This is a genomic window from Cryobacterium levicorallinum (assembly GCF_004402405.1).
GTDB classification, from domain to species: Bacteria; Actinomycetota; Actinomycetes; order Actinomycetales; family Microbacteriaceae; genus Cryobacterium; species Cryobacterium levicorallinum.
Genome location: NZ_SOFE01000034.1, coordinates 1 through 57,671, shown reverse-complemented (window position 1 = coordinate 57,671; position 57,671 = coordinate 1). Strand labels below are relative to the sequence as shown.

The window sequence follows — 57,671 nt, the reverse complement described above, 5'->3', positions numbered from 1 at the left end:
TCTGCGCTGGCGGCGCCCGTGGTTCCCGCCGCAGCGGTGGGAATAATGCGACGAATGGTCGTGATCTCCGAATCTGACATATAGACGTCACGCAGGCAGACGTCGCGCCCGGCGTATGGCGCGTGGATGATTTTGTTGTCGCCGGCGTAGATGAGAATGTGGTCGCCGCCGCCGGTGACGATGAGGTCGCCGGGCTGGGCTTCGGCCAGCGATGCCACCTCGGTGCCCATCTTCATCTGGCCGGAAACCAGACGCGGCATATCTATTCCAACATCGGAATATACCTTTTGCACGAGGCCGGAGCAGTCCATTCCGCTCGAGTCCTCACCGCCGAAGACGTAGGGAACGCCGATGTACTTCTTGGCGGCGTCGACGACGTTGGTTCCGGTCGCTCCGCCGGTCGCTCCGACAGCGGATGCCCCGCCGGCCGTGCCCAGCGCGGAGGCCATGGACGCGGCGAAGCTCTCGGCCGAGGCCGTCGCGGCGGTCGCCGTGGCTGCGGCGACGGTGGTCGTCGCAGCGCGCGGTCCGGAGGCAAGCTGCTGCATCATCGACTGGATCTGCTCGATGCGTCCCATAGCGGCGATCATGGTCATTCTGAATCACCTTTCTCGGGCGAAGTTGGAGTGCCGGTGGGGTCTTGGTGCCACCGGGTTGAGGCGATTTCATCGAGCACGATCTGTTCGGCGCGCAGGTCTTTGGCCGCGACGGTTTCGTGGTGGCGTACCTCGAGCTTTTCCAGGGCGAGCGCTTCGGCGCGGGCCGCATCGAAGGCCGCCTGCGCCTCTCCAAGCGACGCGGCGTTGTTGCGGCCGAGGGCATCGAGGTCGGCGAGCATACTGCGGGACGACGACCGTGCGGCGGCCATGGCGTTCATAGCTGCGACGGTGTCCGGCGTGATCGACGTAGCGCTGAGAGCCGATCGTGCCCGGCCGCGCCGCGCTTCATTCGCGGCCACTCGCGCATTCGCTTCGGCCAGGTCACTCGCCGCCTGGTCCTGCTGCAGGTGGCGCAGGCGAAGCAGACCGGCCAGCGGAAAGAACCGGCCCATTAGACGCTACCCAGCTTGCGGGTGAGCCCGGCGAGCTGCTGCCAGGCCGCGTCTGAGGGAGTCTGGTCGTCCATCCGCTGTTGCAGAAAGGACTTGATGGCAGCATCGTGCGCAACGGCAGCGTCAACCAGCGGGTTGGTCCCGGCGCGGTAGGCGCCGACGTCGAGCAGGTCCTGGGCAGCCGACCGCGCGGCAAGCACCGTGCGCAGGGTCGTCGCTATGGCGTTGCGCTCGGGCGAGTTCACCCGCGACGCCACGCGCGAGATCGAGCCAAGCACGTCGACGGAGGGAAAATGGCCGGTGATAGCGAGTTTGCGGTCGAGAACGACGTGGCCGTCGAGAATGGACCTGGCAGCGTCAGCGATGGGTTCGTTGTGGTCGTCACCGTCGACGAGCACGGTGTACATGCCCGTGATCGAGCCGACCTCGTCGGTACCGGCGCGTTCGAGCAGGCGGGCCAGCACGGAGAAGGTCGAAGGCGGGTAACCGCGGGTGGCCGGCGGTTCGCCGACCGACAGGCCGATTTCGCGCTGGGCCATGGCCACGCGGGTGAGCGAGTCCATCATGAGCATGACGTCGGCGCCGCACGAGCGAAAGGACTCGGCGATGCGGGTGGCAGTGAAGGCCGCGCGGAGTCGCATCATGGCGGGTTCATCAGACGTCGAGACCACGACGATGGAGCGGGCCAGCCCCTCGGCTCCGAGGTCGTCTTCGAGGAATTCGCGCACCTCACGCCCGCGCTCCCCGACCAGGGCAATCACCGATACTTCGGCATCCGTTCCGCGGGCGATCATCGACAGCAGCGAGGACTTGCCGACGCCGCTGCCGGCGAACAGGCCCAGGCGCTGGCCGCGACCGACCGTGGTGAGGGTGTCGAGCACGCGCACTCCCAGGTGCAGCGGAGTAGTGATGCGGGCGCGGTGCATGGCCGAGGGGCTGTCGTTTTCGAGCGCCACGGCGCCGTCGGAGACCAGCGGGCCCTTGCCGTCGATCGGCCGGCCGAGGCCGTCGATGACGCGGCCGAACAGGCCGGAACCGGTGGGAACGAGCAGGGGGCTGTGCGCGGCGCGCGCGGGGGCTCCGGCGCGGAGTCCGGTCATGCGGCCGAGCGGCATGCAGCGGATGCTGTCGCGGGTGGTCGCGACGACTTCGGCGTCGATGCCCGGCGCATCCGTTTCACCGCCGAGAACGACGAGGTCACCGATGGCGGAGCGCAAGCCCCGTACTTCGACGCCGAGGCCGACGATCGACGACACGACGCCGATCCGCTCGGGGCGCGCGACCCGCAGCGCCGAGGCGAAGGCGTCGGCGTGCGGGCGCCACGCGGTCGTCGTGGTCATGGGGTCTGGCCCGCGGCATCGGCGAGCAAAATCTCTTTCGCTCGGGCCAGGGCGGTCTCGATGCGGGCGTCGAGAATTCCGTCGTTGAATTCGGCGATGGCATCCCCGCGCTTGATCTGTGCGTCGGAGATGAAGGTCACGCCGCTGAGGCGCACGGTCGTCGCGTCGAGCAGCGGCAGATCTTCGGGATTCATGCGGATGTTGTGGGCCGACGTGCGGTCGCCGTCATCAACCGAGCGCATGGCGCGGTCGAGGGCCCGACGAGCGGATGGCTCGGTGCGGCTGAGTTCGTTGCCGATAATGGCTTCGGCCAGTTGCACCGCGCAGGCCAGGAGGGTGTTTTCGGCGTCGACCAGCACCGGCAGGCGGCGCTGGTCGAGGGCTGTGGCTGCGGCATTCAGCACGCGCACGCCGCGATCCATTTTCGCCGCAATGAGACGCTCGCCCTGCTCACGTTCGGCTTGCAGGTCGAGCTTGATGCGATCGATCTCCACCGTCGCCGCGCGCAGGCCTTCGGCGTAACCGGCGGCATGCCCCTGGGCGCGCGCGGTTTCGTCGGCGCGGATGCGCTCGTCGTCGTGCAGGCGGGGAAAAGAGATTCGGCCGAAACCGGTGTCAGCTGACATATTCGTCGTCCGATCCGCGCTGCACGGTGATGATTCCCTGGGCTTCCATGTCGCGAATGGCGCGCACAACACTGGCACGGGCATCCTCGACCTGGCTCATGCGAACCGGGCCCAGGCTGCGGATCTCGTCGTCGAGCACATCGCGGTTGCGCTCGGACAGGTTCGCGCGAATGACTTCGGAAACCGCGGAGGTGGTGCTCTTCATCGCCATCGCGAGAACCGTGGTGTCGATGCCACGCAGAACCTGCTGCACGTCGCGGCTTTCCAGCTTGACGATGTCGTTGAAGGTCAGCATGCGCGAGCGAACTTCTTCGGCCAGATCCGGGTCGCTCTCTTCGAGGCCCTCCAGCAGGGCGCGCTCGGTGGCGGCATCCGCTTGATTGAGAATATCGACGAGCGGCTGAATTCCGCCGACGACCTCGGTGACCTCGCGGGAGGCGAGGGAACCCGCCCGCTGCTTGAGCGATTCGGTCACGACGCGGATGGATTCGGGGGTGGCGCTGCCCATCGTGGCGATGCAGCGGGCGACGTCGGTGCGCAGGCTCGGGTCCATGCCGGTGAGCACACCGGAGGCTTGGTCGCGGCGCAGGTGGGCGAGCACGAGGGCGATGGTCTGGGGCATTTCGCCGTCGAGCAGGTTGAGCACATCGGTGGGTTCAGAGGAGTCGAGAAACTCGAACGCCTTGCTGGCCATCGATGTCGCCACGCGAGTCATCATGCCGGCCGAGCGCTCAGCGCCGAAGGAGGCCTCGAGCAGGCCCATCGCGAAGTCATGGCCGCCGCGGGCGTGACGTCCGCCGCGCTGGGTCATTTCGTGGAACTCGGTCAGGATCGCCTCGGCGATGCTGGAGTCGACCTTGCGCAGCTGAACGATCTCGGAGACGATGTCCTCGGCCTCGACCTCGGTGAATTCCTTCATCACCTCGGTCGCGCGCTTGCGATCCATGTTCATGAGCACGACGGCCACCTTTTGGGTGCCGGTGAGGGGAACATCCGTTCGGGCGACCGTGGGGATCGCTACGGTCTCGGTCATACGCTCTGCCGGTCGTCCATCAGGCCGCGCAGCTGCTCAGCCATGCCGCGGGGGTCGTTCTGGGCCAGTGCGTCGATTTCACCACGACGGATGTCTGCTTCGGTCGGTTCAAAGTGAACCGTACGAATGACCTGGGTCGGCAGGTCGGTCGGGTTGAAGAACAGCGAACCGGGGCCGGCGATGGCCGAGTTCGAGGGGTTGGCGCCGGGGCCGGTGAGAGCGCCGACACCGCCGACGCCGCCGAGCATGCCCCGGGTTTCGCTGAGTTCGCCGATCTCGACCGACTCGCGACGCTGACGGCGGGACCGGCGAGCGTAGAACACGAGGCTGATGACGATGGCGGCGACGATGCCGAGCACGATGACGGCGATGCGAATGATCTCGGCGGTGGCCGCTGCGGAGGCAGCATCCGTCGACGCCTTGAGCGCGTCGGCCGCTGCGGTTGCGCCGGCGGTGCTGAAGGCCATGACCTCAACGGTCACGGCGTCGCCGCGCACGGCGTCGATACCGGCCGCCGAGGTGACCAGCGAAGTGACGTCTGCAACGTTGATGCCCGCGGCGGCGTCGGCGTTGAGGGCGACGGATACCGTCTGACGGGTGATCGATCCGGCCGGAATGGTGCGGTTTTCGGTGACCTTGTTGACGGCGTTGTTGCGGGTGGTGGATTCGGAGCTGAAGGTACCGTCGGTGCCTTCTGTCGTGGCCGCCGTATCGGTGCCGAGCACCCCGGCCGCGGCGCCGCCGGTGCCGGTGTAGGTCTCGGTGTCGACCGAGTCGCTCAGGGTGAGCGCCTCGGTCGGGGAGGTGAAGGACTCTTCGACGCGGGAGGCTGATTCGGTGCTTAGGTCAGCGGCGACGACAACGGTGGCGTTGCCGACACCGACGACCTTGTCGAGCATGGCCTGCACGGCGCTTTGCACGCCGGATTCATAGTCGGAGGCCTGCTTGTCGGCGGAGCCGGTGGCGCCGATGCCGACGGCCGAGAGAACGGTGCCGGTCGAGTCGATGACAGCCACATCCGAGGCCTTCATACCGTCGATGGAGGCGCTGGTCAGGTGCACAATCGCCTGAACCTGGTCGCTCGAGAGGGTGACGCCGTTGCGGGCCTGCACGAAAACGGATGCCGTCGGTGCGTTCTTCTCGGACACAAAGACGGTGTCTTCCGGGATCGCCAGCTGCACCGACGCGCTCTGCACGCCGTTCATCGCTCCGATGGTCTGGGCGAGTTCGCCCTCGAGCGCACGCTTGTAGGTGACCGACTGCTGGAACTCGCTCGACGTGACACCCATCGTGTCGAGCAGGGAGTATCCCCCGGTGCTCGAGGAGGGCAGGCCCGCCGCGGAAGCCTTGATGCGCTGGCTGTAAACATCCGCTTCGGGAACCAGGATGCTGGCGCCGCCGTCGGCGAGTTCATAGCTGACGCCGTCGGCGGTGAGCTGGTCGACGATGCTGCTGGCGTCCGTGCCGCTGAGGCCGGTGAATAAGGGGGTGTAGGCGGGCTTGGTGAGGAACATACCGAGCGCGGATGCGCCGAGCACGAGCACGGCGATGCCGATGATGGCCACCGTGCGCTGGGCGACGGTGAATTCGCGAACGGCATTGCCGAAGCGGCGAAAGATGGAACTTACCTGACGGGGCATTATGCCTGCATCCTCATGATCTCGTTGAACGCGTCGACGCCCTTGTTACGAACGGCGGCGACGAGCTCCATCGTGAGCTGTGCACGGGTACTGGCAATGGTGGCGGTGTGAATGTCATCGAGGCTGCCGTTGACGGCCTGGATGGAAAGTTCGTTGGATGCGGACGACAGACCCTGCAGGTTGTCGACGGCGCCGGACAGCGCGTTGCCGAAACCGGCCCCGCCGGTCGCGGTGGTGCTCGAAGAGCCCATGACGCCGCCAGTGGTGCTGGCGCCGATGATGGCGGGGGGAAAGCCGATTGCGCCAATAGGCATCAGCCACGTCCGATCTGTAGTGCTGCTTCGTAAGCGGTCTTGGCCCGGTCAACCACGGCCGCGTTGGCCTGGTATCCGCGCTGAGCCATGATGAGGTGTGCCATCTGCTCGGCCATGTCAATGTCGGGGTAACGCACATAGCCAGCTTCATCGGCGAGCGGATGCGTCGGCTCATAGACGAGAGTGCCGGCCGCGTCTCCGAAAGCGGCAGATGCCCCAACCCCGGAGGTGCCCTGACCCTCTTGAGCCACAATGAAGCGTTCCTGGAAGGCTGGACCGTTGGTGGCCTTGACCGTGTTGGCGTTGGCCAGGTTGTCGGCGATGGCGTCGAGCCATTTGCGGTGCATCGTCATTCCGCTGCCGGAGATGCTGATCGCGTCGGTCATCAGCTGGTCCGCAGCGCGGTGCGCATCGCCGTCGCCGGGCCGTCAACGGCCTTCGCCGCGAACTGGTAGCGCAGCAGGGCGTCGATGTTGGCGAGGGTCTCTGTGTCGAGGTTCACGTTGTTGCCGTTGAGGTTCGTCGCCGCGGTGGAACGCGTCGTGGCCGCGGTGACGTTGCCTTCGCCGGCCTGCACCGACTGGGCCAGGGCATTCTCGAACGAGACGACCTTGGCGTGATAGTTCGGCGTATTGATGTTGGCGATATTGTTCGCGATGGTGCGCTGGCGCAGCGCGAGGCCATCCAGTGCGCTGGTGAGGGCCACAGAGGTCACGGAATCAAGCACAGCTACCCGTTTCGTCGACGAAAGACATAAACGGCCGATCCTTGGCCCGATGGTGAGCAATCCGTGCTCGATAGGACCTATCGGCTGGGGTAGATGCTGCGTTAGGAGTTTTGCTGAAAGAAGTCAGAAATTGTTGCGATACAGCTTTCTAACCGGCGCGGGACGCGCTGTGTCGCGGTTGTCAGCCGGCAACGTCGAGATAAACGGATGCCCGCGCGTCGTGCTTCGGCGGTACCGCCCGCACCGCGGCGAGGTGCTTCGCGGTCAGATTACGCGCCGTCTCCAGCTCGCCAATGAGCTTGTGCTGGTTGTGCAGCAGGTCCCGTACGCGCTCCACGAGTTCCGCCGGAATAGCTCCGAGCCCCCACGGTGGCGTCCAGTTCGCGGCGGAGTCTGCCGCTGCCAAAACATTCGCACCCAAAAACTCGCTGGTCGAGCTTGCTGAGACCGCCAGAGAACCAGCCGACGCGCTCGACCCGGCCACGCCGGAACCCGACCGCCCGCCGTCGGTGACGCCCATGATCGACCGAGCCGCAGCATCCACTCGCAGCTCGAGGTCTTCGAGCACCGCCTCCCAAGCCGACAGGTTACCCAATGCCAAGTATTCCGCCGACGCGAGCCGCGGGGGCCGGCGCGGCCGGCAGCATCCCGGCCGCTTCGTGCCAGGTCTGCCGCAACGGCTCGAGCAGGGCAATGCACTCCCGGGTGCGCTCCGAATTGCGGCTCGTGTTCGCGCTCATCATGGCCGTCGACGCATACGTATATAGCGAGAACAACCCCTCGCCGCCGTCCCACGCCTCAACGTTGAGCGAGGTGCTCAGCTCAGACACGATGGCCTGGGCGTGCAGCAGGTTGTCCGACGCGATCTGCCAGTCCTGGCGCAGCTGCGCGGCTTCGGCCCGGTTCAGGTCGAGCAGCAGGCGGTCATACAGCATGGTGAGCAGGCGCACCGGCGTCGCCGAAAGCACCGCGTCGCGGTTGTAGCGCGAGCGCTGGGCCTGCGTTGCTGCACTCATCGTCATGGGTATCACTTCGTCGTCGAGCTGGTCAGTGCGCTCACCTGGGCGGTGAGCCACGCGGATTGTGCGTTCATATTGCTGAGCTGTACTTCCATGGCCGAGTAGGTGCGCTCCAGGGTCGAACGCCGCGAGGCCAGCCTCACATCCCAGCTGTCGATCTGCGTGCCGAGGCTCTTCACGAGCGATTCCTGCCCGGTGATTCTCGACGTGATCATGCCGTCGTACTTGTCCGACGCGTTCTCGGCGACAGCCTCGACCCGGGAGGCGATCGTGGCGAGCACGCCCTTCACGTAGTCCGGGTCGGCGGCCATGGCCGTGGCGAACTTGGCCGAATCGAATTCCATCGTGCCGCTCTTGGTGATGCTGATACCGATCTCCGAAGGGGAACGCCCGTTGATCGGCTGGCTGGCAGCGTTCAGAATCTGCTGCTTCACGTCGCGCACGGTGCTATCGCCGCTGAACACGCCGGCCGACAAAATGGCCTTGCCGCTCGAGTCGGTGCTGTTCACCACGGCGCTCTTGGTCGAGATCAGCGCGAACACCCCGTTGAGGGCGGTCACCAGGTCGGAGGCGATCGTGCTTACCGCTGCATCGTTGCGCGACACGCTCACGGTCACGGCTTCGGTTGCTACAGCGGATGCCGTCACCGACACTCCCGGAAGCAGGTCACTGAAGGTGTTGGTCGCGCTGGTGATGGTCTGTTCGGCACCGGTTCCGGACCAGAGCCGAACTTTGGCGTCCTGAGCGGCCGTAATCTGCGTCATGCCAGGCGGCGTGATGGCCGCGTCATATTTAAACGAAAAGGCGCTCGACGCACCGGTCGAGGTCGCGGTGAATTGCACACGATACAGCGCATTTCCGCTGCCATCGGTCCCGGCAGCAACCTTTACGGCTTTCACTCCGGCATCCGCCGCATTTACGGCCGTGACGACATCGTCGAGACTGGCCGAGTCGGCGACAATTGCCGTCGCCACGCCCGACGCATCCAGGATTGAAAAATTCGATCCGGGCCACACCGACACGGCGTCAGAAACCGACACCTGCGCCTTGGCCAGCTGGTCGACCACAATGTCGATCGAGCCGGCCGTAGCGGATGCCCCGGCCGTCACCGATACGCCGGTCGAGCTACTCTTCGCCGAGTACAGGTCGAGGGCATTGGTCGCCGTTGCCTTCGCGGCGAGGGTCGCGAGGGAAGCGATCTGACTATTCAGCCCCTGCAGGGCGGTCATGAGCGTGTTCGTGCTCGTGACCTTGGCCTTGAGCTGGTTCTGGGGACCAGCCTCGAGGGTCATGAGGGAGTTGATGAGGGACGTCGTGTCCAGACCGCTGATGAGCCCATCGACTGCCATCGACATGGGGTGCCTCTCCTGATGCTCAGTCAATCATTTATTACGGGGTCTGTATGGCGGCGGTGTTGGGCGAGGTCCAGTTCGCCGGTTCGCTTCCGCCATACAAGATTGAGGGTCAGCCCTGGTGGAGCACCGGCTGGGATGGATGCGGCGTCGTGAACGCGGGGGCGGCATCCGTTTTAATCAGGAGTTCACCTCGGCCAAGGTTCGGCGAATGCCGTACGCCCTGGCGGCAAGCACTATGTGTGTCTCTGTGCGCGCTAATGATGAGTCCTCCATGAACAAATGATGCTGCACCGGCCCATCCATGGGCCAGCACCATAAGCTATCGACCGCGCGGGCCTCCCGGTTAGAAAACCCGGCGAGAATCTGGGCGTGCACCGCCCTCAGGTTCGTAAACCGCCAGCGCGAGTCGGGGCCGAGACAGCGCGCCGTGTGCGCGCCCGCTGTGCACCCCCGATATCGGTACGCGCTACGGTAACCGGCGTAGCGGCTACCCGTTTTGGGCGCGGCCACGTGCAGACGTTCCCCGTCTCACCGACTCGCCCCGACCGCTGATCGAGCCTGCCGAGATCTCCATCGACCAACGCAACCCGCCTTAAGAAGCCGCGCCATCGGCACCGTTCGTGCCGCGGACCGGCACCATCTGCGATCAGTCCGCGATGCGCTGCTTTCAATATCCGGGGCGGCGACCCTGATGCGCGAAGGCGACAATCACGAGCTCGTCGTCGCGCACGAAGTAGATGACCCGATGGGGCGACGTTAACCTTTCTGCTTCGCACCACAGGTAGCCGATCCCAACCCGGAGTTTTCGGCCACGCGTCCGGGATCCACACGGCATCATCAACGGCCCGGGCGACCTCAGCATCGAACTCGTCGCCGAGCCCATTTTTCCGTGTCTGGTAATACCGGACGGCATCGAGAAACTCCGCGTCAGCCTCCGGATGAACGAGTGGGCGAAGCGTCACTTCCGCAGGTCGTCCAGGAGCGCTCGCGCCGTGGCCCGCGTCTCCTCGAAATTGCCCAGCTCAACGTTGCCATTCAGGATGTCGTCAACTCGGGAGCCGATCTCTGCCTGCCAGACCTGGTCGACCTCCCGCTGATCGGCACCTTGCTCTGGGTGCAGGCTGGCCAACAAACGGTGCGCGACGACAGCGCGTTCAGCGCGACTGAGATCGAGTCCTGCCTCGTAAACCTCATCAGCTTTGAGCGCCATAGGCCCAGTGTACGACGCGACGCTGGCATCCAGGAAGGTTCGTTGGGCCTGCTCCAGCTTGTGGTCACGGCGCAACCACCGCAGACCCGCGGATGCGGGATGGCTGGCTCCCAGGTGGATCACGCAAGTTTCACGCTGATCTCGGCAGCCCATCCCCGTCGTTGATCGAGCTTGCCGAGATCGCCATCGACCGACGCGAGCCGTCTCAGGTAGCCGCCGGGCCGCCTACATCCGGCGGCATCCGCTTCACCAGGTCGGCGATGCGGCCCTCCATGAGTGCGACTCGCTTCTTGCGGCCCCAGTTCTGCAGCTGCTTCTCACGACCGTAGGCATCGATCATGAGCTCATACTCCTCGAAGTAGACGAGCACGACGGGCCGGCGGGCGGCCGTGTAGTTGGGTCTGCCCTCAGCCTTGCCGTGGTTGTGCTGCCAGGTCCGACGCTCCAGGCTCCACGTGCTGCCGATATAGAAGGCCCCGTCGAAGCACTTCACCATGTACGCATAGGGCATGTCCCTCAGAGCGGCACTGTGCCGGCCAGCTCATAAAAGTTATCCTCAGGCCTGCCATCGCAGCGGATGCAGAATGGCTGGCTTCCCGAGACCGCTCACCCCAGTCGATGGAGGTCTCGGCAAGCTCGACCGACGGGATGGGTGCGTTTTCGAGGCCGGCTCACGCCAGACGATGCTGGTCTCGGCAAGCTCGACCGACGGGATGAGCGCGTCCCCGAAGCCGGCTCACACCAGACGATGCTGGTCCCGGCAAGCTCGACCGACGGGATGGGGACGTTTTCGAGACCGGGCACGCCCGTCGAGGCTGGCGCGACCCGTCCGCAAGACCCGACCCCCGCCGTTGATCGAGCTTGCCGAGATCTCCATCGACCAACGCGAGCTGCCTCAGAAAGCCGGGTCGGCGGGGGCTTCGATACCGTAGCCCGGTGTTCACACATCCAAAGTCTCAATAGATAATTCAACAAAGGGAATTGAGCGTCCGTAATCGCGTATTTACTTAGCGTATAGGTACTCGAAGAGACGCGCATATTCATCAAGCACGAACCCTTGAACCACTCCCCCATTAATTCACTAGATCCCTACCGTCATCATAGACTCGACCAATTCACGATATAGAAATCCATTGTCTACAGATCCGCAACTGCGCCCGCTTCGCGGGAGACTGGATGCAAACTATTTCTTAGTGAATCAGTCCGCAGGGCCACGAGGAGACTGTCTCAGAGCCCAAGCCGGCCAGCCTCGCTTCAATCCCGGTTTAGAACTATTTCCGATAGCAATTGACCGATACTAACGCTCATCCTAATAAACGAGAACACGAAAATAGCCTGGCTGCAGTTGAAGAGCGACGTCCAATTCGCTTTCTGACTGCGGCCAGGCTCAGGTCAGAATCGACCCGTTTGTTCGGTTGTGCTGGTGTTACTGGAGAAGCTGCAGAACGCCCGAGTTGCTCTGGTTGGCCTGCGCGAGCATGGCGGTTCCAGCCTGCGACAGAATGTTCGCACGGGTGTACTTGACCATTTCCTCAGCCATGTCGGTGTCGCGAATACGCGATCCGGCAGCGGTGAGGTTCTCTTTCGAGACGGCCAGGTTCTTGATGACGCTCTCGAACCGGTTCTGGTTTGCACCCAGATCGGCGCGAGCCGTGGAGACGGTAACAATCTGAGCCGTGATGGTGGCAATTGCTGCCGTGGCCCCGGCAGCGTCCGAGAAGTCTAGTGCGGAGGCGCCCACAACAGGGTCAACGGTCGTGCCCGCACCTGTTCCAGTAACGCCGGCCGAAGACAGAGCCGGGTCAAGAGTTCCCCCGTCCAGGGTCTTGATATTCAAGACATTGGTCGAGCTAACACTTGCATATAGGTTGTTCTTGAACTGACCGTCCGCATTCAACGCCGCCGCGAATTGAGAAACAGTTTGTACGCTGCCAGCCACAAACACGTCCGTTTCGATGGACGTGATAGTTCCATCGGAATTTTCAATGCTGAAAGACTGCGCGCCAGCGATCGTGTCCGCGTCAGCGTCAACGAGGGCATAGTTCACGGAGGACGGAGCTGTCGTCAGGTTAGCTGCGAGCGTCCCGATGTTTGCGAGACCAACTCCGATTGTGTCGTTCGCGTTTGCGCCGATCTGGAAGCTCATAGAACCTCCCTTGAGAAGGTCAGTTCCGTTGAAATTAGTTGCCGCCGCGATGCGGGTGAGCTCTTTGGTCAACGCGGTGGCTTCAGTCGTGATTGCGTCACGTGACTGCTCGTTGTTCGAGTCGTTACCGGCCTGAACAGCCAGGTCGCGCATGCGCTGCAAGATCGAAGTGACCTCGTTAAGCGAACCTTCTGCGGTCTGAATAACGCTGATCGCGTCCTGGGCGTTGCGGCTGGCGACCGTGAGGCCGCCGACCTGCGACTTCAGGCCTTCGGAAATTGCCAGACCAGCTGCGTCATCCGCGGCGCGGTTGATGCGCAGGCCGCTGGAGAGCTTTTCCAGCGACTTGGACAGGTCGTTCTGCGTTGTTGCGAGGTTGCGGTAGGCGTTATTCGCCGCAATGTTCGTGTTTACCTGCATGCCCATGATGAATCCTCCGTGATTGGGTCAATTTCACCGGCCCATCCATGGCCCGGCACCCGAAGCTATCGGCGGGGGTAGACGACGGGGTTAGAAGAAATCACGAAAAACTTTGTGGCACGACGAATAAGCCCGGCGGCATCCGCTTCACGAATTTGCATTCATGAGCGGATGCCACCCGGCTTAGATCAGCGGTCGATCTCGCTGGTGACGCCTACTTCAGGTGTTACTGGAGCAGCTGCAGCACCCCCGAGTTGCTCTGGTTGGCCTGCGCGAGCATGGCGGTGCCGGCCTGCGACAGGATGTTCGCACGGGTGTACTTGACCATTTCCTCGGCCATGTCGGTGTCGCGAATACGCGATCCGGCAGCGGTGAGGTTTTCCTTGGAGACGGCCAGGTTCTTGATGACGCTCTCGAAGCGGTTCTGAACGGCACCGAGGTTGGCGCGAGCCGTCGAGACGGTCGTCAGTTTCGTGTCCAACGTGGAGATCGCGGCCGCTGCGTTGGCAGCGGTGTCGAACTGCAGGGCCGGTACTGCGGCTGCAACAGATGTTGCAACACCAGTACCCGAGGAACCGTGGGTTCCAGCGGTGCTACCACCGACGACGGTTCCACCCGTATTTGACGTAACGGACAGCTGGTTGTTGGAGTCAACCGTTGCGGTCAAAGCAGAGCTGAACGAACCGTTGGAGTTCAACGCCGACGCGACGTCCTGAACCGACTTGTACGTTCCAGCAGCACCCAGGGTTGCCGTAACGGACGTGACGGAGGCATCCGCGTTGGTGATGCGGAAGTTCTGGGCTCCGGTGACTGCGGTCGGAGTAGCAACGGCCAGAGTCGCGCCGCCTGAACTGCCGGTCGAGAGGCTAGCGGCCAGCGCCGTGATGTTGACGGTAGAAAGGTTCACCCCGATTTTGTCATCGGCGGTGCCGTTTGCTCCGATCTGGAAGCTCAGGTTGGCGGTGCCATTCAGTAGCTTGGTGCCGTTGAAGTTGGTGCTCTTACTAATGCGGTCGAGCTCCGAGGTCAGCGCCGTGACCTCGGTCTGGATGGCGGTGCGTGACTGGGTGTTGTTCGAGTCGTTACCCGCCTGAACGGCGAGGTCGCGAACGCGCTGCAGGATCGACTGCACCTCGTTGAGCGAACCTTCAGCGGTCTGGATGACGCTGATGCCGTCTTGGGCGTTGCGGGAAGCTACCGTGAGGCCACCGACCTGAGACTTGAGTCCTTCCGAAATGGTCAGACCAGCTGCGTCATCCGCGGCGCGGTTGATGCGCAGGCCACTGGAAAGTTTCTCCAGCGACTTCGACAGGTCGTTCTGCGTTGTTGCAAGGTTGCGGTATGCGTTGTTTGCCGCGATGTTTGTGTTGACCTGCATGCCCATGATGATTCCTCCGTGAGTGGGTGTTGTTACACTGGCCCATCCATGGGCCGGTACCTACATCTATCGGCCGCCCCCCTATGGGGGTAAGCAGTGCGGCGATTAAAACGCATTAACTTAATTTCGCCGGTTCTCCCCCTATATACGAGTGCATTCGTCGCGAGGTCTTGACGGCACATTGGCCTGTCCACCCCCGATTCAACCCCGTCTTTATACGGATGTTGCCGCTCACACTGGTCGGGATGCCCCGCCTTCCCCAGGCCTTCAGCCCTGAAAACAGCCCACCCCCCGCTTGCGGGACACATCGACTCCCCCATCGCGCTGGTGATTGACGAGGCCTCCCTCGAATGGGTGCCACCCATAAAAGGCCAGATGAGGCTAGGAATCTTCGATAAACAAAACGACACGCCGCATGATCATTCATGAGCGAATTCGCATGCCCCCACTCTGGGTTACTCGCTGTCTACCCCAATATTCGAGAATCATCCGCACACAATGTAGCAACACGCCATATCCCCGGTTTTACGGGGTTTCGGTTGCGCCCCACTCCGGGTTACGCCTTGTCTAGCCCGGTGGCGACGTCAGACGGACTCGTCGAAGAGGTTGCGGCAGCATCCGTTCAGGCGAAACGAAGTCGGGGCGCCTCAACTCCAGGAGAAGGGTCGCGGCACGTGTTTGGGAAGCCGGCACTGGTTCAATCACGTGCCGCGAGCCCAAACACGTGCCACGACACCAAGGCGTCCAGCCTCGGCCTGCAGACACGCGCGCCAGCCGGAGGCCTCAATTGCAGTCGTTCGCTGTAGGGCTACCGCAAGAACGGCACCGACGTCAGCCAGCGTGAGACCCTGACCTCGGAGGCCAGCCGCGACCATCCGTGATTCTCTCGCTGCTTCCTGCCGCGTCGCCAGCTCTTGTGTGAAATTCTAGAGCGGCCTGGCAAATGAGCCGCCGGGGCGGCCGAACAGGAACAGCAGGTGCGCCTCAGCGGTCCCGGCAAGCTCGGGGCCGCGACCGACGCGCCAGTTCGCATCCGTCGCTACCAGCGTGCGAGCGCGCAGTATGGCCTTGATCTCGGTCGGGGCGATCAGGCTCTGACGCAGGGCCACCGCGCCGGATACCGGCGGTGCCACCGGCAGCTTGACGCCGAGCGGATGCGCCAGGTCAAGGCCGTGCACTACGGCCTCGGTGAGTTCGGTAATGCCGTGGCGCCCGCGGCCGGCAGCCTTGTCCGCGGCGATCTGCCTGATCTGCGCGACGAGTTCGGCCGGGAGCGCTTCTGCTGCTGCGCGGCTGAGTACGTCGATCGCTCGGTTGGGATTGATGAAGTGCCCAAGATAGGCGCGGGCCGCGGTGCTAACCAGCTGCCGGTTCGAGCTGCCAACTCGCCAGACGACATGGCCGGCTACATCCCGAACCCGCCAGCCCGCACAGAGGCTCGGCGTCTCCCACTGCTCGTCGGAAAGCTCCGCGAGCAGGTCGGCGGTTGCCGTGAGAGTGGACACCAGATAGGCGCGCCAGTTCGAGTTCGCGCCGGATTCGTCACCGACACGTCGCTGACTGAGCGGTAGGTATTTCGACAGGTCGGCCATGTCATTCAGCGTAGACGACAGTGATCGGTAGCACTCAGAAATACCAGGCCAGGAACACCAAAACCCCGCCGACCGAAGTCGACGGGGCAGGCAAAACACCGCAGCCGCTGGAGCGGCCGCGACGACTACTTACGGGCTGGCTGGAGCAGCTGCAGCACGTCAGAGTTGGACTGGTTGGCCTGGGCCGACATAGCGACTCCCGGCTGCGCGAGGATATTCTCCTGCGTGTGCTTGCTCATTTGGGCGGCCATCTCGCCGTCGCGCAGAGGCGTACTGGCGGCGATCTTGTTCTCGGTCGCGACCTGGGAGACCTTGCCATCGAATTCGACGGTGTCGGTAACGACGCGGTCTCGAATTCCGCTTGAGAGGGCGACAGTTGGCTGAGCGAGACTACTTTGCGACGCTGCCAGATTGCGCAGGGCAGTCGAAGCGGAGCTCGAAGTGTTGACCTGAATGCTCATAATTTTTTCTTCCGTGAGAGGTGATTGTCACCCCGGCCCGTCCGTGGGCCGGTGCTGTTTAGTGAGGTGAAACTAGGCAGTGAATTGGTAATGCGGGGGTCAGGACGCGATGCCCGCGACCTCGGGTAGGGCAACCCCTGGGAGTGGGCCTCGCACCGCGCGGGTCATGCCCACGGCTGCCAGGTCGGCCAGTCGAGCGAGGTAGGCGCTGCGACGGGCTGGTGCGATGCGCGACTCCGGCTGATACTCAGCCTCGGTGTCATCGGCGTAGTGGGTGCCCAGTCCATCACGCAACAAGCGGATGGCCTCGGCTCGGGTCTGAGACACGGCCGAGTGGGTGGTACCCAGGTCGGCTGCAATCTCTTTGACCGATCGGGCGTCGAAGTAGACCTGCTCGACGATCTCGCGCATTTTCTCCGGCAGAGCCGCGATAGCAGCGCGCAGGTAGACCAGTCGCTCATCGGAGAGCAACGAAGCTTCGGGCAGGGCCGTGTCGGCCACGAGAAATTCGGCGGTGGTGTCGTCGAGAGTGGACAACGTGCGGGCAGCATCGGAGAGGCCGGCAGCGGCGGTATCGCGATCGACACCGAGCGCGGCGGCAACTTCTTCGACGTTGGGCGTGCGACCGAGAGCTGCGGACAGCGTGTCCTGCACGGAGAGGGTTTCCTTGATGCGGCGACGCGCGGTGCGGGTGGCCCAGTCGTTGGAACGCATCTCGTCGGCGAAAGCACCGATGATGCGACGGCGAGCGAAGGCGCCAAAGGGGACCCCTAGATCGGGATTGAAGGCATCCGCTGAAGTAATAAGGGCGACGGAGCCAGCCGAGGCCAGATCATCGCGAGACAGGTGACGAGCCTTGGCCCAGACCTCGGATACCAGGTATCCAACGAGCGGAAGGTTCTCGACGACGAGGGCGTTCCGATCAGTTCTATTCACAAGCCGGCCCCCAGAAATATTTCACTACCTGTCAAATCGTGCCCGCTCAGGCGACACACGCGATAGACCCATGGCCTGACAGGCTCAATCTACCCCAGAAAAGGGTAAATGGGTAGCACTTCTTTACCCATTTGGCTAATTTGCTGTCCCTCGAAGTGGGGATTAGCACGTTCCGGGAGCTGTGGTCCGGCATTTAGGCAACATCACGGCGGCAAACTGTTGGAGTTTTCGTGAATTGCGAGCTTTTTTTCTAACGCTTTCGGGTGACCGGCCGAAAGTGAGATTGACGGAATCGTTGCATCTACGTGGGTAGGTGCCGAACTAGACCGATAAAGGTGGTTGGAGGACTCATGGGCGCCAATGAACTCTCAGCGTTGCTCTGGCGCGAACGGGAACTCCTGGAACTGCTGGTGTTCAAGCTCGAAGAGGAACAACTGCTGTTGCAGGGCGGCAAGTCACGCTGGCTCCAGCACGCCACCCGCGAGGTCGAACAGGTCTTGAACCTGGTGCGCGAGGCCGGCCTCGGTCGCTCGGTCGAAGTCGCCGCCCTCGCTACCCAGTGGGGAACGCAGGACGATTCGACCCTGCGCGAGCTCGTCGCCAATGCGCCGACCGGTCCGTGGGGCGAAATCTTCGCTGCCCACCTCAAGGCCATGGGCGATCTCACCGCGCAGATCAAAGAGCTGCGCGACTCCAACGAACGCTTCATTCGTAACGCCGCTCGGTCGACGCAGGAGACCATGGCCAGCGCGAACGTCGGTGCCAAGACCTACAACGCGAGCGGAGCGACCGGCGCCCCGGTGACGAACGCCCGAATCTTCGACCGAAACCTGTGAGGAAGTCGCGATGAGTACCTTCAGCGGTCTGAACACGGCCTACTCGGGACTCGTCGCGGCCAGAAAAGGTCTCGACCTCGTCGGGCAGAACATCTCCAACGCCAACACGGTCGGGTACACCCGCCAGCGGGTGACTACCTCGGCGGTCGGCAGCCTGGCCGAAACCGGCCAGCTCACGGGCGGCTTGCGCGTGGGCGAGGGTGTCTCGGTCGACGGTATCGCCCGCCTCGGCAATGCCCAGTTGGATGCCCACGTGCGTAACTCCGCAGCGGCCGCCGGCTACACTGCGGTGCGCGCGAATTCCCTGAGCAGCATTGAGACCTCGCTAAACGAGCCCGGCGAGAACGGCATCTCGGCCAAGCTCGACGAATTCTGGGCGGGCTGGCAGGAACTCTCCAACGGATCGGATTCGGCCACTCCGGCCGCGCTGCTCCTCTCTACTGCCGGCGAACTGACCACCATGATCGCCCAGGGCTACCAGGCGGTCAGCACCGAGTATTCCTCGGTGCGCGGCGACCTCGGCAGCATGGTGTCCGAGCTCAACACCGCGGCGAGCCAGGTGGCCGCCCTCAACGTGCAGATTCGCACGACGCTCGCCACCGGTGGCAGCGCCAATGAGCTGCTCGACCAGCGCGAACTGCTGACGACGACGATTTCGGCGCTCACCGGGGCATCCGTTGTCGCGCAGAGTGACGGCACGGTCAACGTGCTGATTGGCGGCAACGCGCTCGTGAGTGGCGGGACGGCCAGTGCGCTAACGGTGTCTGGGGCTTCAACGCTCGACGACGCCATGGGCGGCAGCGCGGTCACCCTCGCCTGGGCCGATTCCGCGCGTACGTCTGCTGTGACGATTGACGGCGGGGAGATTGCCGGGGCGTTGACTCTTCTAGCTACCGAGGGCGATCTGGTCACGGCCGCTCAGGGATACAACGCGTTTGCGGAGAACCTCGCTAAAGGCGTCAATGACATCTACAAGACCAACGACGACAAGACTAATTTCTTTACCTTTGAGTCCGGCAACGCTGCACGCTCGCTGGCCGTGATTCCCCAGACCGGTTCAGCAGTTCACTCTGGTAACAGCGCCAATGGCGCCTACGACGATTCCATAGCGGATGCCATCGCCCAGCTCGGCGCAGGCAAGGCTGTCGACGTCGATGGAAACCCCGTCGTCTCCCCCAATACGACCTGGTCAGACTTCGTCTCGACCATTGCCGTCGCCACCCAGTCCGAGCTGCAGCAGGCCAACCTGGCCAGCACGACGGCCACCTACGCGTCCAGCCAGCAGCTTGCCAACTCCTCCGTCGACCTTGATGAGGAGAACGTGAACCTGCTCATGTTCCAGACCGCGTACCAGGGCGCCGCCCGCGTGTTGACGGCCGTGGACGAGATGCTCGATACTCTGATCAACCGCACCGGACTGGTAGGAAGGTAAATCATGATCACTCGTGTCACCGGCCAGACCCAGATGCGCGCGGCCCAGCGCAACCTGCAAGACAACATGGCACAGCTGTCCAAACTGCAGGAACAGGCCAGCACGCTCAAGGGCATCAATCGATCGTCCGACGACCCGACGGCGGCGGCATCCGCTCTCGCCGTGCGGGCCGAGCAGGCAGCGACCGGCCAGTACAGCCGCAACGCCAACGACGGCGACAACTGGCTCACCACCATCGACTCCGCCATGTCGGCCACGAGCGACATTATGATTCGGGTGCGGGACCTCACGGTGCAGGGCGCCAACGGCGCCGTCAGCGCCACCGCCAAAGAAGCCATCGCCGTCGAGCTCGAGGGCCTGAAGGCCGAGCTGCTCACGCAGGCGAACACCACCTACCTGGGCCGCAGCGTGTTCGCGGGCAATTCCGACGCTACGGCAGCCTTCGTTGATGATCCTGATACCGGGATCTTGTCCTACACCGGTGTCAGCGTAAGCGGCGTACCCAACAGCCCCGTGGAACGGCGCATCAGCGCCGACACGACGGTTCGAGTGGATGGCGATGGTGCGGCGATTTTCGGTGGGAGCGCCGGGGAATCCGTTTTCGATCTACTCGACGGTGTCATCGCGAGCCTGCGCGGCACTTCGACCACGGACGCTACGGTCAGCAGCCACCTCACAAATATCGACACCCGAATGGGCACGATGACGAGCGAGTGGGCCACCATCGGTGCCCGCCAGGTGCAAGTCGAACGCGCGCAGGAGAATCTGCTGAGCAAGACCGGGGCGCTCGAGACCCAACGCGTTGGACTCGAAGACGTCGACCTCACCCAGATCGTGCTCGAACTGCAGTTGCAACAGGTTTCCTACCAATCCGCCCTCGCTGTCACCGCCAAGGTGCTGCAGCCCACACTGATGGACTTTCTCCGATGAGCTCCTCTTCGCTTCTGGTCAGCCCCCTGCTGAGCTTCGTCACTCCGCCGCCCGGGCTCGATCCGCACACGGATTTTCGTCTCAGCGAGATCGAGGGTGCTGCGGGGCTGTACTCCCTGCAGGCCGAGGCCGAGGCCGAGACGCGCATGTTCGTGCTCGACGCCGGAGTCTACCTGCCCGACTACTCCCCGGTGATCTCGAGCGAGCAGTCCGATGCGCTGTCGATCACGGAGGCGGCCGATGCGATCGTGCTCGTCGTGGTCAACCCCGGCGAGGAGGCGACGACGGTGAACCTCATGGCTCCAATCGTGGTCAACGCGCTGACCGGCATCTGCGCCCAGGTCATTCTCGACGGCCAGGAGTGGCCGCTGCGCGCCGAGCTCGGGGCTCTCGCCGCCTGATTCCTCCGCGCGTCCAGCTTTCTGCGCGAGGACGCCCACTCATGGGGCCAAAGATGGCACCTCGCGGGTAGCGCTGTCAGCTAGCGCGACTCGGCCTCGATCAGCGCAGCCTCGAACGCTACCCACGGCAGCATCGCGCACTTGACCCGGGCTGGATAGCGCGAGACTCCCCCGAACGCGGCCGCATCGCCGAGAATCTCTTCGTCGGGTTCGATCTTGCCGCGCGAGCGCAGCATCTCGCGAAAGTTGTCGAGCAGGGCCCGGGACTCGGTCACACTGAGGCCGCGCAGTGTGTCCGTCAGAATCGAAGCGGATGCCTGCGAGATCGAGCAGCCCTCCCCGGCCCAGACCAGGTCGGCCACGATGGCATTCGCAGCTGTTTCCGCGCCACCGGCCGAGTCAGCGCCATCCGTTTCGGCAGAAGCCCCTGCGCCGAGCGACACGCGCAGCGTCACCTCGTCACCGCAGGTCGTGTTGATCTGGTGCGATTCGGCCACGCGCAGGCCGCTAGCCGCGCCGAGCGCGACAGCCTCGGCCAGCGGCGTGAGGTCGACGGCTCCGTTCCTGGCCTTGGAGTGCTCCAGAATGATGGTCTGGTAGAGCTGCTGCAGGTCGCTCATCGGCGCACTCCCGTGCTGACCCCGAAGAAGGGCGCGACCTCAGCGAGGGTAGCCAGAAACAGGTCGACCTCATCAGTGGTGTTGTAGAGGTAGGTGCTCGCCCGGGTCGAGGCGGTCACGCCGAGTCGACGGTGCAGCGGCTGGGCACAGTGGTGGCCGACCCGCACGGCGATGCCGGCGTCGTCGAGAAACTGGCCAACGTCGTGGGCGTGCACGCCGGCGACATCCACGGCGGCCAGTCCGAGCCGTTCCACGCCGAGCCCGGGGCCGAGCAGGCGCACTCCGGGAATTTCGGCCAGCCCCGCCACGAGGCGCTGACCGAGCTGCGCCTCCCACGCTGCGACCCGATCCATGCCGGTCTCCCGCAGGTAGTCAACGGCCGCGGCCAACGCGATCGCCTGCGAGATGCGCTGAGTGCCGGCCTCAAAACGCTGCGGCGGCGCCAAGAACTCGGCGGTCTGCATGTTCACGGTGGTGATCATCGACCCACCGGTGAGGAACGGCGGCATATCGGCGAGCAGGTCGGTCTTGCCGTAGAGCACCCCAATGCCCGTGGGGCCGAGCATCTTGTGACCCGAGAACATTGCGAAGTCCACATCGAGCGCCGCAACGTCGACCGGCAGGTGCGGCACGGTCTGGCAGGCGTCGAGCACGACGAGGGCACCGACTTTGCGGGCAAGGGCGACGAGTTCGGCGACCGGGTTCAGGGTTCCGGTGACGTTCGAGCCGTGCGTGAAGGCAAGGAGCCTCGTGTGGGGGCCGACAATGTTCGCTGCGGCGAGCAGGTCGAGGGTGCCGTCATCCCGCACCGGGATGAACCGCAGCGTGGCGCCGGTGCGCAGCGCGAGTTGCTGCCAGGGAATGAGGTTGGCGTGGTGCTCCATCTCAGTGACAACGATCTCGTCGCCGGCGCCGAGGCTGAACCGGCGGGCGGCCGGGCCGCCGAGGCCGAGCGAGGCGTTCGAGAAGCTGTAAGCCAGAAGGTTGATGGCTTCGGTGGCGTTGGAGGTCCAGACGATTTCGTCGGTTTGGGCGCCGACGAACGCAGCGACTTTCTCGCGGGCGGCTTCGAACCCCTCGGTCGCTTCGACGGCGAGCGTGTGGGCGCCGCGGTGCACGGCGGCGTTACGCTGCTCGTAGTACTCCTGCTCGGCTTCCATCACGCTGATCGGGTTCTGCGAGGTTGCCCCGGAGTCGAGATAGGTGAGCGGATGCCCGTTCACCGTCTGATGCAGCACCGGAAAGTCGTTGCGAATGCGTTCAACGTCAATGTTGGTCAGTGGGGCCAACTCGGGGTGCTGGGAACCAGCTGCGGGAGTTCCGGGTGGTGTAGCGGCGGACGATGGTGCAAAAGACGTCATACATCAAGGATATTGCCTCTCCCCGAACCCGGGCACCGCGCGGGCACATCTGCACGGGAAGTCTGCGTGTGCGGTGGAAAACTCCGCGGCGGCGTGTGAGGCTTAAGGGGTGACCCAGACGGCCGAACACACGGAGCTACGCGAGCACGTGTTACTCGACCGACCGTGGGTGACGCTGGTCTGGGACGACCCGGTTAATCTCATGTCGTACGTCGCCTACGTTTTTCGTAGCTACTTCGGGGTCACCCCGAAGCAGGCCGAACGTCTCATGCTGCAGGTCCACAACACCGGTCGGGCCGTCGTGGCCACCGGCAATCGCGAATCGATGGAGCGCCACGTCGAAGCCATGCACGGCTACGGGCTCTGGGCGACCCTGGCCAAGGCTGACGAATGAGCGGCCTGAGGCGGTTCACCCCGCACGTCTCCGGTTTCCTGTTCGCACGATTCGAGGCGATCGAGGTCGATCTGCTGCGTCTGGCCACCAGCCAACTGGTCGATATGCTCGATGCCGGAGCCGCCGACCCCGTGCTCGCCCGCAGCAACGGTGTCTTCGGCCGCCTGCTGCCCGACGCTTACCGTGACGACGATGAGGCTGCGGCAGAATTTCGTCGCTTCACAGCGCCCGGCCTGCTCGAACGCAAGGAGCACAACGCCCAGATTGTGTTGGACACCCTCGGAACGGAACGGGACGAGACCGAAACGGACGACGAGGAACACCAACCGGTCACCATCAGCCTCGACCCCAATGCCGTGCAGGCCTGGCTGCGCAGCCTCACCGACCTACGGCTGACGCTCGCCGACCGGTTGCAGGTCTCCGCCGACGGAGTCGTCCACCTCGAGGGTGAAGACGCACCGTTTTTGCGCGAACTTTATGACTGGCTCGGCATGCTGCAGGAAGAACTCGTCTACGCGATCGACGTGTGACCTCGACGACGAGCTGACCCATCGGCGTTCTCGGCCAACAGATCTCGGGCAGCGATACCGATCACGGCGCTGTAGGTGGGGTAAGCGAAGCGCACTTTGGCCAGCGTGGCCACGTCGATTCCGGCGGCCATCGCCGTGGTGACCGACTGAATGACCTCCACGGCGTTCTCACCGACCGCGTGAGCACCCAGAATGAGCTCACGCCGACGATCGGTGATGAGTTTGAGAAATCCACGTTGGCGATCGTCGATCACGGCACGATCCAGCCGCGAGAACGGTACCACCGCCACCACACACAGCTCGTCGCGACGCCGGGCCTCCACCTCGGACAGGCCAACGCCAGCGTAATCGGGATCCGTGAACCCACCCGCCGGAAGCAAATGGTGCGCGGTTCGCCGGTTGGCATCCAAAACGGCGTTCTCGGCTGCTGCCTCTCCCTCGGACTGTGCAGCTTGCACCAGCATGTCCCGGCCGTTGGCATCGCCGACGGCGAAGATGTGCGGCACCGAACTGCGAAAATACGCATCGACAGGGATAGACGATCGGCTCGTAACGACGCCGGCTGCTTCCAGTCCCAGGTCGTCGACATCCGCTGGCCAGCCGGTTGCCATGATCACGGCGTCGAAGCTGCCTGACACGTCGTGCCCGTGCTCGCGCCAGGTCAGCGTGATCGAGCCGTCCGTGGCACGATCGAGCCCGGCGACACCGTCAATGCCGAGGTGGACGGCGACCCCCTGTTCGACGAAGGCCTCCGCAACGGCCTGCGAGACGGACTCATCGGAGGTGGCGAGTACCCGGTCGGCCACGTCGAGCAGCGTCACTGTTGAACCGAAAGAATTGAACACGGTGACCAGTTGTGCGCCGGTGTTGCCGCCGCCGATAACCGCCAGCCGATCGGGAACTCGAGGCAGGTCGAGCACGTGTTCGGGCACTACCGCCAGTTCAGCTCCCGGCACCGGCAGACGGCGAGAATGACCTCCCACGCACACCACAACAGTGTCGGCCGAAATTGTGCGCCCGGTGTCGAGCTTGAGCGTGAAGGCATCCACAAAGCGGGCGCGCCCCTCCAGGATGAGCTGAACGCCGGCATCGGCAAATCGGGTGGCCTCACCCTTCATGGAACGAACCCGGTCCACGGTCTCCCGTACTCGGGCGACCGTGGCGGGCCAGTCGATGGGACGTTCAGTCACGGAGATGCCATACGCGTCGGCCGTTCGGATCTCTCGCATGAGTCTTGCGGTTTTGGCGAGTACGCGAGTCGGCACGCATCCGGTGTTCACGCACGTGCCCCCCAGGCGATCAGCCTCACAGATGGCGACGGATGCTCCAAGCTCGGCGGCGCGCAGGGCTGCAGCGGCTCCGGCCGGGCCGGCACCGATCACGACGACGTCGAAATGGTCGCGCCCGAGCACGCGTGAATCGGGAGCCGGGTTGGCGGCTGACTTCGTGTGCGCGAAGATTGAGGTCGCAGTCATCTCGGTCTCCCACCGTCGAAAGGTGCCTAAATCCTGACAGTGTCGGCTGGGAATGAACCGGTGCCGACACCCCGTTTCTACAGGAAATCTCATCATCATGGTGGGTTCAGTTTGGTGGGCAGAGTGTGCGGTAGCCTACTTTGTGAACCCCCTATTACCGTGTGCTCAAGGCCGCACGCACGGCTCGACTTGGCCCGCGACGGAGACCCATGGACCTCAGCACTGTGACACACGTCACCTCTGCTCGACAGCGGAGCGACCTCGCCGCGCTCGGTCCGACAGTCGTACCGCTGGCCGGCGGATCCGAGCTGTTCGCCGACCCGCGAGCCCACCTCAGGGGTCTGGTCGACCTGCACACCTTCGGGTGGCGCGCGCTGACTATCACGGACGACGGCCTCGAGATTGCCGCGACCTGCACCTTCACCGAACTCTCCCAGCTGCCGATGCGGGAGGGCTGGGCGGCGCATCCGCTGTTCTATCAGTGTTGCACGGCCCTGTTCGGCTCGTTCAAGGTCTGGAATGTTGCCACGGTCGGCGGCAACCTGGCCACCGCGCTTCCGGCCGGGCCCATGATCACCCTGGCCGTCGCGCTCGACGCGGAGGTTCTGGTCTGGCGTGCTGGTGGGCGCGATGAGGTCGTGCCGGCCCGTTCGTTTGTCACGGGAAACATGACCAACGTGCTCGCACCCGGTGATGTGTTGCGCTCTATTCACGTTCCGCTCGCCGCGTTGCAGTCGCAGACGGCATATCGCAAGATCGCCCTGTCGCCGCTCGGACGCTCTGGCGCGGTGCTCGCCGGGCGGCTCGATGCCGACGGTCTGTTCGTGCTCACGGTCACGGCGGCGACGCTGCATCCGGTGCAATTGCGGTACCCGGAGCTACCCGCCGCCGAGGTGCTGGCCGGCGATATTGCCGCGATCGACTGCTGGTTCACGGATGCCCACGGCGCCGCCGACTGGCGACGCGCGATGGGACTGCTGCTCGGCGAAGAAATTCGCGCTGAACTTGTTGGAGGTCTCGCATGACGCTGGAACGGGTCGCAACGGTTGGCACGGTCATTTTTGAGGTCAACGGCAGCCCGGTCGAGGCGACGCCCCAACCCGGCCAGTGCCTGCGCACCCTGCTGCGCGACCACGAACACTTCGAGGTGAAGAAGGGCTGCGACACCGGCGACTGCGGCGCCTGCACGGTTCAGGTCGACGGCACGCCCGTGCACTCCTGCATCTACCCGGCCTACCGGGCAGCCGGCAAGCAGATCACGACCGCGGCCGGCCTCGGCCAGCCCGGCAACCTCGCGCCGGTGCAGCAGCGCTTCGTCGACGCCGCCGGGTTTCAGTGCGGCTTCTGCACACCCGGCATGGTCGTCACCGCCGCCGCCATCGAAGCGGATGCCGACACCACCCGTGCAAACGGCGTCGATGCCAGCTTCAGCACCGACCCCGACGAACTTCCCCGCCTGCTCAAGGGAAACCTCTGCCGCTGCACCGGTTACCGTTCGATCAATGACGCCATTCGCGGTCAGCACACCCCGCCGGCGGGCTCCTGCCACGTCGTCCCGGAGCGCGAGCACGCCAAAACGTCCAGCCTCGGACCGGTGCGCACGACCGGCCAGGCCACTCCCGAACCGGCTTCGGCTGGTGCGGGTTCGACCGGATTGGCCTCAACCGGACGGGTCGCGACGAGCGAGTCCATGACGGGCCACTCCGCCACGAGCCGCATGGTCGGCCCGGTTGGCACCTCCGCCGGCGCGATCGCCGGGGAGCGCGTCGTGAGCGGGCTCGAGCCGTACACCCTCGACGTTTCCGTTGCCGGACTGCTGCACCTCGCGGTGCTCGGGAGTCCGCACGCGCACGCGCGCATCCGCTCTCTTGATGCGTCGAAAGCGGCCAGGCTGCCCGGGGTGCACCGCGTGCTCACCCATGCCGACTCCCCCACGACTCTATTTTCAACCGCGCGGCACGAGAGCCGGTTCGACGACCCCGACGACACCCTGGTCTTCGACCAGACCCTACGTTTTCGCGGGCAGCGCGTGGCAGCGGTCGTCGCCGACTCGGTCGCGATCGCCGAGGCCGCCTGCCGACTGATCGACGTCGAGTACGAGGTGCTCGATGCCGTCTTCGACCCTTGGCTGGCTGCTCTGCCGGGTGCCCCGCTGGTGCACGGCGACAAGGACCCGGTCATGTCGCGACTGGCCGACCCGGGGCGCAACCTCGTCGCCGAACTGCACGGCGAATTCGGTGACGTTGCGGCCGGACTCGCCGAGGCGACCACCGTTGTCTCGGGCAGCTGGCAGACCCAACGCATTTCGCACACCCACCTCGAAACCCACGGCACGATCGGCTGGATCGACGGCGACCGGCTGGTGCTGCGCACGAGCTCGCAGGTTCCGTTTTTGGTGCAGAAGGAGATCTGCCGGCTCTTCGACCTCGACCCGGCCGGAGTGCGGGTGTTCACGGCCCGAGTCGGCGGCGGTTTCGGCGGCAAGCAGGAGCTGCTCACCGAAGACCTCGTCACCCTCGCGGTGCTCAGTACCGGCCAGCCGGTACAGTACGAATTCACCCGCACCGACGAGCTCACGATCGCCCCGGTGCGGCATCCGTTTGCGATCGACGTGACGCTCGGCGCCACGGCCGATGGCCGCCTCACCGCCCTGAAACTGGGCGTGCTCGCCGACACCGGCGCCTATGGCAACCACGGCCCGGGCGTGATGTTCCACGGCACGAGTGAGTCCGTCGCGCTCTACAACGTGCCCAACAAAAGAGTGGATGCCCGGAGCGTCTACACGAATAACCCGCCGTCGGGCGCCTTCCGCGGCTACGGCCTCGGCCAGATTATCTTCGCGATCGAAAGCGCGCTCGACGACCTGGCCCGGGAACTCGAGATGGACCCGTTCGAACTGCGCCGACTCAATTCGGTGCAGCCCGGCGACCCGCTCGTGGTCACGCACGAGGAAGGGCCCGACCTCGTCTTTGGAAGCTATGGCCTCGACCAGTGCCTCGACCTCGCCGAGTCGGCGCTGGGGCGCGGCAACCGGTCCGTCGTTCCGGTCGGTGCCCAGTGGAAAGTCGGCTCCGGCATGGCGTCGTCAATGATCGCGACCACGCCGCCACGCGGCCACCGCTCGCAGGCATCCGTTCAGCTACTCGCTGGCGGACGCTATCTGGTGCGGGTCGGCACGACCGAGTTCGGCAACGGCACTACGACCGTGCACGCGCAGATCGCGGCGACGGCGCTGCACACGTCTGTCGACCGCATCGATTTGGTGCATTCCGACACGGATGCTGCCGGTTACGATTCCGGCGCGTTCGGCTCGGCCGGGGTCGTCGTCGCTGGCAAGGCCGTGCTCGCCGCGGCGACCGCGCTGGCCGAGTCCCTGGTTGGGGCAGCGGCATCGTGCAGCGGTCTCGGTGAGGTGGATTGGCAGCTTGAACGGGAGGGGCTGTGTGCGACGGGTACGGTCGTCACCCTGGACGACCTCGCAGCCTGGGCCGCGGCCAACGACGTCGACCTCACAGCGATGCGCCGCGAAGACGGAGCGCTGCGCTCGCTCGCCTTCAACGTGCACGCGTTTCGAGTGGCCGTGAACACCGACACCGGCGAGGTGCGCATTCTGCAGTCGATCCAGGCCGCCGATGCCGGCTTCGTGATGAACCCCGAGCAGTGTCGCGGACAGATCGAGGGCGGAGTCGCGCAGGCGCTCGGCACCGCCCTGTTCGAAGAGATCGTGCTCGACGGCGCCGGAGCGGTGACGACGCGAGTGCTGCGCAACTACCACGTGCCCCAGCTCGTGGATCTGCCGGTCACCGAGGTGTACTTTGCCGAAAGCCACGACGTTCTCGGGCCCTTCGGTGCCAAGTCGATGAGCGAGTCAACCTACAACCCGGTCGCGCCGGCGCTGGCCAATGCGATACGCGACGCGATCGGCATCCGTCCGACCGAGTTGCCCATGTCCCGCGACCGTATCTGGCGTCTGCTGCACGGCTGAGCGGATGCGCCGCCCGGCTCGCGCAGGGTAGCTCGCGCCGGTCGATGGCGGTCTCGACGCGCTCGACCAACGCATCGGGTCGCGGCCCCGAAACCGGCTTGCGCCAGTCGATGGCGGTCTCGGCCACCGGACAGGCGGCCGACCTACGCGAGCCGACCATCTCGCTGATCGAGCTTACAGAGATCACCATACGACCGACCGCCGCAAACGGTCAAAATTACCGATTTCGACGCCGGAACACGATAATATCCGTAGATATGTACGAATCAACGGGTAGCGCGGTCTTTCGAGGCCACATTTTTCACATAGCCGGCGCTCCCACAGTTGCGCAGGCCCATTCGCAGCTCGTTTCGGTGCCCGACGGGGCCCTCGTCACGGCCGACGACGGCACGATCGCCTGGGTCGGCCCCTTCAACGCGCTGCCGGCCGCGTTCACTGCACTGCCGGTGACCCGAACCGGGTTCATTTTGCCGGGTTTCGTCGACACTCACATTCATTTTCCGCAGACCTACACAACGGATGCCTACGGTGGCGGCCAGCTGCTCGAATGGCTCGACGAGTGCGTCTTCCCGGCCGAGTCGCGGCTGGAAGACCCGGGGTTTGCCCGGCAGGTGGCGCGCGATTTCACGCGGCGGCGGGCATCCGTCGGTACGACCAGCGCCCTCGTGTTCGGCTCGGCGTTTGCGCCGGCGCAGGACGCCCTGTTCGAAGAAACGCAGAAGGCCGGCCTTCGCCTGGTGAGCGGGCGCGGCATCCAGACCGTCGGCACCGACTCCGCGAAGGCGCTGGTCACGAGCGAGCAGGCGGCTCTTGAGCTCACGGCGGCCGAGATCGACCGCTGGCACGCCGTCGACACGGGTGACGCCCAGACCGCGCTGCTGCAGGTCGCGATCGTGCCCCGGTTCAGTCTGTCGGTGACGCCGACAACCCTCGCAGGCCTCGGCGAGCTCTACGACTCGGTGCGCGGGCCAGGCGTGTACTTTCACAGTCACCTCAACGAGAACGACCGGCCGGGCACGGGAGAGATCGACGCGGTGCGCTCGGTGTTCGGCACGAAAACCTACCTCGACACCTACGACGGATGCTTCCTGCCGGGCTCCGCCCGCGGCGGCTCGTCCTTGCTTGGCCGCCGCAGCATCCTCGCCCACGCCGTGCACTGCCAGAATTCGGAGCTCGCCCGTCTCGCCGACACCGGCACGTCGATCGCGCACTGCCCGACCTCGCAGGCGTTCCTCGGCTCCGGCACCATGCCGTGGCGGCGCACGACCGGGTTCGGGGTGAACGTCGCGATTGGAACGGATGTCGGTGGCGGCGACGAATGGCTCGTCGCGCGGGTGCTCAACGACTGCTACAAATCGCACCTGTCCGAGCCCGGCGACGCCGAAGTGGCACTCGACCCGGCCGCGCTGCTGTTCACCGGCACACTCGCCGGGGCCCGCGCGCTCGATATGGAGGCCCGGTTCGGCAACTTCGACCTCGGCAAGGATGCGGATTTTCTGCTGATCGACCCGGACCGCTGGGACCCGCTCGCACTCGTGCTGGCGAACGCCGTGCGCGCCGACGACGCGGTGCTGGCCGCCGAGCAGACCCTGTTCGCGCTGCTGCTCGCCCTGCGCGAGCCCGCGATCACCGGGGTTTATGTTCGTGGCCGCCGGGTGAGCGTGGAGTAGTCGAGTCGGGTGACGCATCCGCTCGTCGAGCCGTGAGTTTCAGCCCATTTTTTCGTGATTTTGAGACTAAGTCTCACGGCTCGGCACGGGTCAGCTACCGCTGATAGGTGGAGTACGCGAACGGGGCGAGCAGCAAGGGCACGTGATAGCGCTCCGACACGTCGGCGAGGTCGAAGGTGATCGTGACCTCCGGGTAGAACGTGGCCTGGCCGGACCGCGCGAACCAGGCCCCAGTGGCGAACGTCCCGCGTTACCAACCGGCGGGAAGCGCAACCGGGCCGAGCGCGGCGAGGCGGCCGTCGGCATCCGTTTGGCCGGTCGTGAGTAATTTAGCCAGCTCGGCATCGTCCGCGTCGGCCGAGGCCTGTTCGCGGCGGGAGAATCCATCGGTTGGGGTCTGGATGATGCGCGGATGGTCAGCGAGGGCTTCATACACCTCGAGCCGGGTCAGCGGGGTCGCGGCCCGCCGCGCAGCGTCAACGAGCGCCCCCGCCTGGCCTGTTCGACCGCGGCGGGCGTGAAGACCTGGCCCCAGGCGACCTCCCGCACGTGCACCTCGGCGCCGGCCCGCTCTGAGAGAATCATTGCCAATGTCTCGAGTTGTCCGTCGCGAGTGTGCCAGGCTTTCGAGCGTTTGCCATCCTGGGCCTGAAAATCGAACGAGTACGAGCTTCCGGACTCGATGTCGCCCACTTGGCATCCAGAGTCCAGCGGAATGTGACGACCCTTTTCGCGTTATTTCGTTCCCGAACCCGGGGGTGTTGTCACTCGATGCTCGCTGTGATCTACCACGTCTGGTTCCGCTCGCAGGACATCGGCGATCTCTTCCTCCGGACGCGGGGCGATGGTCTGGTCGACCTCGAGCTGTGGGATGGACGGCTCACCCGGGCCGGGAACGTGGCGCTGAGGGGAATGTTCGAAGTGGAGGGACACGGCGAATCCTTCGGTCGGTAACATTCACAGCGTATGCGCTTTTACGGCGGAGTAGCCAGGTTTCGAGCACATCGCTACGGCTGCGATCAGCCTGTGCCACACAACGTCAAGGATCTCGTCGCCGGAGTCCATGGTGAGCACGCCCACATCGCGCGCAGGGCTGGAGTGGGCGGGGCAGAGCTAGGGACACATCCGCTCGCCGAGCGGTGAGTCTTGGGGCCAAAACGGCACAAAACAGGCCCAAACCTCACGTCTCGGCGCCCGAAACTCACGGCTCGGCGGAGCCATGTAGTTAAACATGGCGCCACGCCGCGGCTCGTGAACCCTACGATGGCAGACATGCACAAGCCGCCAACACCCAACCACGTGGCCGGACTCGTGCTCGCCGCTGGTGCTGGCTCCCGCTATGGCATGCCCAAGGCGCTCGTGCACGATGCCTCTGGCCGATCCTGGCTGCAGAACGCCGTCGACGTGCTCGCGGCCGCCGGGTGTTCCCCGGTCATCGTCGTGCTCGGCGCCCGCGGTGCCGAGGCCGCGGCGCTGCTCAAAACGGATCCCTTGGCCTCAAGGGACGGTGCGCGAGCCCGCAGCACGAACCGGCCAACAGCATCCGTTTTGGTCGTGCAGGCCGATGATTGGGCCGAAGGACTCTCTGCCTCCCTGCGCGCCGGCCTGCGCTGCGCCCTCGACCACCCCGAGCTCACGGCTATCGCGGTCGTTCCCGTTGACGTACCCGACCTGAACGCGGCGACGGTGGCTCGCCTGATCGGCAGGACCAACGAGACGACGGATGCGCCCGGCTCCGCCGCCGCGTCGGCCGGCACACTGCGTCAGGCCCGTTTTTCCGGCCAGCCGGGGCATCCCGTGGTGATCGGCCGGTCGCATTGGGTGTCCCTCCTCGAGACTCTCTCCGGCGATTCCGGCGCGCGACCCTATCTGCGCGCGCACGACGTCGAAGCGGTCGAGTGTGGCGACCTCGGCACCGGGGCCGACGTCGACCGGCCCAGGGAACCACCGGGCCCACATTCGGAACATGGGCCCATGATCTAACTTGGGCCCACATTCCGGGCCCGGGCCCGGAACAAATGGTGAGGTCCCGAACCCTCGTGGCTCAACGAAACTGCGCCTGAACTACCCTCGTGCCACCACCCGAGTCAGCGCCGCGTAGGCACGCGCCGCGCCCGGCTGCACGGTCAGCGACACCGCGAGGGTGTCGAGACGGGCGCGCGTTTCGCCGGCGAGGTGCAGCATCCGCTCACAGGCGTCGCGCAACGCGAGAACGGTTGCGGTATTGGGCGGCAGCGATGTGCCGAAGCCCGCCGCGTCGAGGGCGGCTGCGCCGGCGAACTGGTCGGTGGAGAACGGCAGCACAACGAGCGGCACGCCTGCCGTCATCGCCTCGGTCACCGAATTGTTGCCCCCGTGCGTCACCGCGAGCACGGCCTCCTGCAGCAGGCGTACCTGCGGCAGAAACCCGCGCACCAGCCAGGAATCAGGAATGGGGCCGAGCGTTTCGCGGTCGGTCGCTCCGACAGCCATGGCCACCCGCACCGGCAGCCCGCTCAGGGCCTCGGCGACGCGGGCGAGCACATCACCGCGCACCGAGAGAAAACTTCCGAAGCTCACGTAGACGACGGGCCGAGAATCAGCCGCCAGCCAGGCTTCGACCTCGGGGTCGACGGCCTCGGATCGCACCGCCGAACCGAGAAACCGGTGGGGTGGAAGCTGGTCCGTGCGCGCCGACGAGTGCAGTTCGCCCGGATAATTGAGCAGCAGCAGATCCCCGCACTCTTGAAAGGCATCGAGGGTCGGTGCCGCGGACGGATCGAGTTCAAAAAGCGCGTCGTTCCACTGAGCGGTGAACGAGTCGCGAACGGCCGCACACTGCAGCTCAAGCAGCGCCAACTCGCCAACGTCGGGCGAGAACACGGCGGGCCAGGCCGGCGGGTAACCGTAGATCTCCGGGCCGACGGGCAAGGCAGACGGATGCCCGAGCACCACATCGGCGTGCGGCACGCCCGCACTGAGCAGCCCGAGCCGGGCGCTGAAGGCGAGGTGGTCGACGATCACCTGGTCGGGCTGCACCCGTTCGACGATGCGCTGCACCTCGCGGGCGATCGCGACCGGGTTATAGAGCAGGTCGCTGCTGCGGGCCTCAGCCTGAAAGAGCAGGGTATCGACCATTCCGCGGCGGGTGGCGTCGAAAAACCCGCGCAGGGCGTCATCTTCGCCGGCGGGCTGCTGCTCGACCCGGATGGTGCCGGGGTTGGAACCGCGGCCCAGCTGCAGGTTCTCCCGTTGGAACCCGAACGCGGCCACAATGTCGGCCGTTGCCGGTCCGCTCGCCACCACGACGCGTTCGCCGGCCTGCGCCCAGGCGGTGCCGAGCGTCGCGAGCGGGTACAGGTGCGAGGCGTAGTCGGGGCTGATGATGAGCAGGGTCATGAGACGCTCAGCTCCCAGGCGACCGGCTCGGTCGCCACGGCGACGTCCCGGTAGACCGAACCGAGTGTGCTCGCCATGGCTTCGATCGTGAAGTTGTCGGCCACCATGCGCCGGGCCAGGTCGGCGTACTCGCCGCCGTGCACTCCGGCCGCCACGGCGAGGGCATCTCGGATGCCGGAACCGAGAGCCTGCGCGTCGCCGGTGTCGACCAGAAAACCGGTCACGCCATTCTCGACGTAGGTGGCCGGTCCGCCGCCGTTCGGCGCGACGACCGTGAGGCCGGTCGCCATCGCCTCGAGCAGCGCGATGCCGAACTCCTCCTTCATGCTCGCGCAGACATACACACCGAACGGCGCAGCGAGCCCGGGCCGGCCGTAGCGGATCGCGGCCAGCCAGCGGGCGACCGTGTCGTTGGCGCGATGCCCGGCCAGAACCAGGCCGTGGGCCGCAGCGTCGTCACGATTCGCCCCAGACAGGGACCGGGACATGCGAGCCAGCTCAATGCCCTCGTCAAAGGACGGATGCTCCAAATCACCGCCCACAATCAGCAGGTTGCAGCGCTCTTGCAGGGTCGGGTCCCCGGTCCAAGCTTCGACCAGGGCCGCCATGCCCTTGACGCGGTGCAGACGGCCGACGCTGATCAGCAGCGGCAGTCCGTGCCGGGACGGCGGAAGGGTGCCCAGCAGCGCGTCGAGCTGGTCGAAGGCAAGCGCGGCGGACGCAGCGCGAGCATCGTCCATATTCGTGCGGTCGATGCGGTCAAGGTCGTGGTCGAAGTGATCAATCGGGTCCTGGTCGTGGCTGAGGTCGTCGTCGCTGGCGACCAAACCGTTCCCGCCGGACTGGCTAAGCGATGCCAGGGCATCCGTTCGGGCACGGTCGATCACCGCGAGGTCGATGCCCTCTGGAATGACCGAGTGTCGTTCCGGGTGTGCGTCAATGTCGATTCCGATCAGGCGCTCAATGTCCTGCTGCAGGTGCGGGCGCGGAAAAAGCACGGTGTGCGCGGCATCCGCGGCGAGTCGCTGCACCAGGCGGGCACGAAACCAGAAGTGTTCCACCGCATCAACCTCGCCGAAGTTCGTTCGGGTGAGCGCGCCACTCGATTCGAGCGAGTCGATCACGCCGTGCGGGTCGGGGGCCACGGTGAAGACGACCGGAATGTCCAGGTCGCGGGCCACGGTCGCGGCGGCGAGGCTGCCGACATCGGCCATGCGGAGGTGAATCGCGTCGACGACTCCGGTCGAGCGCAGGATACGCCGAATGCCGCGTTGCGCTGCGACCCGCCGAGGCCAGGAGTCGATCGACGGCACCGGACCACCGACGAACGGAACCGCCGCGAAGGAGTGCCCGCGCCGGGTCGCTCCGACGTCGGCCAGTCCATCAAGCGCTGACTCGTGGCTGCCGCGGGACATGGTGATAACCCGATCGACCCGATCTTCGCGGCCCGTCCCGAGACGGCTTCCGACAAACGGCGCACGCAAAGCGGATGCCGCGGCGCTCTCCGTTCCGCTGCCTCGGCCGGCCGGCTCGGCGACGAGGGCGTCACCGAGCCGCACCAGCAGGGTCGCGATGCCGCCGTTGTCGCCAGCACCGACCTGGGAGAGCTCCCCGTCGATGTCGGCGTGCAGAAAGAGTTGGGCGATTGTGGCGCCCTGGTTCCACTTCGGGCGTGGTGCGGTCGTCGCCGTCAAGTCGAACAGGGCCAGCCGAGCAACGGCCGCGAGTTCGCTCGCATTGTCGTCCTGAGAGAGGACGCTCAGTATTTCGAGCACAGCTTCGCTCGGGGATCGGTCCCCGAGGCCGGCGATGGCGGCGGCGCGAGCGGGCAGGCTCTCGGCACGGTCGGTGGCCACCCGCCGCAGCAACCGCTCGGGAATGCGGCCGGGCATGAGGCCGATGGTCTCGATGAGGCGGGTGCGGGCATCCGTTTCGGTCATGCCGAGCAGGGAACCTTCGAGGAACAGGGCCACCTGATCGGCGGCCGAAGATCCCCACTGTTCCAGAGTGCGCTGGGCGAGCATGCCGGTAAATCCGCCCTGCCGAACGAGCGTGACGAGGTCGGCGATGGCGTCATAGCGCGGCAGGCGGCTGCCGAAGGCCCAGGCGGAGTGCTCACGCAGAAAAGCCGAATCGTGGTGCAGCAAGGCAACAAGCACCTCGTCAGCGGAGTCGTCGAAGACCTGGGCGAGGGCGTGCACTGCGGCGATGGCGGTGAGCTGGTCGCTCGGATCGGTCGAGGCTTGTGCCAGCAGGCGCACAGCCCGGGCGCCCCCATCGCGGCTGGCTGCCACGGTGAGGTCGTCGGCGCGTCGAATTCCTTCGAGCAGCGTTGCGGCGGATCGTTGTTCGTCGAGTGCGGTGTGGGTAGCCATTGACTGCTCCTTTTCGTTAAACTCGTCGAATCAATCGTGGCGATTCGGGGTTGCCACGAGCGAACATGGGTAAATTTCGGAACTTTGGGCGCGAGAGGTCGAGGATCCCGAACACGAAAGCGAACGAAACAGGTATAGCTAGCCTAGCTAGCTAATTCCCCATTCGCCATCATTGCATGAATGAGGGCGCCAGGGCTGACAGACTGCCCTGATCGGTGCCGAGCACTCAAGACAAAAAAAGAACCATGCCCCAGTGAATGGGGCATGGCTCTATCTGTTTATATCTGCAAATGTCGGGTTTAGCCGAACAGGGCCGTCACCTTCGCGAGTGTCTGAGAAATGCCAAAGGCCAGCGGGATCCCTACTAGCGCCCAAGCCACAATGACTTTTAGAACCTTCATGCGTGCGCCTTCCAAGCTGTTGCACCGACGAGCGGCTTTTCGGGTTCGTGAAAGTCGGTGTGAACCGGTCGCACGAAAAGGTTCGCCACAAAGCCAACAACGAGCAGCCCAACCATGGTGAGCAGGGCCGGCTGATAGGCCGCAGCCGTCAACTCACCCGGAGCGCCCTGAGCATCGAGGAACGAGTTGACAATGAGCGGACCGGCAATGCCGGCCGCCGACCAGGCCGTCAGCAGGCGACCATGGATTGCCCCCACCTGAAAGGTTCCGAACAAATCCCGCAGGTAGGCCGGAGCGGTAGCGAAACCGCCACCGTAAAAAGAAATGATGATGAAGGCCAGTACAACGTAGAGCGCCGTCGTACTCGATCCGAAGAGCGCCAGCAGCACATACAACACCATGCCAACGCCGAGGTACACCATGTAGATGTTCTTGCGTCCGGTCTTGTCCGACGTGGCCGACCAGGCGAATCGTCCGCCCATATTAGCGAGCGACAACAGGCCCACAAAGCCTCCGGCAACGGCCGCCGAGACCAGCGAGTTGCCGTCGCTCTGCCGGAAGAAGTCCTGGATCATCGGTGCGGCCTGCTCGAGAATGCCGATACCGGCCGTGACGTTGCAGAACAGGACGACCCAGAGCAGCCAGAACTGACGCGTGCGAATGGCGTTCCTGGCTGAAACGTGGTTGCTCGTGACGAGGGCCTTGACCCGCACCTTCGACGGATCGAAACCGGCCGGCACCCAATCAGCAGCCGGAACCTTGATCGTGAAAGCTCCGAACATCATGTACGCGAGATAGATCACGGCGAGGGTGAGAAAAAGCTTGCCCACGGAGTCGCCGCTCGCCACCCAGTTCGCTGCCCCGGAGTTGGGGTCATAGAAGCCGAGGAGCGCCGTCGACACTGGGCTGGCGATGAGGGCGCCGCCGCCGAAGCCCATGATGGCCATGCCGGTGGCGAGGCCCGGGCGGTCCGGAAACCACTTAATGAGCGTCGAGACGGGCGATATGTAGCCGATGCCGAGGCCGATACCGCCGATGAAGCCGTAGCCGACGTAGACCAGCCACAGCTGGTTCGTAAAGATTCCGAGCGAACCGATGAGGAATCCGCCCGACCAGAACAGAGCCGCGACGAACATGGCCTTGCGCGGCCCGTTGGTGTCGACCCAGGTACCCATGATGGCCGCCGACAGGCCGAGCATCACGATGGCGATTGAGAAGATCACCCCGATCTGCACCAGGCTGGCGTCGAAGTGCGCCACAAGCGCGGTCTTGTAAACACTCGTGGCGTAGGCCTGGCCAATGCAGAGGTGCACGGCGAGTGCGGCCGGCGGAATCAGCCAGCGGTTGAATCCGGGTGGGGCGATGGTGCGGTCTCGGTCGAGCCAGCTCATGGAGATATCCTTGCTGCCGGTATGGCGATAGCGACTCTGCTGTGCGTTTCGGCTGTCCACGATGGCCGTGGACGTACTCCGCAAACGGATTGACTTAACAGTCTGCGGAGGCAATCCTAGAGGATTCATCGAGCACATTTCGTTCCAAAATCTCGCCCATTTGGTAATTCGGGGAAATTCCCCTTGGCGGCAAGGCAGTATATATATATGACACGTTCAGCACCTATCGACGACATCAACGAAAATAATCTTGTCGTCACCGCGCCCAAGACCCACGCTGCTGGCATCCAAGCCGTAGCGGTGGCGCTCGATCGGGGTATTGCCCAGGCTGGTCTCGTTCGCACCGCACGGTCGCTGCTGCGCCTCAACCAGCGCGACGGCACCGACTGTCCCGGATGCGCGTGGCCGGAATCACAGGGACATCGCAAGACCGCAGAATTCTGCGAAAACGGCGCGAAGGCCGTCGCTGAAGAGAGCACGCTTCGCACGGTGACGCCCGAGTTCTGGGCAGAGCATTCCATCGCCGAGCTCGCCACCAAGACCGAGTATTGGCTCGGAAACCAGGGCCGCATTACGCACCCCGTCGTCATTCGCCCGGGCGACACGCACTACTCGCAGATCTCCTGGGATGATGCTTTTGAGCTCATCGGTGAGCAGATTCGCGCCACGGTGCCCGACCGCACCGTCTTCTACACGTCTGGCCGCACCGCCAACGAGTCGGCGTTCATGTACCAGCTGTTCGCCAGATCGATCGGCACCAATAACCTGCCCGACTGCTCCAATATGTGCCACGAGTCCTCCGGCTCAGCACTGAACCCCACGATCGGCATCGGCAAGGGTACGGTCTCGCTCGAAGACATCCACCAGGCCGAACTCATTATGGTGGTCGGCCAGAACCCGGGCACCAACCACCCGCGCATGCTGTCCGCCTTGGCCGAATGCAAGGACAACGGCGGCAAGATTGTGGCCGTCAACCCTCTGCCCGAAGCGGGACTGTTCAACTTCATGGACCCGCAGACTCCGAAGGGCGTCGTCGGCAAGGGCACCAACCTGGCTGATGAGTTTCTGCAGATCAAGGTCGGCGGTGACCTGGCCCTGTTCCAGGCGCTCGGTCATCTGTTGCTCGAAGAGGAGGCCCGCGTACCGGGGTCGGTCATCGACCACGAGTTCGTCGCCGCGAACACCGACGGAATCGACGCCTATCGAGCCGCCCGATCGGTGATCGACTGGGCCGAAACGAAAAAAGCCACCGGCCTGGACCGTGCCGCGATCGAGACGGTGGCGCAACTGCTCATCGCGAGCAAGGCCACCATCATCTGCTGGGCGCTCGGACTGACCCAGCAGCCGCACTCGGTGAACACCCTCAAGGAGATCATCAACCTGTTGCTCCTGCAGGGCAACTTCGGCAAGCCCGGCGCAGGCGCCTGCCCGGTACGCGGCCACTCCAACGTGCAGGGCGACCGCACCATGGGTGTGTGGGAAAAGCCGAAGGAGCCCATGCTCGCCGCCCTCGACGCCGAGTTCGGCATCGTATCCCCGCGGGAGCATGGCCTCGACTCCGTCGACACGGTGGATGCCTTCGTGCACGACCGCGTCGACGTATTCGTCTCCATGGGCGGCAACTTCGCCCTGGCTTGCTCCGATACCGACCTGCTGGAGAAAGCCATGCAGCGCGTCGGTCTCACCGTGCATGTGTCGACCAAACCCAATCGCTCGCACGTTATGCACGGTTTGACCTCGCTCATCCTGCCGACGCTCGGCCGAACGGATACCGATGACAAGCATCCGTCGGGCCGCCAGGTGCTCTCAGTGGAAGACTCGATGTCAGTCGTTCGCACCACTCAGGGACGCCTCGAGCCGGTGTCTGAGCACCTCCTCGCCGAACCGGTGATCATTGCCCGCATGGCCAACGCCACGCTCGGAGAAGACCACCCCGTCGATTGGAAGGCGATGGCGGAAGACTACGACGTCGTTCGTGACCACATCTCCCGCGTCGTACCCGGCTTCGTCGACTTCAACGTTCGACTCAAGACCAAGAATGGGTTCGTGCTGCCCAACCCGCCGCGCGATACGCGCAGCTTTGCCACCGATATTGGTCTGGCCCGGTTCACGGTGAGCCCGATCGAGTACCTGTCGGCGCCAGAGGGTCACTTGATTCTGCAGACCATCCGCAGCCATGACCAGTACAACACCACGTTCTACGGTCTTGACGACCGCTACCGCGGCATCAAGAACGGTCGTCGCGTCATCCTCATCCACGAAGACGATGTCACCGAGCTGGGCTTCGCCGACCGCGATATGGTCGACGTGATCAGCACGTACCAGGGCGTCGAGCGTCGAGCCAACACGTTCCGCCTCGTGGTCTATCCGACACCGCGCGGTTGCGCGGCTGCGTACTTTCCGGAGGCGAACGCACTCATGCACCGCGAGCTCGTGGCCCGCGAATCGAACACCCCCGGTTACAAGGCCATGACCGTGCGCTTCGTTCCGGCCGGCGCCGCTGCCTAGCCTGAGTCAGGCGGCCTGCTCGTCACTGTGTGCGTCGATGATCCGGTCGCCGCCGGCATAGACGACCATGGAGTTGCCGCGGAGAAAGCCGACCAGGGTCATGCCAACCTCGACGGCGAACTCCGCGGCGAGTGACGAGGGCGCCGAGACCGCCGCGAGCACGGGAATGCCCGCCATCAGGGCCTTCTGGGTGAGTTCGAAACTCGCCCTGCTCGATACCATGAGCACCGTGCCGGTCAGCGGCAGCCTGTTCTCCTTGACCGCCCAGCCGATGACCTTGTCGACGGCGTTGTGCCGGCCGACGTCTTCGCGCAGCACGAGCATTTCGCCGGAAGCGGCATCGAACAGGCCGGCCGCGTGAATGCCGCCGGTCTTCTCGAACACGTTCTGCCCCGCGCGCAGCTTGTCGGGAAAAGTTGTGAGCAATTCGGCAGTCACTCGCACCGCGTCATCCGCTATCTCAAAGACTGATTTGGTGCGCACGGCATCGATGCTCTCCTTGCCGCACAGGCCACACGAGCTGTTGGTGATGAGGGAGCGCTCCAAGCTCCGTTCCGGTGGCGCGACGCCGGCACCGAGGGTGACGTCCAGCACGTTATAGGTGTTGACCCCGTCGATCGCCCCAGCGCAGTAGCGGGCCGAATTAAAATCGTCGCCCTGCGTGATGACGCCCTCCGAGACCAGAAACCCCGCCGCAAGGTCGATGTCGTTACCCGGGGTACGCATCGTGACGGCAAGGCGGCGGCCGTTCACTCGAATTTCCAGCGGTTCTTCGACCGCAAGCAGATCCTCGCCAGCCAGAGGCTGGGCACCGACGGTGATTCGGGTAATTTTGCGTCGCGCGGTAATTCTGTTCATTCTTAAAGTCTCCCACGCTGGTGCCGGTACCGCACTCCAGCCTTTCCGATTAGCCGCCGATGTAGGACATTTCGATTTTCTTGGCACCAGACGCCCGCAGCTCACTGGTCTTCGCGCTCCGCAGCTGCGAATAGCGGTCGGTGCGCTCCCGCCAGAGGTGCGCCATAACGGTGGAGAGTTCTGCGTCGGAGCATCCGCCGCGCATGAGCGCCCGCAGGTCGTGGCCCTCGGTGGCGAACAGGCAGGTGAACAGCTTGCCATCGGTCGACACGCGGGCGCGCGAGCAGGTCTGGCAGAAGTTCTGGGTGACGCTCGAGATGACGCCGATCTCGCCGCCGCCGTCCTGGTAGCGCCAGCGGCGGGAGGTCTCGCCGCTGTAGTTCGGGGCGATCTCTTCAAGCGGCAGCTCGGCGTGGATGCGCGCGATCACGTCCTTCGACGGAACGACGGCGCCCATCTCCCAGCCGTTGCTCGAACCGACGTCCATAAACTCGATGAACCGCAAAATGTAGGGGGTGTCCTTGAAATGCCGGGCCATGGCGACGATGTCCTGGTCGTTCTTGCCGCGCTGCACGACCATGTTGACCTTGATCGGGCCGAGGCCGACGGCTTCGGCCACGTCGATGCCGTGCAGCACCTTCGCGACCGGAAACTTCACGTCGTTCATGGTGCGAAACGTGGTGTCGTCAAGCGAGTCGAGCGACACCGTGACGCGCTTCAGGCCGGCATCCTTGAGCGCCTGCGCCTTCACGGCCAGCGCCGACCCGTTCGTGGTCAGGGCAATGTCGATCTCACGGCCGTCGGGGGTGCGCAGCTCGGCCAGCAGGGCGATGAGGTCTTCAAGCCCCCTACGCAGCAGTGGTTCACCGCCGGTCAGCCGAATCTTCTCAACGCCATGGGCGACGGCCACGCGCGCGAGCCGGGTGAGTTCCTCGAAGCTGAGCAGTTCGTCGTGTTCCATGAACGCGAAGTCCCGGCCGAAGATCTCCTTCGGCATGCAGTAGACGCAGCGAAAGTTGCAGCGGTCGGTGACGCTGAGGCGCAGGTCGTGCAACGGCCGGTTCAGCCGGTCGGTCACGGTGCCGGTGGGCGTTTCCAGGTCCACCGGAATGTCCGAGCGCTCTCGATAGAAGCGCGGAGCTGGTTGTGCAAGGTCGGCGCCGGTCATGTTTCCACCCTAACCCCGCGCTCCGCCCGGGGATACCGAGAACACCGGTTCTAAGCTGATGCCGCGGCTCGCGGCCTGATTCCGTGGCTAATTCAGGAATTATCTCAATTTCTGAACGGATCCGACGCTATTCGCGCAGATTCGGGTCGGATTTCCTGAATAAGCCACGCGGTGCGCGGATGCTGATGACGCCGATACAGGAATGGCCCGCCCGGGAGAATTCCCGGGCGGGCCATTCACCTATCTGCTGTTAGCCCTTGACGTAGCCGTTGGGGTTCAGCACGTATTTCGTCGCCGCGCCGGCGTCGAATTCGGCGTAGCCACGCGGGGCATCTTCGAGGCTGATGGCCTGGGCGTTGACAGCCTTGGCAATCTGTACCTTGTCGTGCAGGATCGCCATCATCAGCTGGCGGTTGTACTTCATCACCGGGCACTGGCCGGTGGTGAACGACAGCGACTTGGCCCAGCCGAGGCCCAGCCGAATCGACAGTGAGCCCACCTGAGCGGCCTTTTCCTTGGCGCCCGGGTCGCCCGTGACGTAGAGGCCGGGAATGCCGAGGGCACCGCCGGCGGCGGTGACCGTCATGAGCGAGTTGAGCACGGTGGCCGGAGCCTCGTGGTCGGCGTCCTTACCGTGACCACGCGCCTCGAAGCCCACGGCGTCAACACCGGCGTCAACCTCTGGCACGCCGAGGATCTGTTCAATCTGCTCCCCCGGCTCGCCTTTGCTGAGGTCGATGGTCTCGCAGCCGAAGCTTCTGGCCTGCGCGAGACGATCCGCGTTCATATCACCGACAATGACGACGGCCGCACCGAGCAGCTGCGCCGAGACGGCGGCCGCGAGGCCCACCGGTCCGGCTCCGGCCACGTACACGGTCGTTCCGACGCCGGCACCGGCAGTGTAGGCCCCGTGGAATCCGGTCGGGAAGATGTCGGACAGCATGGTGAGGTCCATGATCTTTTCGAGCGCCTGGTCTCGGTCGGGAAACTTCAGCAGGTTCCAGTCGGCATAGGGAACCAGCACGTACTCGGCCTGGCCTCCCACCCAACCGCCCATGTCGACGTAACCATATGCACTACCAGGACGGTCCGGGTTGACGTTGAGGCAGATGCCGGTCTTGCGTTCCTTGCAGTTGCGACAGCGACCGCAGCTGATGTTGAACGGCACGGACACGATGTCGCCCACCTTGATGAATTCGACGTCGGGGCCTGCTTCGACCACTTCGCCGGTGATTTCGTGACCCAGCACCAGGTTCGCCGGTGCGGTCGTGCGGCCGCGCACCATGTGCTGGTCGGAGCCGCAGATATTGGTGGTCACGGTCTTGAGAATGACTCCGTGGGGCACCTTGCGTCCCACGTTTTCCGGGTTGACGCCCGGCCCGTCTTTCAGCTCGAAACTCGGGTAATCAATGTCGATTACCTCGACGACACCCGGGCTCTTGTAGGCAACTGCTCTGTTCCCCGTCATGAACTACCTTCCTGGTTTTACGCTGATCAGGATGATGTGTTGGGCACGACCCGATCGGCACTGGATGTTCCTGAACGCTGCGTGTGACGGCAGCTCCTCCACTCCATCACCGCTCAACTGAAATTACAATCAGCAAATTGCCAGTTCGCGCCCCCCTTTCAGGACTACGGCACGACCAGACCGGTGAGCGTCTCAGACCTTCCAGACCTGCACAACGGATGGCCGTGGACCGGTCCAGGCACCGGCCGGCACGGGTGCGCCGAGCGGAACATAGTCGGGGAATCGGCTCGACTGGGCCGCCCAGCTGCCTCTTTCCCCCGGGTGCTGCACGGCGACGTAGACCATCGATTGCTCAGAGCGGATGACCGGACCGCAGGTTTCGGCCTCGCGCGGCACTGAGAGGAACTGCTGCACCCGGCCACGCTCGGGGCCGGTGAGCGGCACTTTGAACAGTCCGTCGCAGTATCCGATTGTGTTCGGCGCGCCGTCGGTGGAGATCCACAGGTTGCCCTGGACGTCGAAAGCCACGTTGTCGGGGCAGGAGATGGGCGACACCTTCTCGCTTGGAAAACCGGCGAAGTAGGTGCTCGTGTTCGTCGCGGGGTCTCCGCAAACCAGCAGCAGGTTCCAGTCAAAGGTCACCGAGGTCGCGTCAGAACCGGTTTCGGTGATCTCTACGATGTGGCCGTCGCGGTTGGCCACCCGGGGGTTGGGCTCGGTGGCGCCTTCCTGACCGAGCGCGCCGCGATCGGTGTTGTTGGTGCAGGCGACATAGATCTTGCCGGTCACCGGGCTCGGCTCGACGTCTTCGCAACGGTCCATTTTGGTGGCGCCGACGGCATCCGCTACCAGACGGGTGTTCACGAGGGCATCGTCAGTGCTGAAGCCAGGAACCTGGCAGACGCCGTCGATGACGAGCGCCACCCACTGACCGGTGCCGTCGAAGAGGCCGTCGGCGGGTAGCTGGCCGGTGCCGGTGATCTCGCGCTCTGGCGAGTTTCCAGTGAAGCGAGCCACGTAGAGGGATCCCCGGGTGAGCAGGGACTTGTTGTGGGTGCGTGCCTTCGGGCCCTTCTTCTTGTCGAAGCGATCGAAGGAGACAAACTTGTAGAGATAGTCGAAGCGCTCGTCGTCGCCCATGTAGGCGGCGACGTGGCCGGTCTTTCCAACGATGACATTGGCCCCCTCGTGCTTGAACCGGCCGAGCGCAGTGTGCTTGACCGGGGGCTCGTTCGGTGCCTCCGGATCGATCTCCACGATCCAACCGAATCGGTTGGGCTCGTTCTCGTTGCCGGCGACGGTGGCGTCGAAGCGGTCGTCGATCTGCTCCCAGAGTCGACCGGTGGGGCGATTTGCCAGGCCGTAGCGGGCATCAGCTGTGCTGGTGCCGTTCGTGCGGAAGTATCCGTTGAAGTTTTCTTCACCGGACAGCACCGTGCCCCAGGGTGTGGTGCCGCCGGCGCAGTTGCCGAGGGTGCCGAGCACGGTTCGGCCCGTCGGGTCCGCCGAGGTCTTCAGCAGGGCGCTTCCGGCGGCCGGGCCGGTGACGGTGAACGGTGTGCTCGCGGTGATGCGGCGGTTGAGGGGGTCACCCACGCGGTAGGTCCAGGGTTGGCCGGCGTGCTTCCGTTCGAGGGCGACCACGGACATGCCGTGGGCCATCATGGCCACGCGACGCTGCTCATCCGCTTCGACCGCAGTGAGCGCTGGCGAAAACATGATGCCCTCGTTGGTGTACTCATGGTTGGTGACGAGGATGCCGGAGCGTCCCTTTGGTCCCTTGCTCTCGATGATGTCGAGGTAGTCATTGTTGTAGCCGAACTGGCGGGCCTGCAATGCGGCGCTCTGGTGTTCGGGGTCGAAACGATCGGTGGCGGCGAAGAGCGGGTCGCCCCAGCGGATGATCGGGTTCCAGGAATAGCCCGTCGGAACCACGAAAGAGTCAACGGCAGCCGGAACTGGAGCGATGGGGGCGAACGCGAGGCCACGGCCAGCAGCGCCGGCCGGGCCGCCCGGCACGGCCATGGCGGGAGCGGGTTCGCCGGAACCGAGCAGGATGGCGGCGGCGCCGACGCCAGCCCCCACGAGCAGGGAACGACGGCTCATCGCGGCCCCCACGATGTCGCGAAAGTAGTCGTTCGAGCTCTCATTGGGTACCGGGTGAAAGCAGGCATCCGCGCACTTGAGGTGGCAGGTGACGGCGCTGCGTTTGCCGAGGGTGTGCCCCTGCATGGGAAGGAGCGGAAGCAATGGCCGGTCACGAGCTGGGGCGTGCCGGCGGGGGCCGGTGGATTCGTTGCTCAGCATGCGGGCGCTCCTCGTGGTCGTTTTGGTCCCCGAACTGGGGATAGAACCACTCTCTCGCTGTCCCCTCTCCGATTCACGACAGCCTTGTGGCCCGTTGATGAACGGACCATGAACGCTCGGGGCCGCTAGCGAGAGTGCAGGAAGAGTGCGACGGCGTGTGCCGTGGTTTCGCGTACCCGTGCGGCCGCATTCTGCTGCAGGTCGTCGAGCGTTGCCGGCCCACCGGCGATCGAGAACGCGGCAGCAACACCGGATGCCGCGGTGTCGGCCGCAGACAGCGCCACCCGCCCGGCGATGACGACGACCGGGCATCCTGCCGGTGCGAGACGAGCGACAGCCACGGCCACCTTGCCGCCGAGGGACTGGGAGTCGAAGCTGCCTTCACCGGTGAGTACGAGGTCGGCGTTGGCCATTTTGTGGGGCAGGCCGACGGCATCCGCTACCAGGGTGGAGCCGGGAACCAACTCGGCCCGAAGCAGTGGAACGAGAGTGGCCGGCATGCCGCCGGCCGCCCCCGCTCCGGGCCGGTCGGTCATGTCCTCGCCGGTCATATCGAGTACAATCGCGGCGAGGTGGGCCAGGCCGGCGTCGAGCTCAGCGATATCGCGGGGCTGTGCACCCTTTTGCGGACCGAAAACGGCAGCGGCACCGGTGGGGCCACAGAGTGGATTGTTCACGTCGACGGCGAGGCGCCAGCGCACGGTGCGGGCGCGTGGGTGCAGCTCGCTCAGGTCGATCAAGGCAATCCGGGCCAGCCCGGCGCCGCCGGGAGCGACGGGGGTGCCGGCAGCGTCAAGAAACCGCGCGCCTAGGCCAGCCAACAGACCTGTTCCACCGTCGGTGCTGGCCGAGCCGCCGACGCAAACCAGAATCTCTGCAACGTTTTGATCGAGCAGTTCGCGGGCGAGCAAACCGACCCCGAAGGTGTCGGCGCGGTGGGGCTTGGGCACGGCATCCGCTACCAGCGGCAGGCCATTGGACTCGGCCGCCTCGATCAGACCGATGCGGCCGTCGGCCGAGGTCGCGTACCGAGCCCGGCGGCTGCGACCGAGCGCATCGACGGTCAGCATGGTGCGGGGCGTGACTCCCCAGACCGCTGCGATGGCATCGAGCGTTCCCTCGCCGCCATCGGCCATCGGGCACAGCGTGATCCGGGCCTCCGGCAGGCCGAGGGCGAGGCAAGCGCCCCGTGTCCCGGCCGCCATGGCATCTGCCGCATCGGCCGCACTCAGACTCCCCTTGAACGAATCGGGTGCGATGACCAGTGTGAGCGGCTTCAGCGCCGTGCGACCATTCATTAATGCAGGCTAGAACAGAATTACGCACATATTCAGGTGGAACGAACCCACATTTACCGGCAACTTACGTCGTTAAACCTGTGCATTGTGCACATATTGGGCCGAATCTGCCGCCAACGCGACTCGCATCGAAACGGCACAACTGAACCGACGAATATTCAGACCGGTGAGCAACTCGATGCGATCGAGTCGCTGCACCACGGTATTGCGGTGCACGCCGAGCGCTGCCGCGGTGTGCGCGATCGACAATTCTTCGCGCAGAAACACGCGCGCTGTTTCGCGCAGAACCTCGCCGAGCGGGTCGAGCACCGACCCGGCCACGTCGCCCAGCAGCTCGTCTGGCAAGACGGCGATGGCCAGTTCGAGGCCGAGGGAATCGAGCGGAATTTCGGAGCGCAGCTCTCCGACTGCGGTGCCGATGAGACCGGGCCGGGCGAGCAGCGCGCTCAGGCGCTCGGCATCATCGGTGAGTTGCATCATCGTCGCGCCAACCCGCCCGGTCAGAAATCGCAAGGACTTGGAGCTGGGCTGTTGCAACCGTTGCTGGAGCAGCGCGAGACCGAGAGCGGTCGACGATCCGCTCAACACCCAGACAGCACCGTGAATATCGGCGGCCACGACTCCGGATACATCGCGCAGCTGACGCAGCAACAACACCGAACGACTGGTTCCAAGATGCAGAATGCCGGTCAGATTCCACGGCGGCTGCAATGGAGCATCAATACCCTGCAGTGCCGCGATCAGGCGCCCTTCAGTGAGCTTGCGCAACGACAGGCTCGAGAGGATGTCCCGGGTCACCGATTCCCGCCACGACGCGTTGTCCCGCAGCCGTTCCTGCATGATTAGCATCTGAACAGTGAGCACGAGCACCTGCGCCACCGGCAACACTTCGGCGGGGGTTCCGGTGACCCCGACCACCGCGGCGACGCGTCCATCGAGGATCAGTGGAATATTCACTCCCGGCCGGGTGCCCTGGTGCTCATCACCGGGAGCAATCTGCACCGTCTCGCCGCGTCCGGCGGCGTTTCGCGCCCCGTCGTGCAGGGTGCCGATACGTGACGCGTCCATCGACCCGATGATCAGCCCTGCGGCATCCATGATGTTGACGTTGTGCACGAGGCTCGGCGCGACCTGCTCGACCAGGCGCTGCGCGAGCGCCCGGTTGATCTGCACAGTATCAGGCAGCACGGCGTCGCTCGGAACGATGTCAGTCACCTGACCATCGTAGATCGAGGTCGGCGGATGGGTCTCGCGCAATCTCTTGTGGCGCGTGTCGGTGGGTTGACCTACACTTTTCATATAGAAGATGCATTCTATAAGAATCGGTTTTTTCCAATATTTGTTCGAATTTAATACAGCACTTTTATAGCGCTGGCTGGCTCATCAGCTTTTTTGTGACCAGCCGGTGCGTATGCACCCGAATACCAGCACCCGAACAGGGAGGCCACCTTGCCCCAGATCATTGATACACCGGTTGACGTTGAGCTGTCCGCCGATGGCGACCCGCGCGCGTTCATTTGGAATCGATTCGAGCACACCGTCATCGGGCAACCACAGGCGGTGTTCAAGCGCACCCGCTGGTGGGAGAACGAGGGAACACCCACCCGCATCGACACCGAGCTGTGGCGGCTCGACGCCAGCCGTGGCGGCGAAGAGCAGCACCGATACGACCTGCGCCGCGGCACGGACGGATCCTGGACTTTAGCATTGGACTGGGGATGAACAGCGCACTGAACTTCCCACACCTGCACGTCGCGAGCGCCTACTCGACCCACTATGGGGTGACACTTCCCGAAGTTCTGGCCGAGCAGGCGGCCGCACAGGGGGCAACGTTTCTCGCCGTCACCGACCGTGACGGGCTCTACGGCGCCGTCAAACACGTGCGCGCCTGCGTTGCCGCGGGCATCCGCCCCGGGCTCGGCGCCGAACTCGCCGTGCACGACGACGAGTACCGCTCGCTCGGCCGGGTGGTCGTGCTCGCCCACGGCGACACCAACGGTCGCGGGTACGCCGCACTCTGCCGCGCGGTCAGTGCCGCTCACGCCGCCGATGCCGGTCACCGCTCTGCGATCACAACCGGCAGCGCCGGGCCGAGCATCTCGCGCGCCCGGCTGGCCGACCTGGCCGGCCTCGCTTCGCTCACCGTGCTACTCGGCCCAGACTCCGACGTCGGTCTCGCGATCGCACGGCGTGACAATACGGATGCCGCGGCGCGGCTCGCCCACTGGCAGCGTGCCCTGCCCGCCCAGGCCGTCGTGCTCGAGGTCGTCTGTCACCTCGCCGAAAGCGGCACGGTCGGCAGCGTGACCCCGGCCACCCGCATGCTTGCCCTCGCCGAGAACGCCGGGCTACCGGCGGTGCTCAGCAATGCCGTGCGGTACGGCACCCCCGAAGAAGCGGTCACCGCCGACCTCGCCGACGCCGCGCGCTATCTGCTGCCGCTCGCCGAACTCGAAACCCCGCAGACCAACGGCCAGGCCTGGCTCAAACCGGCCGGAGCAATGCGCCAGGTGGCCCGTATGGTTGTTGACGCCGGCCTGCATGACACGGGCGCCCTCGAACGGCTGCTGCGCGATACCGAACAGCTCGCTGACCGCTGCAGCCTCGATCCAGCCCTCGACATCGGCCTCGGGCGCCCGCGCATGCCGGAGGCGCGCATCATCGGCGTCACCGGCGACCCGGTCACCGAACTCTGGCGTCGGGCTCGCAGCGGCATCGCCGACCTGTACTCGGCGAGCGGCTCGCGCGCGGTCGAGGCCGCCCACGCCCAACTCGCCCACGAGATGAAAACGGTCGAGCACTTAGGCTTTGCCAGCTACTTTCTTACCGTGTCCCGGGTGGCCGACATTATTCGCGGCATGGGCATCCGCATTCAGGCGCGCGGCTCCGGGGTCGGCTCTGTGCTCAACTATGCGCTGCGCACTTCCTCGGTCGAACCGATCGAAAACGGGCTGCTCTGGGAGCGGTTTCTCTCCCCCGAACGCCAAACGCTGCCCGACATCGACATCGACGTCGAGTCGGCCCGGCGACACGACATCTACCGCGAGGTCTTTCGCGCTTTCGGCAGCGACCGGGTCTCGCTCATGTCGATGACCAACGCCTACCGCGGCCGCGGCGCCGTGCGCGACGCCGGCCTCGCCCTCGGCCTGCCCGACGCGCAGATCAACGTGATCGCCAAGCAGATGTGGCGGTTCAACGCCCGCGACTTTCGCCGCGCCCTCGAAGAGAAGCCCGAGCTCGAGGCCCTCGCCACCGAGGTGCGCGAATCGCAACAACTCGATCTGCTGGTCGACCTCACCGCGAAACTCGACCGACTCCCCCGGCACATTTCGGTGCACCCCTGCGGCGTGATCCTCTCCGACGCGAGCCTGCTCGACCGCACCCCGGTGCAGGCGAGCGGCATGGGCCTGCCCATGTCGCAGTACGACAAGCACGACATGGACCCGATGGGCCTGATCAAACTCGACATTCTCGGCGTGCGCATGCAGTCGGCAATGGCGCACGCCGTCGAAGAGCACCACCGACTCACCGGCGAAAGCATCGACCTCGACCGGGTGCCGCTCGACGATGCGAAAACCTTCGAGCTCATTCGCTCCACCCGCACCCTGGGCATCTTTCAGATCGAGTCCCCCGGCCAGATGGAACTCGTCGGCAAGCTGCAACCCGAGGTGTTCAACGACCTCACCGTGGAGATTTCGCTGTTTCGCCCCGGCCCGATGAAGAACAACATGCCGCTCAAATATCTGCAGGCCCGGCACGGCGAGGTCATACCCGACTACATCCACCCCCGCTTCGAACCGATTCTGCGCGAAACGAACGGCGTCGTGATCTTTCACGAACAGGTCATGCGACTGTTCGACGAACTCACCGGCTGCGGCCTCGGCAAAGCGGATGTCTTTCGCCGGCACCTGGGCAAGCCCGAGCAGCTACCGCAAATTGAGGAGTACCTGCGCGAAAAAGCGCTCGCCCGCGGGTTCAGTACGAAGGTCATCGACCAGATCTGGACGGTATTGGCGGGGTTCGGCAGCTTCGGCTTCGCCAAGGCCCACGGGGCCGCGTTCGCCCTGCCCACCTACCAGTCCGCCTGGCTGAAAACCCACCACCCGGCGGCTTTTCTCGCCGGGCTGCTCACCCACGACCCCGGCATGTGGCCCAAGGACCTCATCGTCGCCGAGGCCAGGGTGCTCGGGGTGCCGGTACTCCCCCTCGACGTGCAGTCGAGCGCGCTGGACTACCGGGTAGAAGATCTCGCCGACGGGAGCCAGGGCATCCGTTTGGCGCTGCCCGAACTCGTCGGCAGCACGGAGGCGGAGCGGGCACGCATTGCGCAGCATCAGCCGTTCGGATCGCTGCAGGACTTTCGCGACCGGGTGCATCCCCGGCGGCGCACCTTCGAGGCGCTCGCCCGGGTGGGCGCCCTCGACACGTTCATCGGCTACGATCGCACCCGGCGACACGAGCTGCTCGCGCACATTCAGTCACTGCGCGGCACCGCCGTGGTCATTCGCGCCGACCAACTCGCGTTCGAGGTGGAGCTGCCGGTGCCGCGCTATTCCGGTGACCGTGCGGGCGCCATCACCTCGCTGGAGCTGCGCGGCCGCACCCAAACCGATCTGGAACTGCTCGATCTGAATCTGGCCGTCGGGTCGCACCAGATGAAACGCTTTCACGAGCTGTTTCGCGAGTTGGGGGTGACCCCGGCGAGCGAACTCGGCAACCTGCCCGGCGGCACCGAGGTGCTGCTCGCCGGAGTGCGGCGGGCCACCAACACGCCGCCGATGCGCGGCGGCCGCCGAGTGGTGTTCATCAGCCTCGACGACGGCACCGGACCGGTCGCCAACGTCGTGTTTTTTCACGACGCGCAGGAACGGGTCGGCGGGCAGGTGTTCCAGACCAATTACATGCTCGTACGCGGTCGAACCCGGCGCTCCGGCGCCCACGGAGTGTCGGTGACCGGGGAGAACATCTGGAATCTGTTCGACGTGGCCAGGCAGGTGAAGGAGCGGCACGCCGTTGAGCGCGCCGCCGCCGAGGAAGCGGCGAGTGCGGCCGCGTATGCCGCCGAACTGGCCGCGCAGGCTGGGCACGGCGTACATTCAGGCGGTAGCCGCGGCGGCGGCACCCTGCACCACCTCAAGGCCGCGCAGAGCGCGTAACGTCTCCTGGCGGCGTTATTGGCCAGGCGGGGCAGGATCCCCGGGCGGTGGCGCGACCGGCGGTGCAGGATCAAGGGGCGGCGCGGCGACCGGTGGCGCCACAACCTTCGGCGGTGGAATGTACTTGGGAGCCAGTTCTTCGAAGGCGTCACCGCCGTACTTGGCGTTCGCTGCCGACATAACGACCGGCCACATGCGGTGGCGTGCCGTGGCGATCTGGTCCCGGCCGAAGAATTGCCGCCGCTGACTGAGCGTCCCAGTGAGGCTGACCACCGCGACCACGGTCGCCACCTTGGTACTCGCGCCGCTCATCCAGGTGTCTTTCGCGCCATCCGTTGTCCCGGTCTTACCGATCATGGGCACATTCGGATTCGTGTTGTAGTTCGATTGCTGCCCGGTGCCGCCGAGCATCACCCGGCGCATGGCATAGGCCATGCCGGCGGCGACCGTGGCATCGACCGATTGGGAGCACACCGACGGCGGAACCGGAACCTCCACTCCATCGGGTCCGACGATGCGGTCGATGGCGATCGGCGAGCAGGTCACCCCCTTGTTCGCGATGCCGGCGAAGGCGATGGCCATCGTGAGGGGTGCGATTTCGTTGGTTCCGATAACGGATGCCGCGGACTGCGACAACGGGTTGCCGTCGGCTCGGTGCACCCCGAATGCTTCAGCCGTCTGGCGAATGCCGCAGAGGTCGAGCCGCTTGGCCATTCCGATGAAGCCGGTGTTGATCGAGCCGACGGTGGCCTGCAGCGCACTGTAGTTGGCGCCGGATTCGTTGGCATCATTGCGCGGGTTCCAGGGTGGTTTCTCCTTGTCGTAATTCTGCGGGCCGAAGCAGCTGTCCTGGAAGGTGCCCCAGTTGGATTTGCGCCGGGAATCGACCCGTTCGTTGAGGGAGTGGCCTTCCTTGAGCCACTCGGCCAGGGTGAACACCTTGTAGGTCGATCCGGGTTGGAACCCACTCGAGCCGCCCTCGGCATAGTCGGTGGCGTAGTTGATGCCGGTGTAGTTGGCCCCGGTCGCCTGCACGGCCGGGTCCTGGCTGTAGTCCTTGTTCTGCGTCATGGCGAGCACCCGGCCGGTGCCGACCTGCACGCTCGTGATGATCGCGCCGACATCGCCACCGGCATAGACCTTAGGAACCTGTTGGTTCATGGTGGTCACGGCCGCGTTCTGCACGTCGAGGTCTAGGGTCGTGTAGACGTCGTAGCCGCCCCGACGAAAGTTGAGCATGCGCGCGGCCGCATCGGCGCCGAAGGTGGGGTCGGTCTGAAGAATCTTGGTCACATAATCGCAGAAGAAGGCATTGCCCACTGCGGTCTGGCAGCCGGTACTTGGTTCGGTGATGATCGGTTCGACCGGCGCGGCGATCGCGGCGTCGAAATCGGCCCGACTGAGCTTCTTGTAGCGCAGCATTTCACGCAAGATGTAGTCGCGACGTTGTTTGTTCGCGGCATACCCGTTGGCAGCACCGTTGGTCTCGCTCGCGGGCTGGTCGAGCTGAAACTTGACCGGGTTGTTCACGATTGCCACCAGGCTGGCCGCCTGCGGCAGGGTGAGTAAGGCAGCCGTCGTGTTGAAATAGTAGTTGGCGGCGGCCTCGATTCCATAAACCGTGCCGCCGAATCCGGTGATGTTGAAATACTGGCGCAAAATGTCGTGCTTGCTGTACTTCTTCTCCACCCCGATGGCCAGCCGCATCTCCTTGAGTTTGCGGTCGGGGGTGGTCTCGGTCGCTGCGGTGTAGCAGGCGTCGTGCGCGCGCTGGTCGGTGAGAAGCTCACACTTCTGCACCAGCACGTTCTTCACGTATTGCTGCGTGATGGATGACCCGCCCTGCGTGTCTCCGCCGGCCACCGTCGTCGCTGTGGCCCGCAACGTGCCCTGCAGGTCGACCCCGCCGTGCTCATAGAACCGGGGATCCTCCCCCGACACCGCAGCGTCCTTGGCGAATTGGCTGATCGCATCCCAACTCACCTCGATGCGATTTTGGTCATAGAAGGAGGCGAGGAGTTCGACGGTTCCGTCGCTGCGCGTCGCCAGGATGTCGCTCTTCTGGGACAGCGGCTCGATATTCACGTACTCGGGCAGGTTCTCGAACACCGAGATCGTGTTCGTCGCGGCCAGGCCCGAGAGCGCAACCACCGGGGTCACCGATGCGGTGACGAGCACACCGGCCGCGACGCTCATGGCCACGCAACCGAACAGGCCACCGAGCGCGCCGTGCAGTGTGCGCCGACGGGACAGAGCTGAATTGCTTGGAACCTGAGTGACCTGCACCACGTTTACTCCCAGCTGATGCCATCCAGTGCGAGAGCCAACGCCTGCGCATTGGTTCGCGAGTCAAGGACATGCTAGTCAAATGCGGGTGATCAGATGGTGGACAGTCCGTTACGAAAATGTATCGGCTTGATTCCGGTTTGCCGGTACTATCCGGTAAAGGTGCTGGAGGTGATGCATGCGAACGTTCGGCATTGAAGAGGAATTCATCTTTCTCAAACCGGCGACGCTTCAGCCAGCAAACGTGGGCGACGCGGTGCACGCGGAACTTCTCGGCCGCGCTCCGATTTCCCGGTTCGTCAGCCACGAGTTTTTGGCCTCGCAGATCGAGCGGTCGACGCCGGTCTTTGAACGCTTCGAAGAGGCATCCGCTGATCTGCTGGCATTTCGGTCGCGGCTGGCGCGGGCCGCCCTCAGCCGTGGGGTCCTGGCCGCCGGCGTCGGAGCGCCGTTCCAGACCGAGGGCTGGCCGGAAGTGACCGATGTCGAGCGGTACCACACGGTCGAGAGCGAATTTCGGGGGCTCGTGCCCGATCACCTCATCAACGGGCTGCACGTGCACGTCGGCATTCCGAACCGCGAGGCCGGTGTACAGGCACTCAATCGGGTGCGCGTCTGGCTGCCCACGCTGCTCGCGCTTGCGGTGAATTCGCCGTTCTGGCGCGGCGCGGACACCGGGTTTTCGAGCTGGCGCAGCGTGCACATGCGCCGCTGGTCCACCATCGGCTGCCCGCCGCTCTTCACGGATGCCGCCGATTACGACCGCCGGATTCGCCAGCTCGTCGGCGTCGGCGGTACCTACGACCTGCGCACGATCTGGTGGAATGCGCGGCTGCCCCTGGAACATCCGACCATGGAGATTCGCGTCTGCGACGCCCAGCTCGATGCGCCGTCGACCCTGCTGCTCGCCGCCCTGACCCGTGCGCTCGTCACGACCGCCCTGCGCGACAGCGAAACGGATGTCGCCCCCATCGACATCGCGCCGGAACTGCTCGATGCCGGGCTCTGGCACGCTGCCCGCGAAGGCGTGGAGTCGAACCTGTTGAATCCCGTGTCTGGCACCCTGGAGGGTTCGACCGCCGTGACGGATGCCCTGCTGCACTACTGCGGCGACGCCATCGATGAGGTCGGCAATCGCGACCGCATCCAGACTCTGCTGGCCCGCACGCGGCGACTGGGAACCGGGGCGGAGCGTCAGCGCGCCGCCATGCGCGCCGGAGGCCAGTCGGCCCTCGCCGCTTTGCTCGAGCACGCGCTGACCGCGCACGACTGACCAAAGCTCTACCGTTATTTGAGGCCTGAAACTAGCCTGTGGAGAACTTAAACGGGATTATAGCAATCCGGTCTACTGTGACCCCATGCGAAACCCGTTACGTCGCCGTCCCCTGCACGCCGTCGTGCCGAGCGCTGTCCTGCTGGTCTCCATCGGTCTGCTGAGCGGATGTATGGCCACTCCCGCCCCGACCGACAGGTCCACGCCGTCTGCGGCAGCCGAATCCACCGCGACACCCCCGGTCTTCGCCTCGGACGAGGAAGCTCTCGCTGCCGCCGAGGCGGCCTATACGGCGTACGAAGCGCTTTCAGACTCAATCACAGCACAAGGCGGAAACGACGGTGACCGGATTGCGGTCGTGGCCAGCGCCGCCTATCTGCCCAAGCTCCTGACCGGATTTGAGGGATTTTCCGAAACAGGATTAGTGAGCCGCGGTGCCACTACCTACGACACTGCGTCGCTCATTCGCAATTCCATGGAACCTCACGGGGGTGTCTCAATCGAGCTCTACCTCTGCTCAGATATTTCCTCTGTTCAACTCTTCGACGCATCAGGCGCAGACGCAACTCCGGACAAGCGTACAAATCGAATTCCACTACAAGTGGGCTTTATCTCGAGCGCGGCGGCCCCTTCCGCACTGCTCATCGACAAGGAGGACGTATGGTCCGGCAGAAACTTCTGTCAGCGCTCGTAGTAGGCACTCTCCTGGCATTTTGCCTTCCCGGTATTTCGTCTGCCTCAGCATGCACTGTCTCAGAATCGCTAACAGAGAATTGTCCAGAGGACATCATCTCGGGCGGACTCAACAATGGCCACGGCGTCGATGTATTCGCCGAAGGGTCTGCGACTTCGGACGGCACGGGGAAGGCCACTGGGTCCGGCGGCGGCGCGGCGGGCAGCCAGGTGCGACCGGCCATGTGCG

At 64.9% G+C, this 57,671-nt stretch carries 51 protein-coding genes and 1 pseudogene (1 of these 52 running past the window's edge); 15 read left to right on the top strand and 37 right to left on the bottom strand.

Translation table 11 applies throughout. The features are described 5' to 3' along the window. The 19 genes from E3O11_RS16955 to E3O11_RS16860 all read right to left on the bottom strand — a co-directional run. A protein-coding gene (locus E3O11_RS16955) for a C40 family peptidase (RefSeq protein WP_092450631.1) crosses the window boundary here: on the bottom strand, positions 1 to 596 show its 5' portion. The gene continues 49 nt to the left of window position 1, outside the view; the window shows 596 of its 645 coding nt (coding positions 1-596); the start codon lies at positions 594 to 596; its stop codon lies beyond the left edge, outside the window. Beyond that, positions 593 to 1,051, bottom strand: a complete 459-nt coding sequence (locus E3O11_RS16950) for a hypothetical protein (protein ID WP_092450633.1) — start codon at positions 1,049 to 1,051, stop codon at positions 593 to 595. Before E3O11_RS16950 ends, E3O11_RS16955 begins: the two co-directional genes overlap by 4 nt. Next, positions 1,051 to 2,391: a FliI/YscN family ATPase gene (locus tag E3O11_RS16945; protein ID WP_092450636.1), complete on the bottom strand. Its 1,341-nt coding sequence runs from the start codon at positions 2,389 to 2,391 to the stop codon at positions 1,051 to 1,053. Before E3O11_RS16945 ends, E3O11_RS16950 begins: the two co-directional genes overlap by 1 nt. After that, positions 2,388 to 3,017, bottom strand: a complete 630-nt coding sequence (locus tag E3O11_RS16940; RefSeq protein ID WP_166787621.1) for a FliH/SctL family protein — start codon at positions 3,015 to 3,017, stop codon at positions 2,388 to 2,390. Before E3O11_RS16940 ends, E3O11_RS16945 begins: the two co-directional genes overlap by 4 nt. Then, a complete protein-coding gene (gene fliG, locus E3O11_RS16935) occupies positions 3,007 to 4,050 on the bottom strand; it encodes a flagellar motor switch protein FliG (protein WP_092450641.1) in 1,044 nt (347 codons plus the stop codon). The genes E3O11_RS16940 and fliG overlap by 11 nt, the downstream gene beginning before the upstream one ends. Continuing rightward, the gene (gene fliF / locus E3O11_RS16930) at positions 4,047 to 5,690 is read right to left on the bottom strand and encodes a flagellar basal-body MS-ring/collar protein FliF (protein ID WP_092450643.1); all 1,644 of its coding nucleotides are present in this window, start codon (positions 5,688 to 5,690) and stop codon (positions 4,047 to 4,049) included. Before fliF ends, fliG begins: the two co-directional genes overlap by 4 nt. Further along, the gene (gene fliE / locus E3O11_RS16925) at positions 5,690 to 6,004 is read right to left on the bottom strand and encodes a flagellar hook-basal body complex protein FliE (RefSeq protein ID WP_092450645.1); all 315 of its coding nucleotides are present in this window, start codon (positions 6,002 to 6,004) and stop codon (positions 5,690 to 5,692) included. The genes fliF and fliE overlap by 1 nt, the downstream gene beginning before the upstream one ends. Beyond that, positions 6,004 to 6,393, bottom strand: coding sequence for a flagellar basal body rod protein FlgC (locus E3O11_RS16920; protein ID WP_092450648.1), 390 nt, complete (start codon positions 6,391 to 6,393; stop codon positions 6,004 to 6,006). Before E3O11_RS16920 ends, fliE begins: the two co-directional genes overlap by 1 nt. Then, a complete protein-coding gene (locus E3O11_RS16915) occupies positions 6,390 to 6,731 on the bottom strand; it encodes a flagellar basal body rod protein FlgB (RefSeq protein WP_092450650.1) in 342 nt (113 codons plus the stop codon). The genes E3O11_RS16920 and E3O11_RS16915 overlap by 4 nt, the downstream gene beginning before the upstream one ends. Positions 6,732 to 6,912: 181 nt before the next feature. Beyond that, a complete protein-coding gene (locus tag E3O11_RS16910) occupies positions 6,913 to 7,326 on the bottom strand; it encodes a hypothetical protein (RefSeq protein WP_092450652.1) in 414 nt (137 codons plus the stop codon). Further along, complete coding sequence (locus tag E3O11_RS16905) at positions 7,319 to 7,753, bottom strand: flagellar export chaperone FliS (protein WP_092450655.1); 435 nt, start codon at positions 7,751 to 7,753, stop codon at positions 7,319 to 7,321. The genes E3O11_RS16910 and E3O11_RS16905 overlap by 8 nt, the downstream gene beginning before the upstream one ends. 5 nt (positions 7,754 to 7,758) lie before the next feature. Then, complete coding sequence (gene fliD, locus E3O11_RS16900; protein ID WP_092450657.1) at positions 7,759 to 9,105, bottom strand: flagellar filament capping protein FliD; 1,347 nt, start codon at positions 9,103 to 9,105, stop codon at positions 7,759 to 7,761. A gap of 958 nt (positions 9,106 to 10,063) precedes the next feature. Further along, positions 10,064 to 10,315, bottom strand: a complete 252-nt coding sequence (locus E3O11_RS17810; RefSeq protein WP_166787620.1) for an addiction module protein — start codon at positions 10,313 to 10,315, stop codon at positions 10,064 to 10,066. 205 nt (positions 10,316 to 10,520) lie between these two features. Then, positions 10,521 to 10,826, bottom strand: coding sequence for a GIY-YIG nuclease family protein (locus E3O11_RS16885; RefSeq protein WP_092450664.1), 306 nt, complete (start codon positions 10,824 to 10,826; stop codon positions 10,521 to 10,523). 915 nt (positions 10,827 to 11,741) lie between these two features. Beyond that, positions 11,742 to 12,887 carry a flagellin N-terminal helical domain-containing protein gene (locus E3O11_RS16880; RefSeq protein ID WP_092450666.1) on the bottom strand — a complete coding sequence of 382 codons (1,146 nt, stop codon included), beginning with the start codon at positions 12,885 to 12,887 and terminating at the stop codon, positions 11,742 to 11,744. A 220-nt stretch (positions 12,888 to 13,107) separates the two neighbouring features. Continuing rightward, entirely contained in the window at positions 13,108 to 14,265 is a 1,158-nt protein-coding gene (locus E3O11_RS16875; protein ID WP_092450668.1) for a flagellin N-terminal helical domain-containing protein, read from the bottom strand. A 920-nt stretch (positions 14,266 to 15,185) separates the two neighbouring features. After that, positions 15,186 to 15,851, bottom strand: a complete 666-nt coding sequence (locus E3O11_RS16870; RefSeq protein WP_092450670.1) for a maleylpyruvate isomerase family mycothiol-dependent enzyme — start codon at positions 15,849 to 15,851, stop codon at positions 15,186 to 15,188. Positions 15,852 to 15,976: 125 nt separating this feature from the next. Then, on the bottom strand, positions 15,977 to 16,312 hold the full coding sequence (locus tag E3O11_RS16865) for a flagellin (RefSeq protein ID WP_092450672.1): 336 nt from the start codon (positions 16,310 to 16,312) through the stop codon (positions 15,977 to 15,979). A 99-nt stretch (positions 16,313 to 16,411) separates the two neighbouring features. Continuing rightward, positions 16,412 to 17,248: a sigma-70 family RNA polymerase sigma factor gene (locus tag E3O11_RS16860; protein ID WP_092450674.1), complete on the bottom strand. Its 837-nt coding sequence runs from the start codon at positions 17,246 to 17,248 to the stop codon at positions 16,412 to 16,414. A 350-nt stretch (positions 17,249 to 17,598) separates the two neighbouring features. On the opposite strand from E3O11_RS16860, the gene E3O11_RS16855 reads away from it, so the two are divergent. Genes E3O11_RS16855 through E3O11_RS16840 form a run of 4 tightly spaced genes read left to right on the top strand, consistent with a single transcriptional unit; the run spans position 17,599 to position 20,847 of the window. Then, positions 17,599 to 18,084 (top strand): flagellar protein FlgN, encoded by a 486-nt coding sequence (locus E3O11_RS16855; protein WP_092450676.1) that lies wholly within the window; start codon positions 17,599 to 17,601, stop codon positions 18,082 to 18,084. Between the two features lie 10 nt (positions 18,085 to 18,094). After that, positions 18,095 to 19,516 carry a flagellar hook-associated protein FlgK gene (gene flgK / locus E3O11_RS16850; RefSeq protein ID WP_092450678.1) on the top strand — a complete coding sequence of 474 codons (1,422 nt, stop codon included), beginning with the start codon at positions 18,095 to 18,097 and terminating at the stop codon, positions 19,514 to 19,516. A 3-nt stretch (positions 19,517 to 19,519) separates the two neighbouring features. Further along, positions 19,520 to 20,446: a flagellar hook-associated protein FlgL gene (flgL, locus tag E3O11_RS16845; RefSeq protein ID WP_092450680.1), complete on the top strand. Its 927-nt coding sequence runs from the start codon at positions 19,520 to 19,522 to the stop codon at positions 20,444 to 20,446. After that, positions 20,443 to 20,847 carry a flagellar assembly protein FliW gene (locus E3O11_RS16840; RefSeq protein WP_092450682.1) on the top strand — a complete coding sequence of 135 codons (405 nt, stop codon included), beginning with the start codon at positions 20,443 to 20,445 and terminating at the stop codon, positions 20,845 to 20,847. Before flgL ends, E3O11_RS16840 begins: the two co-directional genes overlap by 4 nt. An 80-nt stretch (positions 20,848 to 20,927) precedes the next feature. Here the strand turns inward: E3O11_RS16840 and sufU are convergent, their stop codons facing one another. Together sufU and E3O11_RS16830 are read right to left on the bottom strand one after the other, a co-directional pair. Then, positions 20,928 to 21,467: a Fe-S cluster assembly sulfur transfer protein SufU gene (gene sufU, locus E3O11_RS16835; protein ID WP_092450684.1), complete on the bottom strand. Its 540-nt coding sequence runs from the start codon at positions 21,465 to 21,467 to the stop codon at positions 20,928 to 20,930. Further along, entirely contained in the window at positions 21,464 to 22,828 is a 1,365-nt protein-coding gene (locus tag E3O11_RS16830; protein WP_092450686.1) for an aminotransferase class V-fold PLP-dependent enzyme, read from the bottom strand. Before E3O11_RS16830 ends, sufU begins: the two co-directional genes overlap by 4 nt. Before the next feature lie 109 nt (positions 22,829 to 22,937). On the opposite strand from E3O11_RS16830, the gene clpS reads away from it, so the two are divergent. Both clpS and E3O11_RS16820 read left to right on the top strand, forming a co-directional pair. Further along, a complete protein-coding gene (clpS, locus tag E3O11_RS16825) occupies positions 22,938 to 23,222 on the top strand; it encodes an ATP-dependent Clp protease adapter ClpS (protein WP_092450688.1) in 285 nt (94 codons plus the stop codon). Next, the gene (locus E3O11_RS16820; RefSeq protein ID WP_092450690.1) at positions 23,219 to 23,752 is read left to right on the top strand and encodes a DUF2017 family protein; all 534 of its coding nucleotides are present in this window, start codon (positions 23,219 to 23,221) and stop codon (positions 23,750 to 23,752) included. Before clpS ends, E3O11_RS16820 begins: the two co-directional genes overlap by 4 nt. Here the strand turns inward: E3O11_RS16820 and E3O11_RS16815 are convergent. Then, positions 23,734 to 25,227, bottom strand: coding sequence for a dihydrolipoyl dehydrogenase family protein (locus E3O11_RS16815; protein ID WP_092450692.1), 1,494 nt, complete (start codon positions 25,225 to 25,227; stop codon positions 23,734 to 23,736). The genes E3O11_RS16820 and E3O11_RS16815 overlap by 19 nt on opposite strands. Positions 25,228 to 25,436: 209 nt before the next feature. Between E3O11_RS16815 and E3O11_RS16810 the strand changes: the two genes are divergently transcribed. Genes E3O11_RS16810 through E3O11_RS16800 form a run of 3 tightly spaced genes read left to right on the top strand, consistent with a single transcriptional unit; the run spans position 25,437 to position 30,882 of the window. Then, positions 25,437 to 26,252, top strand: coding sequence for an FAD binding domain-containing protein (locus tag E3O11_RS16810; RefSeq protein ID WP_092450695.1), 816 nt, complete (start codon positions 25,437 to 25,439; stop codon positions 26,250 to 26,252). Beyond that, on the top strand, positions 26,249 to 29,212 hold the full coding sequence (locus tag E3O11_RS16805) for a molybdopterin-dependent oxidoreductase (RefSeq protein WP_092450697.1): 2,964 nt from the start codon (positions 26,249 to 26,251) through the stop codon (positions 29,210 to 29,212). Before E3O11_RS16810 ends, E3O11_RS16805 begins: the two co-directional genes overlap by 4 nt. Positions 29,213 to 29,256: 44 nt before the next feature. Further along, positions 29,257 to 30,882, top strand: a complete 1,626-nt coding sequence (locus E3O11_RS16800; RefSeq protein WP_241994767.1) for an amidohydrolase family protein — start codon at positions 29,257 to 29,259, stop codon at positions 30,880 to 30,882. 94 nt (positions 30,883 to 30,976) lie between these two features. Here E3O11_RS16800 and E3O11_RS18385 read toward each other — a convergent pair. From E3O11_RS18385 to E3O11_RS17805, 4 genes and pseudogenes are all read right to left on the bottom strand, one after another. Beyond that, positions 30,977 to 31,114, bottom strand: a pseudogene (locus E3O11_RS18385) (hydroxyisourate hydrolase); the annotation flags it as partial. 18 nt (positions 31,115 to 31,132) lie between these two features. Next, positions 31,133 to 31,318, bottom strand: a complete 186-nt coding sequence (locus tag E3O11_RS18380) for a peptidase associated/transthyretin-like domain-containing protein (RefSeq protein WP_134478067.1) — start codon at positions 31,316 to 31,318, stop codon at positions 31,133 to 31,135. Positions 31,319 to 31,329: 11 nt separating this feature from the next. Next, on the bottom strand, positions 31,330 to 31,575 hold the full coding sequence (locus E3O11_RS16790; protein WP_134478065.1) for a hypothetical protein: 246 nt from the start codon (positions 31,573 to 31,575) through the stop codon (positions 31,330 to 31,332). Positions 31,576 to 31,617: 42 nt separating this feature from the next. Beyond that, complete coding sequence (locus tag E3O11_RS17805) at positions 31,618 to 31,815, bottom strand: hypothetical protein (RefSeq protein WP_139226651.1); 198 nt, start codon at positions 31,813 to 31,815, stop codon at positions 31,618 to 31,620. Between the two features lie 339 nt (positions 31,816 to 32,154). Between E3O11_RS17805 and E3O11_RS16780 the strand changes: the two genes are divergently transcribed. Beyond that, complete coding sequence (locus tag E3O11_RS16780; RefSeq protein ID WP_092450701.1) at positions 32,155 to 32,865, top strand: nucleotidyltransferase family protein; 711 nt, start codon at positions 32,155 to 32,157, stop codon at positions 32,863 to 32,865. Between the two features lie 81 nt (positions 32,866 to 32,946). On the opposite strand, the gene E3O11_RS16775 is transcribed toward E3O11_RS16780, so the two are convergent. From E3O11_RS16775 to E3O11_RS16765, 4 genes are all read right to left on the bottom strand, one after another. Continuing rightward, on the bottom strand, positions 32,947 to 34,260 hold the full coding sequence (locus tag E3O11_RS16775) for a glycosyltransferase (protein ID WP_092450702.1): 1,314 nt from the start codon (positions 34,258 to 34,260) through the stop codon (positions 32,947 to 32,949). After that, complete coding sequence (locus E3O11_RS16770) at positions 34,257 to 36,635, bottom strand: glycosyltransferase (protein ID WP_092450704.1); 2,379 nt, start codon at positions 36,633 to 36,635, stop codon at positions 34,257 to 34,259. Before E3O11_RS16770 ends, E3O11_RS16775 begins: the two co-directional genes overlap by 4 nt. 299 nt (positions 36,636 to 36,934) lie before the next feature. Then, positions 36,935 to 37,036 (bottom strand): MFS transporter small subunit, encoded by a 102-nt coding sequence (locus E3O11_RS18855; RefSeq protein ID WP_420838491.1) that lies wholly within the window; start codon positions 37,034 to 37,036, stop codon positions 36,935 to 36,937. After that, the gene (locus E3O11_RS16765; RefSeq protein ID WP_092450706.1) at positions 37,033 to 38,427 is read right to left on the bottom strand and encodes an OFA family MFS transporter; all 1,395 of its coding nucleotides are present in this window, start codon (positions 38,425 to 38,427) and stop codon (positions 37,033 to 37,035) included. Before E3O11_RS16765 ends, E3O11_RS18855 begins: the two co-directional genes overlap by 4 nt. Positions 38,428 to 38,634: 207 nt before the next feature. Between E3O11_RS16765 and E3O11_RS16760 the strand changes: the two genes are divergently transcribed. After that, a complete protein-coding gene (locus E3O11_RS16760) occupies positions 38,635 to 40,935 on the top strand; it encodes an FdhF/YdeP family oxidoreductase (RefSeq protein ID WP_092450708.1) in 2,301 nt (766 codons plus the stop codon). Positions 40,936 to 40,941: 6 nt separating this feature from the next. Here E3O11_RS16760 and fdhD read toward each other — a convergent pair whose 3' ends face one another. The 6 genes from fdhD to E3O11_RS16730 all read right to left on the bottom strand — a co-directional run bounded on the left by fdhD (position 40,942) and on the right by E3O11_RS16730 (position 49,249). Then, positions 40,942 to 41,793 (bottom strand): formate dehydrogenase accessory sulfurtransferase FdhD, encoded by an 852-nt coding sequence (gene fdhD, locus E3O11_RS16755; protein WP_092450710.1) that lies wholly within the window; start codon positions 41,791 to 41,793, stop codon positions 40,942 to 40,944. Between the two features lie 49 nt (positions 41,794 to 41,842). Continuing rightward, entirely contained in the window at positions 41,843 to 42,961 is a 1,119-nt protein-coding gene (gene moaA, locus E3O11_RS16750) for a GTP 3',8-cyclase MoaA (protein ID WP_092450712.1), read from the bottom strand. Positions 42,962 to 43,211: 250 nt separating this feature from the next. Continuing rightward, complete coding sequence (gene fdhA, locus E3O11_RS16745) at positions 43,212 to 44,429, bottom strand: formaldehyde dehydrogenase, glutathione-independent (protein WP_092450714.1); 1,218 nt, start codon at positions 44,427 to 44,429, stop codon at positions 43,212 to 43,214. Between the two features lie 192 nt (positions 44,430 to 44,621). Then, entirely contained in the window at positions 44,622 to 46,661 is a 2,040-nt protein-coding gene (locus tag E3O11_RS16740; protein ID WP_241994768.1) for a PhoX family protein, read from the bottom strand. A gap of 200 nt (positions 46,662 to 46,861) precedes the next feature. Next, on the bottom strand, positions 46,862 to 48,034 hold the full coding sequence (locus E3O11_RS16735; RefSeq protein ID WP_092450718.1) for a glycerate kinase: 1,173 nt from the start codon (positions 48,032 to 48,034) through the stop codon (positions 46,862 to 46,864). Between the two features lie 72 nt (positions 48,035 to 48,106). Continuing rightward, positions 48,107 to 49,249, bottom strand: coding sequence for a CdaR family transcriptional regulator (locus E3O11_RS16730; protein ID WP_166787619.1), 1,143 nt, complete (start codon positions 49,247 to 49,249; stop codon positions 48,107 to 48,109). 234 nt (positions 49,250 to 49,483) lie between these two features. On the opposite strand from E3O11_RS16730, the gene E3O11_RS16725 reads away from it, so the two are divergent. After that, a complete protein-coding gene (locus tag E3O11_RS16725) occupies positions 49,484 to 49,756 on the top strand; it encodes a hypothetical protein (protein WP_092450722.1) in 273 nt (90 codons plus the stop codon). Further along, entirely contained in the window at positions 49,753 to 53,190 is a 3,438-nt protein-coding gene (locus E3O11_RS16720; protein ID WP_092450724.1) for a DNA polymerase III subunit alpha, read from the top strand. Before E3O11_RS16725 ends, E3O11_RS16720 begins: the two co-directional genes overlap by 4 nt. Positions 53,191 to 53,205: 15 nt before the next feature. Here E3O11_RS16720 and E3O11_RS16715 read toward each other — a convergent pair whose 3' ends face one another. Continuing rightward, positions 53,206 to 55,479, bottom strand: coding sequence for a transglycosylase domain-containing protein (locus E3O11_RS16715; protein WP_092450725.1), 2,274 nt, complete (start codon positions 55,477 to 55,479; stop codon positions 53,206 to 53,208). 175 nt (positions 55,480 to 55,654) lie between these two features. Between E3O11_RS16715 and E3O11_RS16710 the strand changes: the two genes are divergently transcribed. Then, positions 55,655 to 56,749, top strand: coding sequence for a carboxylate-amine ligase (locus E3O11_RS16710; RefSeq protein WP_092450727.1), 1,095 nt, complete (start codon positions 55,655 to 55,657; stop codon positions 56,747 to 56,749). A gap of 85 nt (positions 56,750 to 56,834) precedes the next feature. Further along, on the top strand, positions 56,835 to 57,443 hold the full coding sequence (locus E3O11_RS16705; protein WP_134495667.1) for a hypothetical protein: 609 nt from the start codon (positions 56,835 to 56,837) through the stop codon (positions 57,441 to 57,443). The last annotated feature ends 228 nt before the right edge of the window (positions 57,444 to 57,671 follow it).

Coding starts and splice junctions, on each gene's coding strand:
- E3O11_RS16950 (WP_092450633.1), bottom strand. CDS start 1,051: ATGGGCCGGTTCTTTCCGCTGGCCGGTCTGCTTCGCCTGCGCCACCTG.
- E3O11_RS16945 (WP_092450636.1), bottom strand. CDS start 2,391: ATGACCACGACGACCGCGTGGCGCCCGCACGCCGACGCCTTCGCCTCG.
- E3O11_RS16940 (WP_166787621.1), bottom strand. CDS start 3,017: ATGTCAGCTGACACCGGTTTCGGCCGAATCTCTTTTCCCCGCCTGCAC.
- fliG (WP_092450641.1), bottom strand. CDS start 4,050: ATGACCGAGACCGTAGCGATCCCCACGGTCGCCCGAACGGATGTTCCC.
- fliF (WP_092450643.1), bottom strand. CDS start 5,690: ATGCCCCGTCAGGTAAGTTCCATCTTTCGCCGCTTCGGCAATGCCGTT.
- fliE (WP_092450645.1), bottom strand. CDS start 6,004: ATGCCTATTGGCGCAATCGGCTTTCCCCCCGCCATCATCGGCGCCAGC.
- E3O11_RS16905 (WP_092450655.1), bottom strand. CDS start 7,753: ATGACGATGAGTGCAGCAACGCAGGCCCAGCGCTCGCGCTACAACCGC.
- fliD (WP_092450657.1), bottom strand. CDS start 9,105: ATGTCGATGGCAGTCGATGGGCTCATCAGCGGTCTGGACACGACGTCC.
- E3O11_RS17810 (WP_166787620.1), bottom strand. CDS start 10,315: ATGGCGCTCAAAGCTGATGAGGTTTACGAGGCAGGACTCGATCTCAGT.
- E3O11_RS16885 (WP_092450664.1), bottom strand. CDS start 10,826: ATGCCCTATGCGTACATGGTGAAGTGCTTCGACGGGGCCTTCTATATC.
- E3O11_RS16880 (WP_092450666.1), bottom strand. CDS start 12,887: ATGGGCATGCAGGTAAACACGAACATTGCGGCGAATAACGCCTACCGC.
- E3O11_RS16875 (WP_092450668.1), bottom strand. CDS start 14,265: ATGGGCATGCAGGTCAACACAAACATCGCGGCAAACAACGCATACCGC.
- E3O11_RS16870 (WP_092450670.1), bottom strand. CDS start 15,851: ATGGCCGACCTGTCGAAATACCTACCGCTCAGTCAGCGACGTGTCGGT.
- E3O11_RS16865 (WP_092450672.1), bottom strand. CDS start 16,312: ATGAGCATTCAGGTCAACACTTCGAGCTCCGCTTCGACTGCCCTGCGC.
- E3O11_RS16855 (WP_092450676.1), top strand. CDS start 17,599: ATGGGCGCCAATGAACTCTCAGCGTTGCTCTGGCGCGAACGGGAACTC.
- flgK (WP_092450678.1), top strand. CDS start 18,095: ATGAGTACCTTCAGCGGTCTGAACACGGCCTACTCGGGACTCGTCGCG.
- flgL (WP_092450680.1), top strand. CDS start 19,520: ATGATCACTCGTGTCACCGGCCAGACCCAGATGCGCGCGGCCCAGCGC.
- E3O11_RS16840 (WP_092450682.1), top strand. CDS start 20,443: ATGAGCTCCTCTTCGCTTCTGGTCAGCCCCCTGCTGAGCTTCGTCACT.
- sufU (WP_092450684.1), bottom strand. CDS start 21,467: ATGAGCGACCTGCAGCAGCTCTACCAGACCATCATTCTGGAGCACTCC.
- E3O11_RS16830 (WP_092450686.1), bottom strand. CDS start 22,828: ATGACGTCTTTTGCACCATCGTCCGCCGCTACACCACCCGGAACTCCC.
- E3O11_RS16820 (WP_092450690.1), top strand. CDS start 23,219: ATGAGCGGCCTGAGGCGGTTCACCCCGCACGTCTCCGGTTTCCTGTTC.
- E3O11_RS16815 (WP_092450692.1), bottom strand. CDS start 25,227: ATGACTGCGACCTCAATCTTCGCGCACACGAAGTCAGCCGCCAACCCG.
- E3O11_RS16810 (WP_092450695.1), top strand. CDS start 25,437: ATGGACCTCAGCACTGTGACACACGTCACCTCTGCTCGACAGCGGAGC.
- E3O11_RS16805 (WP_092450697.1), top strand. CDS start 26,249: ATGACGCTGGAACGGGTCGCAACGGTTGGCACGGTCATTTTTGAGGTC.
- E3O11_RS16800 (WP_241994767.1), top strand. CDS start 29,257: ATGGCGGTCTCGACGCGCTCGACCAACGCATCGGGTCGCGGCCCCGAA.
- E3O11_RS16780 (WP_092450701.1), top strand. CDS start 32,155: ATGCACAAGCCGCCAACACCCAACCACGTGGCCGGACTCGTGCTCGCC.
- E3O11_RS16775 (WP_092450702.1), bottom strand. CDS start 34,260: ATGACCCTGCTCATCATCAGCCCCGACTACGCCTCGCACCTGTACCCG.
- E3O11_RS16770 (WP_092450704.1), bottom strand. CDS start 36,635: ATGGCTACCCACACCGCACTCGACGAACAACGATCCGCCGCAACGCTG.
- E3O11_RS18855 (WP_420838491.1), bottom strand. CDS start 37,036: ATGAAGGTTCTAAAAGTCATTGTGGCTTGGGCGCTAGTAGGGATCCCG.
- E3O11_RS16765 (WP_092450706.1), bottom strand. CDS start 38,427: ATGAGCTGGCTCGACCGAGACCGCACCATCGCCCCACCCGGATTCAAC.
- E3O11_RS16760 (WP_092450708.1), top strand. CDS start 38,635: ATGACACGTTCAGCACCTATCGACGACATCAACGAAAATAATCTTGTC.
- fdhD (WP_092450710.1), bottom strand. CDS start 41,793: ATGAACAGAATTACCGCGCGACGCAAAATTACCCGAATCACCGTCGGT.
- moaA (WP_092450712.1), bottom strand. CDS start 42,961: ATGACCGGCGCCGACCTTGCACAACCAGCTCCGCGCTTCTATCGAGAG.
- fdhA (WP_092450714.1), bottom strand. CDS start 44,429: ATGACGGGGAACAGAGCAGTTGCCTACAAGAGCCCGGGTGTCGTCGAG.
- E3O11_RS16740 (WP_241994768.1), bottom strand. CDS start 46,661: ATGCAGGGGCACACCCTCGGCAAACGCAGCGCCGTCACCTGCCACCTC.
- E3O11_RS16735 (WP_092450718.1), bottom strand. CDS start 48,034: ATGAATGGTCGCACGGCGCTGAAGCCGCTCACACTGGTCATCGCACCC.
- E3O11_RS16720 (WP_092450724.1), top strand. CDS start 49,753: ATGAACAGCGCACTGAACTTCCCACACCTGCACGTCGCGAGCGCCTAC.
- E3O11_RS16710 (WP_092450727.1), top strand. CDS start 55,655: ATGCGAACGTTCGGCATTGAAGAGGAATTCATCTTTCTCAAACCGGCG.
- E3O11_RS16705 (WP_134495667.1), top strand. CDS start 56,835: ATGCGAAACCCGTTACGTCGCCGTCCCCTGCACGCCGTCGTGCCGAGC.